General features: G+C 52.4%; 52 protein-coding genes, 4 tRNA genes and 2 pseudogenes (1 of these 58 running past the window's edge). 30 read left to right on the top strand and 28 right to left on the bottom strand.

All coding sequences use genetic code 11. The annotated features are described in order from the left end of the window. The first annotated feature begins 193 nt into the window (after nucleotides 1–193). From ET418_RS17395 to ET418_RS17350, 10 genes are all read left to right on the top strand, one after another. Nucleotides 194–550 (top strand): translation initiation factor Sui1, encoded by a 357-nt coding sequence (locus tag ET418_RS17395; protein WP_149309807.1) that lies wholly within the window; start codon nucleotides 194–196, stop codon nucleotides 548–550. Between the two features lie 96 nt (nucleotides 551–646). Continuing rightward, a tRNA-Leu gene (locus tag ET418_RS17390) sits at nucleotides 647–731 on the top strand. Nucleotides 732–795: 64 nt separating this feature from the next. Then, nucleotides 796–2112 carry a trigger factor gene (gene tig, locus ET418_RS17385; protein WP_149309805.1) on the top strand — a complete coding sequence of 439 codons (1317 nt, stop codon included), beginning with the start codon at nucleotides 796–798 and terminating at the stop codon, nucleotides 2110–2112. Between the two features lie 9 nt (nucleotides 2113–2121). After that, nucleotides 2122–2721, top strand: a complete 600-nt coding sequence (gene clpP / locus ET418_RS17380; RefSeq protein WP_149309803.1) for an ATP-dependent Clp endopeptidase proteolytic subunit ClpP — start codon at nucleotides 2122–2124, stop codon at nucleotides 2719–2721. Further along, the gene (clpX, locus tag ET418_RS17375; protein ID WP_149309801.1) at nucleotides 2718–3974 is read left to right on the top strand and encodes an ATP-dependent Clp protease ATP-binding subunit ClpX; all 1257 of its coding nucleotides are present in this window, start codon (nucleotides 2718–2720) and stop codon (nucleotides 3972–3974) included. The genes clpP and clpX overlap by 4 nt, the downstream gene beginning before the upstream one ends. A 185-nt stretch (nucleotides 3975–4159) precedes the next feature. Then, nucleotides 4160–4468, top strand: coding sequence for an HU family DNA-binding protein (locus tag ET418_RS17370; protein WP_188055682.1), 309 nt, complete (start codon nucleotides 4160–4162; stop codon nucleotides 4466–4468). A 30-nt stretch (nucleotides 4469–4498) separates the two neighbouring features. Then, nucleotides 4499–4575 (top strand) — tRNA-Asp (locus ET418_RS17365). Between the two features lie 9 nt (nucleotides 4576–4584). After that, a tRNA-Val gene (locus ET418_RS17360) sits at nucleotides 4585–4660 on the top strand. Between the two features lie 1084 nt (nucleotides 4661–5744). After that, entirely contained in the window at nucleotides 5745–5948 is a 204-nt protein-coding gene (locus ET418_RS17355; RefSeq protein WP_218043414.1) for an SHOCT domain-containing protein, read from the top strand. A 19-nt stretch (nucleotides 5949–5967) separates the two neighbouring features. Beyond that, a complete protein-coding gene (locus ET418_RS17350; protein WP_149309797.1) occupies nucleotides 5968–6639 on the top strand; it encodes a class I SAM-dependent methyltransferase in 672 nt (223 codons plus the stop codon). A 423-nt stretch (nucleotides 6640–7062) separates the two neighbouring features. On the opposite strand, the gene ET418_RS17345 is transcribed toward ET418_RS17350, so the two are convergent. After that, nucleotides 7063–7461 (bottom strand): DUF2703 domain-containing protein, encoded by a 399-nt coding sequence (locus ET418_RS17345; protein WP_149309795.1) that lies wholly within the window; start codon nucleotides 7459–7461, stop codon nucleotides 7063–7065. A 94-nt stretch (nucleotides 7462–7555) separates the two neighbouring features. Then, nucleotides 7556–7651, bottom strand: a pseudogene (locus ET418_RS18695) (AAA family ATPase); the annotation flags it as partial. Nucleotides 7652–8043: 392 nt separating this feature from the next. Here ET418_RS18695 and ET418_RS17335 point away from each other — a divergent pair. The 3 genes from ET418_RS17335 to ET418_RS17325 all read left to right on the top strand — a co-directional run bounded on the left by ET418_RS17335 (nucleotide 8044) and on the right by ET418_RS17325 (nucleotide 9766). Continuing rightward, a complete protein-coding gene (locus ET418_RS17335) occupies nucleotides 8044–8976 on the top strand; it encodes a YeiH family protein (RefSeq protein ID WP_149309793.1) in 933 nt (310 codons plus the stop codon). 184 nt (nucleotides 8977–9160) lie between these two features. After that, nucleotides 9161–9237: transfer RNA gene (locus ET418_RS17330), tRNA-Asp, on the top strand. 58 nt (nucleotides 9238–9295) lie between these two features. Then, entirely contained in the window at nucleotides 9296–9766 is a 471-nt protein-coding gene (locus ET418_RS17325) for a PaaI family thioesterase (RefSeq protein ID WP_149309791.1), read from the top strand. 362 nt (nucleotides 9767–10128) lie between these two features. On the opposite strand, the gene ET418_RS17320 is transcribed toward ET418_RS17325, so the two are convergent. Continuing rightward, the gene (locus ET418_RS17320; RefSeq protein WP_188055678.1) at nucleotides 10129–11100 is read right to left on the bottom strand and encodes an AMIN domain-containing protein; all 972 of its coding nucleotides are present in this window, start codon (nucleotides 11098–11100) and stop codon (nucleotides 10129–10131) included. A 108-nt stretch (nucleotides 11101–11208) separates the two neighbouring features. Here ET418_RS17320 and ET418_RS17315 point away from each other — a divergent pair, with 108 nt between their 5' ends. Beyond that, a complete protein-coding gene (locus ET418_RS17315; protein ID WP_149309787.1) occupies nucleotides 11209–11943 on the top strand; it encodes a TonB C-terminal domain-containing protein in 735 nt (244 codons plus the stop codon). A gap of 10 nt (nucleotides 11944–11953) precedes the next feature. Here the strand turns inward: ET418_RS17315 and ET418_RS17310 are convergent, their stop codons facing one another. Further along, on the bottom strand, nucleotides 11954–13765 hold the full coding sequence (locus ET418_RS17310; protein ID WP_149309785.1) for a tetratricopeptide repeat protein: 1812 nt from the start codon (nucleotides 13763–13765) through the stop codon (nucleotides 11954–11956). Nucleotides 13766–14027: 262 nt separating this feature from the next. Here ET418_RS17310 and ET418_RS17305 point away from each other — a divergent pair, with 262 nt between their 5' ends. From ET418_RS17305 to ET418_RS17280, 6 genes are all read left to right on the top strand, one after another. Beyond that, complete coding sequence (locus tag ET418_RS17305) at nucleotides 14028–14987, top strand: GTPase-activating protein (RefSeq protein ID WP_149309783.1); 960 nt, start codon at nucleotides 14028–14030, stop codon at nucleotides 14985–14987. A 28-nt stretch (nucleotides 14988–15015) separates the two neighbouring features. Further along, the gene (locus ET418_RS17300; protein WP_149309781.1) at nucleotides 15016–15654 is read left to right on the top strand and encodes a DedA family protein; all 639 of its coding nucleotides are present in this window, start codon (nucleotides 15016–15018) and stop codon (nucleotides 15652–15654) included. Beyond that, a complete protein-coding gene (locus ET418_RS17295; RefSeq protein ID WP_149309780.1) occupies nucleotides 15651–16394 on the top strand; it encodes an RNA methyltransferase in 744 nt (247 codons plus the stop codon). Before ET418_RS17300 ends, ET418_RS17295 begins: the two co-directional genes overlap by 4 nt. Beyond that, a complete protein-coding gene (locus ET418_RS17290; RefSeq protein ID WP_338045095.1) occupies nucleotides 16391–16660 on the top strand; it encodes a SemiSWEET family sugar transporter in 270 nt (89 codons plus the stop codon). Before ET418_RS17295 ends, ET418_RS17290 begins: the two co-directional genes overlap by 4 nt. Nucleotides 16661–16702: 42 nt before the next feature. After that, complete coding sequence (locus tag ET418_RS17285; protein ID WP_149309778.1) at nucleotides 16703–17287, top strand: LemA family protein; 585 nt, start codon at nucleotides 16703–16705, stop codon at nucleotides 17285–17287. A gap of 78 nt (nucleotides 17288–17365) precedes the next feature. Beyond that, nucleotides 17366–18253 carry a TPM domain-containing protein gene (locus ET418_RS17280; protein ID WP_149309776.1) on the top strand — a complete coding sequence of 296 codons (888 nt, stop codon included), beginning with the start codon at nucleotides 17366–17368 and terminating at the stop codon, nucleotides 18251–18253. Between the two features lie 182 nt (nucleotides 18254–18435). Here ET418_RS17280 and ruvA read toward each other — a convergent pair whose 3' ends face one another. The 5 genes from ruvA to ET418_RS17255 form a co-directional block, all read right to left on the bottom strand. Next, on the bottom strand, nucleotides 18436–19035 hold the full coding sequence (gene ruvA, locus ET418_RS17275; protein ID WP_149309774.1) for a Holliday junction branch migration protein RuvA: 600 nt from the start codon (nucleotides 19033–19035) through the stop codon (nucleotides 18436–18438). Further along, the gene (gene ruvC / locus ET418_RS17270) at nucleotides 19032–19568 is read right to left on the bottom strand and encodes a crossover junction endodeoxyribonuclease RuvC (RefSeq protein WP_149309773.1); all 537 of its coding nucleotides are present in this window, start codon (nucleotides 19566–19568) and stop codon (nucleotides 19032–19034) included. Before ruvC ends, ruvA begins: the two co-directional genes overlap by 4 nt. Nucleotides 19569–19610: 42 nt before the next feature. Further along, on the bottom strand, nucleotides 19611–19793 hold the full coding sequence (locus ET418_RS17265; protein WP_149309771.1) for a hypothetical protein: 183 nt from the start codon (nucleotides 19791–19793) through the stop codon (nucleotides 19611–19613). Nucleotides 19794–19800: 7 nt separating this feature from the next. Next, nucleotides 19801–20526, bottom strand: a complete 726-nt coding sequence (locus tag ET418_RS17260) for a polyprenol monophosphomannose synthase (protein WP_149309769.1) — start codon at nucleotides 20524–20526, stop codon at nucleotides 19801–19803. A 416-nt stretch (nucleotides 20527–20942) separates the two neighbouring features. After that, on the bottom strand, nucleotides 20943–22190 hold the full coding sequence (locus tag ET418_RS17255) for an NAD(P)/FAD-dependent oxidoreductase (RefSeq protein ID WP_149309767.1): 1248 nt from the start codon (nucleotides 22188–22190) through the stop codon (nucleotides 20943–20945). A 176-nt stretch (nucleotides 22191–22366) separates the two neighbouring features. On the opposite strand from ET418_RS17255, the gene ET418_RS17250 reads away from it, so the two are divergent. The 6 genes from ET418_RS17250 (at nucleotide 22367) to ET418_RS17230 (ending at nucleotide 30460) form a co-directional block, all read left to right on the top strand. Then, entirely contained in the window at nucleotides 22367–22687 is a 321-nt protein-coding gene (locus tag ET418_RS17250; RefSeq protein ID WP_149309765.1) for an Hpt domain-containing protein, read from the top strand. A 115-nt stretch (nucleotides 22688–22802) separates the two neighbouring features. Beyond that, entirely contained in the window at nucleotides 22803–22940 is a 138-nt protein-coding gene (locus tag ET418_RS18275; protein ID WP_188055676.1) for a hypothetical protein, read from the top strand. Nucleotides 22941–23054: 114 nt separating this feature from the next. Further along, on the top strand, nucleotides 23055–25301 hold the full coding sequence (locus ET418_RS17245) for a hypothetical protein (RefSeq protein ID WP_149309763.1): 2247 nt from the start codon (nucleotides 23055–23057) through the stop codon (nucleotides 25299–25301). Continuing rightward, nucleotides 25301–27499, top strand: a complete 2199-nt coding sequence (locus ET418_RS17240; protein ID WP_149309761.1) for a site-specific integrase — start codon at nucleotides 25301–25303, stop codon at nucleotides 27497–27499. Before ET418_RS17245 ends, ET418_RS17240 begins: the two co-directional genes overlap by 1 nt. Continuing rightward, a complete protein-coding gene (locus ET418_RS17235; protein ID WP_149309759.1) occupies nucleotides 27496–28602 on the top strand; it encodes a hypothetical protein in 1107 nt (368 codons plus the stop codon). The genes ET418_RS17240 and ET418_RS17235 overlap by 4 nt, the downstream gene beginning before the upstream one ends. Nucleotides 28603–29179: 577 nt before the next feature. Beyond that, nucleotides 29180–30460 (top strand): site-specific integrase, encoded by a 1281-nt coding sequence (locus tag ET418_RS17230; protein ID WP_149309757.1) that lies wholly within the window; start codon nucleotides 29180–29182, stop codon nucleotides 30458–30460. A 295-nt stretch (nucleotides 30461–30755) separates the two neighbouring features. On the opposite strand, the gene ET418_RS17225 is transcribed toward ET418_RS17230, so the two are convergent. The 8 genes from ET418_RS17225 to ET418_RS17195 all read right to left on the bottom strand — a co-directional run bounded on the left by ET418_RS17225 (nucleotide 30756) and on the right by ET418_RS17195 (nucleotide 45693). Next, nucleotides 30756–33191, bottom strand: a complete 2436-nt coding sequence (locus ET418_RS17225) for an AAA family ATPase (RefSeq protein ID WP_149309755.1) — start codon at nucleotides 33189–33191, stop codon at nucleotides 30756–30758. 2 nt (nucleotides 33192–33193) lie between these two features. Next, a complete protein-coding gene (locus ET418_RS17220; RefSeq protein WP_149309753.1) occupies nucleotides 33194–34438 on the bottom strand; it encodes a metallophosphoesterase family protein in 1245 nt (414 codons plus the stop codon). Continuing rightward, nucleotides 34439–36850, bottom strand: coding sequence for an AAA family ATPase (locus ET418_RS17215; protein WP_149309751.1), 2412 nt, complete (start codon nucleotides 36848–36850; stop codon nucleotides 34439–34441). A 218-nt stretch (nucleotides 36851–37068) separates the two neighbouring features. Next, the gene (locus tag ET418_RS17210; protein ID WP_149309750.1) at nucleotides 37069–42999 is read right to left on the bottom strand and encodes a DUF3320 domain-containing protein; all 5931 of its coding nucleotides are present in this window, start codon (nucleotides 42997–42999) and stop codon (nucleotides 37069–37071) included. 649 nt (nucleotides 43000–43648) lie between these two features. Continuing rightward, nucleotides 43649–43804, bottom strand: coding sequence for a UTRA domain-containing protein (locus ET418_RS18690; protein ID WP_149309748.1), 156 nt, complete (start codon nucleotides 43802–43804; stop codon nucleotides 43649–43651). A gap of 197 nt (nucleotides 43805–44001) precedes the next feature. Continuing rightward, complete coding sequence (locus tag ET418_RS18270) at nucleotides 44002–44163, bottom strand: hypothetical protein (protein WP_188055672.1); 162 nt, start codon at nucleotides 44161–44163, stop codon at nucleotides 44002–44004. Nucleotides 44164–44165: 2 nt separating this feature from the next. After that, complete coding sequence (locus ET418_RS17200) at nucleotides 44166–44696, bottom strand: phospholipase D family nuclease (protein WP_246153144.1); 531 nt, start codon at nucleotides 44694–44696, stop codon at nucleotides 44166–44168. A gap of 358 nt (nucleotides 44697–45054) precedes the next feature. Beyond that, nucleotides 45055–45693, bottom strand: coding sequence for a DUF4136 domain-containing protein (locus tag ET418_RS17195; RefSeq protein WP_149309746.1), 639 nt, complete (start codon nucleotides 45691–45693; stop codon nucleotides 45055–45057). 203 nt (nucleotides 45694–45896) lie between these two features. Here ET418_RS17195 and ET418_RS17190 point away from each other — a divergent pair, with 203 nt between their 5' ends. From ET418_RS17190 to ET418_RS17180, 3 genes are all read left to right on the top strand, one after another. After that, the gene (locus ET418_RS17190) at nucleotides 45897–47444 is read left to right on the top strand and encodes a recombinase family protein (protein ID WP_149309744.1); all 1548 of its coding nucleotides are present in this window, start codon (nucleotides 45897–45899) and stop codon (nucleotides 47442–47444) included. A gap of 234 nt (nucleotides 47445–47678) precedes the next feature. Further along, on the top strand, nucleotides 47679–47969 hold the full coding sequence (locus tag ET418_RS17185) for an integration host factor subunit alpha (RefSeq protein WP_149309743.1): 291 nt from the start codon (nucleotides 47679–47681) through the stop codon (nucleotides 47967–47969). Next, nucleotides 47969–48505, top strand: coding sequence for a Ros/MucR family transcriptional regulator (locus ET418_RS17180; protein ID WP_149309741.1), 537 nt, complete (start codon nucleotides 47969–47971; stop codon nucleotides 48503–48505). The genes ET418_RS17185 and ET418_RS17180 overlap by 1 nt, the downstream gene beginning before the upstream one ends. A 51-nt stretch (nucleotides 48506–48556) precedes the next feature. On the opposite strand, the gene ET418_RS17175 is transcribed toward ET418_RS17180, so the two are convergent. The 5 genes from ET418_RS17175 to ET418_RS17155 all read right to left on the bottom strand — a co-directional run bounded on the left by ET418_RS17175 (nucleotide 48557) and on the right by ET418_RS17155 (nucleotide 51306). Then, complete coding sequence (locus ET418_RS17175; protein WP_149309739.1) at nucleotides 48557–49120, bottom strand: 5' nucleotidase, NT5C type; 564 nt, start codon at nucleotides 49118–49120, stop codon at nucleotides 48557–48559. Continuing rightward, nucleotides 49117–49902, bottom strand: coding sequence for a metallophosphoesterase family protein (locus tag ET418_RS17170; RefSeq protein ID WP_149309737.1), 786 nt, complete (start codon nucleotides 49900–49902; stop codon nucleotides 49117–49119). The genes ET418_RS17175 and ET418_RS17170 overlap by 4 nt, the downstream gene beginning before the upstream one ends. Next, nucleotides 49899–50132 (bottom strand): hypothetical protein, encoded by a 234-nt coding sequence (locus ET418_RS17165; protein WP_149309735.1) that lies wholly within the window; start codon nucleotides 50130–50132, stop codon nucleotides 49899–49901. Before ET418_RS17165 ends, ET418_RS17170 begins: the two co-directional genes overlap by 4 nt. Nucleotides 50133–50423: 291 nt before the next feature. Next, nucleotides 50424–50873, bottom strand: coding sequence for a hypothetical protein (locus ET418_RS17160; protein ID WP_149309733.1), 450 nt, complete (start codon nucleotides 50871–50873; stop codon nucleotides 50424–50426). A 52-nt stretch (nucleotides 50874–50925) separates the two neighbouring features. Further along, nucleotides 50926–51306 carry a hypothetical protein gene (locus ET418_RS17155; RefSeq protein WP_149309731.1) on the bottom strand — a complete coding sequence of 127 codons (381 nt, stop codon included), beginning with the start codon at nucleotides 51304–51306 and terminating at the stop codon, nucleotides 50926–50928. Between the two features lie 132 nt (nucleotides 51307–51438). Between ET418_RS17155 and ET418_RS18495 the strand changes: the two genes are divergently transcribed. Further along, complete coding sequence (locus ET418_RS18495; protein WP_149309729.1) at nucleotides 51439–51783, top strand: helix-turn-helix domain-containing protein; 345 nt, start codon at nucleotides 51439–51441, stop codon at nucleotides 51781–51783. 38 nt (nucleotides 51784–51821) lie between these two features. Here ET418_RS18495 and ET418_RS18490 read toward each other — a convergent pair. The 6 genes and pseudogenes from ET418_RS18490 to ET418_RS17120 all read right to left on the bottom strand — a co-directional run. Then, a pseudogene (locus ET418_RS18490) lies at nucleotides 51822–52042 on the bottom strand (IS3 family transposase); the annotation flags it as partial. Nucleotides 52043–52360: 318 nt separating this feature from the next. Then, nucleotides 52361–52993, bottom strand: coding sequence for an NAD(P)H-dependent oxidoreductase (locus ET418_RS17140; RefSeq protein ID WP_149309725.1), 633 nt, complete (start codon nucleotides 52991–52993; stop codon nucleotides 52361–52363). Nucleotides 52994–53026: 33 nt separating this feature from the next. Next, nucleotides 53027–54013 (bottom strand): SphA family protein, encoded by a 987-nt coding sequence (locus ET418_RS17135; RefSeq protein ID WP_149309723.1) that lies wholly within the window; start codon nucleotides 54011–54013, stop codon nucleotides 53027–53029. A gap of 399 nt (nucleotides 54014–54412) precedes the next feature. Next, nucleotides 54413–54970: a TetR/AcrR family transcriptional regulator gene (locus tag ET418_RS17130; protein WP_188055670.1), complete on the bottom strand. Its 558-nt coding sequence runs from the start codon at nucleotides 54968–54970 to the stop codon at nucleotides 54413–54415. Nucleotides 54971–55286: 316 nt separating this feature from the next. After that, nucleotides 55287–56954, bottom strand: a complete 1668-nt coding sequence (locus ET418_RS17125) for a glycosyltransferase family 39 protein (RefSeq protein WP_246153143.1) — start codon at nucleotides 56952–56954, stop codon at nucleotides 55287–55289. Between the two features lie 340 nt (nucleotides 56955–57294). After that, nucleotides 57295–57671, bottom strand: partial view of an HlyD family secretion protein gene (locus ET418_RS17120; RefSeq protein ID WP_149309717.1) — the 3' portion only. The gene runs 712 nt beyond the window's last position; the window shows 377 of its 1089 coding nt (coding positions 713–1089); its start codon lies beyond the right edge, outside the window; its stop codon occupies nucleotides 57295–57297.

Here is a 57671-nt window from a genome sequence, read left to right as displayed (position 1 = left end):
GTGGGAATGGTGTTGGCGATTTATCGGCGACTTCTGATACAATGGGGGTAACGGGAGGTGTCGTTGTGATAATCATAACCTATCGTTACGCCGCCCATGAGGATATTGAGAACGGTCTCACGTGGATGCAGAGCTTCAGGACCGAGGTGCGGGCACGATGATGGCCATTTCCGGGAAGGACAGGGAAACACGAATGAAGCGAGGTGAGGAAACAACACTTGTCTACTCCAGCGAAACTGGTCGTGTAAGCCCCGGCGCCTCCAAGCCGCAGAGGGTGCAGCCGTCGAAGCAGGTACCGGCGCAGCCGGCCGACGGGACGGTCCGCCTACGCCGCGAGGTCAAGGGGCGCGGCGGGGGAACCGTTATCGTCATCACCGGCGTACCGCTCAAGGGAGAGGCGTTGAAGGAATTGGCCGGGGTGCTGAAAAAACGCTGCGGCTGCGGAGGCACGGTCAAGGATGGGGTCATCGAGATTCAGGGGGACCATCGCGACACTCTGCTCAAGGAATTGGAGTCGCGCGGATACCGGGTCAAACAGGCGGGAGGATGAGAATGCAATTAATTCCTTGACCGTAATGATTTTTTCAAATATTTTTTTATATTCGATTTATTTTGTCGAGCTTGAAAACGCAGGCGAGGCGCTCGTGCGAGAGTGGCGGAATTGGCAGACGCACCAGACTTAGGATCTGGCACCGAAAGGTATAGGAGTTCAAGTCTCCTCTCTCGCACCATGTAATAACCGCGCACGGCGTGGGCGGGCACGAAACAAATTTCAACCAGGAGAGGTTATCCGAAATGCAGGTTCACGTAGAAGAAATAAGCCCGGTCAAGAAGAGAGTCAATATCGAGGTTCCGGCCGAGCAGGTCGATGCCGAGATCGAGAAGGTCTATGCGGGCATCCAGAAAAAGGCCAAGCTCCAGGGTTTCCGTCCCGGCAAGGCCCCCATGCAACTCATCAAACGCACCTACAGCGATACCATGCGCGACGAGGTCATGCGCCGTATCTACGAGCAGACCCTCTTCAAGGCCTTGGGTGAGCACAAGATCGAGCCGGTTGATTCCCCGACCGTTGAAAGCGACATCCTCCAGCAGGGTGCACCGTTCAAGTTCAGCGCCTTGGTAGAGGTCCTGCCGGAAATACTCCTCACGGGGTATACGGGGCTGGCGGTCAAAAAGGAAACCTACGTCCCCAACCAGGACAGCATTGAAGCCGAACTCAAGCGGATGCAGGAGAATATGGCCCAGCTTGTGCCCATGAGCGACGATGCCGTCGTTGAAAACGGCGATGTCGTTACCGCCGACTACACCTTTTCAGTGGAAGGGTTTCCCAATGAAACCAGCACTGCCGAGGATGCCCAGATCGAGGTAGGCGCAAACCAGCTCATCCCCGGCTTCGAGGAAGGCTTGGTCGGCATGAAAAACGGCGAGACGAAGGAGATTCACGTCACCCTGCCCGAAGGCTACCGCCTTCCCGAGGCTGTCGGCAAAGAGGGTGTCTTCACGGTCACCCTGAAGGAAGGCAAGCACAAGGAGTTGCCCGAGCTTGACGACGAATTTGCCCGGCAGTTCGGGGAGTACGAAACCATAGAACAGCTGCGGGCCAAGATGGTCGAGTTCCGTGAAAAGCACGAGACCGATCGTATTCAGGGCGAGTTGAAGGATCGCATCGTCCAGGCATTGATTGACAAGAACCCGCTTGAGGTTCCCGATTCCCTGATCAAACGTCAACTCGACGCCATGCTGGAAAACCTCAAAAACCGCTTGCAGAGCCAGCACATGTCCATCGAGATGATGGGCCTGGACGACAACGGATTTCGCGAGCGTTTCCGCGATGCCGCGGCCGACAAGGTCCGGGGCGGGATGCTCCTCATGGCCCTGGTGACGAAGGAGAATATCGCGGTTGCCGATGAGGACCTGGCAAAGCGCTACGAACTGATCGCCGCCGGCAATCCGGATATGCTCGACCGCGTCAAGGAATATTACGAATCGAACCATAATGCCAAAAACTCCCTCTTCGCCGAGATCAAGGAAGACAAGGCCATCGATTTTCTGCTGAGCAGTGCTGTCATTACCGAAGTTGACGCCTCCGAGTTGAAGCAAGCCGAGGCGTAAGGAGAACCAATGTACATCCCGATAGTGGTTGAACAAAGCGGCCGTGGCGAGCGCTCGTACGATATCTATTCACGCCTCCTCAAGGAGAGGATCATCTTCCTGGGAGGAAGCATCGACGACCAGGTGGCCAACCTGGTAATCGCCCAGTTGCTTTTTCTGGAGGCCGAAGATCCGGACAAGGACATCCACCTCTATATCAACTCTCCCGGCGGCGTGGTAACGGCCGGCATGGCGATCTTCGACACCATGCGCTACATCAAGGCCCCGGTCTCCACCATCTGCGTCGGTCAGGCCGCGTCCATGGGCGCAGTCCTCCTGGCTGCAGGGGAAAAAGGAAAGCGTTACAGCCTGGTCCACTCACGGATCATGATCCATCAGCCGTTGGGAGGATTTCAGGGACAGGCCACCGACATCAACATCCACGCCAAAGAAATCCTGCGTATGAAGGACGAGTTGAACGGCCTCCTCGCGGAAATGACCGGGCAACCGCTTGAAAAATTGGAAGCCGATACCGAGCGTGATTTTTTCATGTCCGCCGAAGAAGCCAGGGAGTACGGCCTGATTGATTCGACGTTCATTAGGAAGCCTGATACGGGAGGTGCAGCATGAGCCGACGCGACACCAATCAGGAAAATCTTACCTGCTCTTTCTGCGGCAAAAGCCAGGAAGAGGTGAAAAAGCTGATTGCAGGACCAGCGGTGTATATCTGCGACGAATGCATCGAACTCTGCAACGACATCATTGCCGAAGAGATGAAGATGGAAGAGACCTTGGGGCCGGATATGAAAAAGCTCCCCAAGCCTCGAGAAATCAAGGAAATTCTCGACGAGTACGTCATCGGCCAGGACAAGGCCAAGAAAGTGCTCTCGGTCGCGGTGTACAACCACTACAAGCGCATCGAGTCGGGAAGCAAGCCGGGCGATGTGGAAATGCAGAAGAGCAACATACTCCTCCTGGGGCCCACCGGCTCGGGCAAGACGCTTTTGGCTCAAACCCTGGCCCGTATCCTGAAAGTGCCCTTTGCCATGGCCGATGCCACCAACCTGACCGAGGCCGGTTATGTCGGCGAGGACGTAGAGAACATCATCCTGAGCCTGCTCCAGGCAGCCGATTACGACGTGGAACGCGCCCAGAAGGGGATCGTCTATATCGATGAAATCGACAAGATCGCCCGCAAGACCGATTCCCCCTCCATCACCCGCGACGTGTCGGGCGAAGGGGTTCAGCAGGCCCTGCTCAAGATCATCGAGGGAACGGTCGCCAGTATCCCCCCCAAGGGAGGCCGTAAGCATCCCCAGCAGGAATTCATGAAGGTCGATACCACCAATATCCTCTTCATCTGCGGCGGCGCCTTTGCCGGCCTGGAGAGCGTCATCCAGCAGCGCATCGGCATGAAGAGCCTCGGGTTCGGTGCCGATGTCAAAAAGCGCGAAGAGAAGAAACTCGGGGAATTGCTCAACAACGTGACCCCCGAGGATCTGCTCAAATTCGGCTACATTCCCGAATTCATCGGCAGACTGCCCGTCCTGGCGCCGCTCACCGAACTGGATGAGGATGCCATGGTACAGATTCTGAAGGAACCCAAAAACGCCCTGGTAAAACAATACCAGAAGCTCTTCGACCTGGAGAGCGTCCGCCTGCGTTTCACTGACGGTTCTCTGGTTGCCATCGCCAAAGAGGCGCTCAAGAGAAACACCGGCGCCCGGGGTTTGCGTTCCATTCTTGAAAACTCCATGCTGGAGATCATGTATGAGATCCCCTCGCAGCAGAACGTCAAAGAGGTGGTTATCAGCGAGGATGTCATCTATCGCAAGGAAAAACCGATCGTCGTTTATGAGCAGCAGGTCAATGACGCTGCCTAGCCCCTCGGCCCCTGCTAATTATTTTTAGTAATTACGACATGTTGCATATGGCTCGACAGGTGAAAGCGTTATTTTATCGTGCTTTACGGCATAAAAGATGCCCCAAGAGCCCTTAAAATGGAGCTTTGCGCGAAAATTTCCTTGACAGTCTTCGCGGGAATCTGATAAACACTGACTCGCTTTGTATTCCCACAACAAACAGGAGGTGTAACGTGACAAAATCTGAATTGATTAGCGCAGTAGCTGAGAAGGCTGGGCTTAAAAAGGTTGAAGCTGAAAAAGCCGTTGCTGCTTTCATCACCACCGTAACTGGCGCCCTCAAAAAAGGCGACAAGTTGAGCTTGGTGGGTTTTGGCACATTCTCCACCGCAAAAAGGGCTGCCCGCAAAGGTCAGAATCCCCAGACCGGCAAGAAGATCAATATTCCGGCCGCCGTCGTACCCAAGTTCAAACCGGGTAAGACCCTCAAGGAAGCCGTTAACAGCAAGAAGTAATTTCGTACTGCAGAGTACGTCGAAGTTTGCGGGGTTGTAGCTCAGCTGGTTAGAGTGCCAGCCTGTCACGCTGGAAGTCGCGGGTTCGAGCCCCGTCAACCCCGCCATAAAAATTAGGGCGAATAGCTCAGCTGGGAGAGCGCCAGCCTTACAAGCTGGATGTCGCAGGTTCGATCCCTGCTTCGCCCACCATTAATATCAAGGACTTAGGCACCATTGCTTAAGTCCTTTTTCTATGCTTGCATCCTTTTTTGCATCCTTTTGAAAAACAGCAATCCGAGTCTTACAAGCTGGATGTCGCAGGTTCGATCCCTGCTTCGCCCACCAATAAAATAAAGGACTTAGCCGATTAGGCGTAAGTCCTTTTTTTGTTATGCAACCTCTTGTGCAACCTCAAGGGCTCTTGCAGCCAAACAGAGAGTGTATGGAATATGCCAAATATTTTTTGTTGGAGGTAAAGAACAATAACCGATAAGCTGTTAACTTTCAACTCTTTGCCTGGGGCAGACATTCTAACTATTCCTGATGGCTCATGTCCTCGGGAGCATCTATAACTTTGGGGCTGTCCTAGATAAGTAAATTTGTCTAGGATAGCCCCTTAACTTTTGTCGAACGCTCCCACACCTGCCGGCCGGGACTTGGTTATCGCCTCAAGGGCAAAAGCTGCGCCTTCATCGATTGGAATGAAATTCTGGATAACCCACTGGAAGCGCTCCTTGAAAATTCATTATTGAAACACAACCCTTGACTCAGGGTAATTCGGCGATATGGTTAAAAAAATACTTGTTTTATGCGATAGCAATTGCAAGTGCAATGTTGCCAAGCCGGTGTAAAATCGGAATGTGACAGGGAATCATTCAGACGTACGGAAGGTTAAGGCATGTCAGAAAATCCTATGGATAAGTATGATGAGTTCTTCTCTTTGGCCTATCAGCCAGGTGCGATGGACGCAAAGACCAAAAATCTTGTCGCCCTTGCAGCGTCGTTGGGAGCAGGGTGCCAGCCCTGAACTGAATTCAGCCTTGCGGTCGCAAGGAAACTGGGGGCAACGCGAGAGGAAATTGAAGAGGTAATCAATATCGCCATGACGGTCGGTGCACATAAGATTAGACTCATGGCCGAAAAGGGGGTTGATGGCCTTGCTGAAGAATTCCGGGAGCAAGAGAAAGAACGCAAGCCGTTTACCTGAAAGCCTTAGAACTGTCCAGTTAGGACATCTCAATTACGAAGGCGGGGCAAGCATATGATGCCATACGACTATTTTTGGAGAGGCTGTATGTGGATATTCCCGCTGCTGGGTCTTTTCATATTCCTGGTGGTCATGATTGCCGTATTCTGCAGAGGATGTTTTAGACCGCTGTGGCACTCGTCAGGCGTGCACTCTCATGAGGAGTCGGCACTGGAAATCCTGAAGAAAAGGTATGCGAAGGGAGAACTTTCCAAGGAACAGTTCGAGCAGATGAAAATGGATATCCTGTAAGCACAGAAGGGGCAGGTCGATGGGAAAAGAGCAAACTCATGAGGTTCTGGACGCACAAAATCACCATTGGGAAAAGGCCTATACCACCAATCCTGAGATGTTCGGGGATGAGCCAAGCGAACCTGCCCGGAAAGCCGTGGAAGCTTTCACGGAGGCAGGCGTAAAGAACCTCCTGGAACTTGGCGGCGGACAGGGGCGGGACACAATTTATTTTGCCCAAAATGGCTTCACGGTCACGACGCTGGATTACGCAGACGAAGGCGTTAAGGCTATCGCGGAAAAGGCAGATAAAGCCGGTTTGTCCAAGCGATTAAGGATATTACGCCATGATGTTCGTAATCCTTTGCCGTTTCCTGATGCTTCCTTCGATGCTTGCTATTCCCACATGCTTTTCTGCATGGCTCTTACCACTGTGGAACTGGAATTCTTGTCATCGGAAATCAGACGAGTGTTGAAATCTGGCGGTCTCAATATCTACACCGTCAGGCATACCGGCGACCCTCATTACGGAACCAGAATCAATCGGGGCGAGGATATGTACGAGGTTAACGGATTCATTGTCCATTTTTTCAGCCGGGAAAAGGTGGAACACTTGGCAAGAGGTTACGAAATTGTCAGCATCGATGAGTTTGAAGAAGGGCCATTACCGAGAAGACTGTTTCGTGTAACTCTTAAACGAATTGAAGTGTGATTATACATAACAAGGTGTCGCCGAAACGAAAGACGTCACCCGTCTGTGACCGGTATTCAAATCGGTCGTTCAGCTTTATAACCATACCTCGTGACTACATCACTTGGTCGCCTTCGCCGGAACGCTGGTCGGTTTCTCAGCGGAACGTCGGTCGTCATCACGTCAGTTCCTTTGGTCGATTTCACCGGAACAGCCAATCTGGGCTTCTAAGCACGAAAACCCAAAAAACTTAGGTATTTTTAGGCCTAATGTGCCCGGTTTCTATGCTCGAATTTCAGGTTTTTCAGGGATCAATGGGGGTTTGTTACCAAGTGGTTATTCCGGTGAAACCGTCCATTGTCCCGGCGCAAGCGGGACAACCGTTTCTTGCAGTCGCAAGGTATATCGTCTCATGAAGGATATAACTGACTGGTTAAGCCAGAATCACTGAGTATGAACAACCAATTCTGCTGCGGCTAACAGACCTGCTTTCAATACCAGTTCCTTTGGTATAACCTCAAACTTCTGTTTGCCGATGGTGATAGTCCTGCACTCATTATCGCCACATGGACCGCAACATTGGCTTTGCCCTGTTTCCGCTTTCAACCAATCCTCAAGTGGTTTCTGTGCAATCCACACCCGATTTGATTCAAGTGGATATTTTAGAAATTCAGCTGTACTCAATTCACGCATTTCAGCGATAACCGAAATACCAAGAGGAGCAAGAACCTGACGCAGCATCTCGACGGCGGTTTGGATTTCATCGCCAGTACCGGCGCAGCGATTACATGTCTGCTCTGAGTCATCCACAAGCCGTTGCCATTTTATTTTGAGTTCAGCCATATTGAGTCTTCTCCTTAAAGCAAAATCCAGAGTCATCATAATCAACGAGGTAAGTTGAAATGTTTTATTAATAATGATTCAAGTATACTTGTAGTCAAGTATTTGTCCTTCTTTTTCTCATGGGTTCTCCCCTCAGCTCAACTTTGTAGGCATTATGTACCAACCTATCCAAAATAGCGCCAACTGTCGGGAATGGATTGTCTGGTCTGTTTGCAAGACCAGGCAAGGCGGAGTATCTCTCGGATTTTACGCATAGTAACTCGATTCTGCGGCATTGTGGCCCTCCTAAAATAAATGATGGGCACAATACGCTGTTGAGTTACCTTGCGACTACAACCAGTTGGTCGGTTTCAAATCGGAATTGTGGTCGCTTTCACGCCGGAACTGTGGTCGGATTCATCCGGAATATGCAGCAACGGCTTCTCTCGCCATGCCTGTTTCAATAATCCTTTCGAAGGCCCCCATTTTTCGATGCGCTACACAGTTCATTTTTTTTGATGCATTTTATAAATATTATTCATTTTTTATTATATTCTGATTTAGCTATAGTAGCGGCAATCAAACAGATACAAGGAGTTTGCCGTGAAAAGCAATAATGGCTTAAAAGCAGGGTTCTGGATACTGTTGCTGGGTTGCTGCTGGCCTGGGATCGGCGCCCCCATGGCGCTGGTGGCCGGGATCGCGTTTGGCATCCTGGTCGGAAATCCTTGGGGAGCAGCCACATCCACCTGGAGCAGACGACTCCTTCAAGCCTCGGTGGTTGGCTTGGGATTCGGCATAAACCTGCCTGAGCTGCTTAAAACCGGTAAGGACGCCTTTTTCTACACTGCCATCAGCATCAGTTTTACCATGGCAGCCGGGTATCTGTTGGGCAAGTTTTTCAGGACGCCTCAACGCACATCAACCCTGATCTCTTTTGGAACCGCCATCTGCGGGGGGAGCGCCATAGCCACCATGGCGCCGGTAATCAAGGCAGAGGCCGAAGAGACCGGTGTCGCCCTGGCCACGGTATTTACTCTCAACTCCATCGCCCTGATTCTCTTTCCTCCAGTGGGGCACCTTTTGGGGATGGAGCAGCGACAATTCGGGCTTTGGTCTGCCTTGGCCATCCACGACACGAGCAGCGTGGTGGGAGCGGCGGCAGCTTATGGCGGGCTGGCCTTGGCCATCGGCACGACGGTGAAGCTGACCAGGGCATTATGGATCATGCCTTCCGCCCTGCTTGCCGCCTGGTTCACCAAGTCGGGAGGAAAGGTAACATTTCCTTTTTTCATCATCGGCTTTATTGCTGCAGCAACCATCAAAACAGTGCTGCCGCAACTTGACCACGTTTGGCACCCGCTGAACGACATCGCAAAGCAGAGCCTTGTAGTGACCCTGTTCCTGATCGGCAGTGGCCTGACAAGAGAAGTGCTGGGGAGGGCCGGCATCAGACCGCTGGCCCAGGGGGTAGTGCTCTGGATACTTGTTTCGGTGACAAGTGGTACCGCCATAATGTGCGGTTGGATTGACTGAAAGCAACCTGGAAAGGTTTAGCCAGATACTTCAAGAGCATTGCCGTCCCGGCTCGAACCACCAGTAAAACGGGTCACAACAAAATTCGGGGCGAACTCTATTTTTATTGACAACGAAAAGGCAATTTGCTAAAAATAGCGTTCTTGATTTGACCCACCGCCCACATCCATAGGCTATTCATATTGGGGTTGTAGCTCAGCTGGTTAGAGTGCCAGCCTGTCACGCTGGAAGTCGCGGGTTCGAGCCCCGTCAACCCCGCCATTCAGAAAAGAGTACCCGCATCCGGGTACTCTTTTCTCCATAAAGAGCCCCGTATCCCATGCACGAAGAGCCCTCCTATTCGTTGCCCGTTGTCAAAAACGCTCCCCTCACCTTTCACATGCCGGACTGGATTGCCTTGGCCCCATTTGAAACGCACCTCGGAATGAACATCGATGAAGCCGACAACGGCAGAGCGGTGCTTTCCATGCCGTTCCGCGTGGCCCATTGCCAAGGTGCGGGGCTCATGCACGGCGGAGCAATAACCTCACTGGCCGATACAGCCCTCGCCATTGCCATCAAGACCCTCCTTCCCGAGGGGACCATCTTTGCAACCATTGACATGTCCATGACCTTCAAACATCCGATCCGCTGGGGCACGATACGGGGGATTGCCGAGGTGATCGACAGGAGCGAACGGGACATTACCGGCGCGGTGGCCATCGTGGACGAGGAGGGGGTTACAGCCGCCACCTGTAGAGCCCATTTCCGCGTCAAACGGCATCAGACCACCTCTGTTTCCCAAGGCTAACACGCAGCATCATCCCGTCTAGAACCAAAAACAACTTTGAGTTCCGAACACCAACGCTACCACGCTCCATGCTTGCTGTTGGTGTGGATTTCCCTGGATGGTCGACTGGGGCACGGGGCATAGCAGGACGCTGTCGTGTATGTACGACGGAAGGGCAGGATTGCATGGGTGACTGATCCGCTCTTTTGACAAGGTGAACTGTGCAGGTTTGACACCCATGCATTTTGGGGAGTACGGCGGACAAAACAGCAACGAATTCTGATGCTGGTTTTCGCCGATGATGCTGTGTTTTTCTCTGGGTATCTCCGCATCTTGTGCCTTGGGGCACATGCTTTTTCTCAGGTTCTTTTCATCTCGCGTCGTTACTTGAAGCTGACCCTGAGCCCCTTTCCCGTGGGCTTGACCTCATACTTCGGAAACGGCGAACTGCCGGCGTCGAGGACAATACGCACATGGTTGGGATAACGTCCAACCCTGATCTGGTCGAGGCCGAATCGGCGGACCGGAATACTCTTTACGCTCAATGAGGCGGTCGCTCCGGGCACATCGATGGCCAGGCGATTCGGCTGGGCCAGCTTTATCTGTTCAAAAGACTCCAGGCTACTGTTGGCTTCAACGTCAATAGAGGTCGTTCCCACCTTTATTGCCGTAATCACCATCTGCTTGCGGGGCGACGCAAAGGCAGGCACCACCGGTTCGAGCTTAGCGGAAGCGCTAGGGGCGGTGACGGGTACGACGGCAAGGGGGGTGGGCTTGTCCGGCTCTTTGACCGCTGGCTGGTCCTTCACGGGGGCCGCAGGAGGTTCATCGAGCCCAAGCGGGTCCGCTTCCTTCTCCAACGCCGCCGGGGCCGCAGAAGCAGCCCCGACAGACGGCGATGGCGCAGCAGGAGCGGATTCGACGGCAAGGTTGGCCGGATTTACGGTACTCTTGTCAGCCGGCTTGCCGCTGCTGAAAACTACACTCAATTTTTTTCGATCTGCCGTAGCCGTGACTGAAATGTCGGCCTCGGCTACGAGGTTGAAAATCAGCCGGCTGACCACCATCCCGGCAATCTGAGCTTTATCAACGCTGATACTGGAAACGGCCCCCTTGTTGACGACGATCAGCGGCTCCACCTTTTCCGGGTCGGCATCGGCGATGTCCACCACCGCCCGCGCCTGTCCCGGTATCTTGTAATAGGTGTAGGTCAGAGGGATGTCGGCCAGGATCTCCACGATCAGATCACTTCCCGTAACCACCGGTTTGACGTCCAGAAGTTCCGCCGCAAAAGCAGAAACCGCAGACAAGGCGATGACCAACATGGACAGAACAATGACAACCCGACGTTTCATGCTACCCCTCCTCCAAAAGTAGTAGTAACACCTTCCCACTGCGCCACAGATATGATAATGTGATTGTATATCACACTTTTCCGGAACTTTCCCAGACCTTATCACTCTATGACACATTCATACATACCCGACACCCCTGAGCCGGAAACGGCTTTCGCCCCCCACAAGCCCTGGATGGGGTACGCATTGGCAACTTCGCTCATGCTGCACCTGCTGGCTGTTGTCTTTATATTTGCCGCCGGGGATGCAGTCCGAAGCATTCCAGCCGTAAGCGGCATACTGATCGAAAACGTCACGTTTGCACCGACCATCAGTCCGTCCAAACCGCCAGAGTCCTTGCCAGCCCCTGCGCCACCCGAGTCCCCCCGGCAACCGGAGGCCTCACAAGACGCCCCCCCCCTTCAGGCCTCCTCTGTTGCGCAGACAGCGGCCCCGGAAAAGGCTTCCGAAGGAATGAAGGAGTTGATGGCCACCCCTCTTGGGCTTGGTATGACCTACGGGTATATCAGCAGTTTGGCGGAAGGCCGCTCGCTTCGCGAGGATATCCGCGGATACTATTTCGAAGTGGTGGAGAAGATTAATCGCGAGTGGTGGAAACGGGCCGATGGCCTGAAAGAGCCGATCCGCCAGGATGGGATCATCGAACTGTACTTACAGCCCGACGGCTCCATCATCTCCCAAAGGATCTATCAGGGGACCGGATCGCGGGAGGCCGATCAGGTACTCCAGGATGTCATCAAGGCGGTGGCTCCCCTACCGCCCCTGCCGGCCAGCTTTGATCAGAAGGTGTTCCTGGCGCCCCTTAAAATAAAGGCGCCCTCCACTCTTTTCCGCATTAAATAAGTAAGCGCGGTCATTTCAGCTCAAAGTCCTGCAACTCCTCATCGGAAAACTCAAGAGAACCGCCGGCATTCTTGAGACGGGCATGGACGTCCCGAAAATCGGCATTCACCGAGTCAATTTCCGCCATCAGCCCGGCGGCTCCCTCATTGTCCCCCTGCGCTTCCAAAACCAATGCCAGTTCGTACTTCACGGCGCAGACATCCTCAAGGTTCAACTCAGGCTTCATCAGGGCATTCAGAATCCCTTGGGCAGCAGCCAACTCCCCCCGTTCGCGCAGACAGGCGGCTTGCAGCAGGTTGCATGCAATCTTGCGAGCGGGGTCACCGGCAGCTTGACGAAACTCGTTGATAGCCTCGTCATACAGTCCCATTTCTTTAAAGGCAACCCCCAGATCATAATGGGACTGGGCATCGGAACCGTCCAGACTGCTGCCGAACCTGACGCTGCGCGGCGTGGGGGAGGCCATTGCCCCATCGTCGAATGGCTCGGCCCACCCATCGGGGGCACCGGTTTCCTCCTTTTCGGTTGCGGTGTCCTCAAACGGGAAATCGTCGATGTCCACCTCTATTTCTATTTCGCTATCGTCGGGCAGCGTTTCATCACCACAGGCAACGCTCGAATCGTCGGCGATAGATTCAGCAACGAGTTCGTTCTCATCCGGCATGTAGACGCCGGCATCCGCCCCCTCAATGCCGCTTTCCCAGTCCCCCCCAGTGGGCACATCAACCGGCGCCGGCGGAACAACGGCGTTTGACGAGAGCTTTTGCAGCGTCTCGATCTTGGACGCCAGGTGGGCCGCTTCGTCAAGCATGCCGACGGCCTTGCAGGCCCTCTGGAGCCCTTCAAGGATGCGGGGGTTTATGGGATCGAGTTCGGCAAGCTTCCGATAAATAGCCACCAGTTCGTCAAATGCACCGGACGAGGCGACCTCCTGCTCATACCGGTCAAGCAGGCCAAGGGCTCCCTTGATGTCCTTCTGATCGGTATGACACGTTATCAAGCCGGTTTTGGCCGAAACCTCGTCGGGGAAATAGTGCAGAAAATGCTGATAAACCAGCATGAGCCTTTGGGGCTGGTCAAGACGACGGTACGCCCGGACGATCAATTCCCATATTTTCTTATCCCTGGGATTGCTTTTCAACAGTGTTTGAAGCCCGCCAAGCGCTTTTGCGGCATTCCCCTCTTCCAGTTGGTTGGCCAGCACCTCGACGATGAATTCCGTCTTCCCGGGAAAAAGTTGCTGAATACGAGTATTCAGATTGGCAAAAGGCCCGCTATCGCCCCGTTCGTGCAGGAGCAGGGCAAGCTGCTTGAAGAGGGCATAGGATTCCTCCGTTTTACCGGCACGGAAATATGCCTCGGCCAGCTTGAGCTTGATGTTGGCATTCTGCGGATCGACATTCTGCATCTTTTCGAGAACCTTGAGCGACTCTGCCGAGTTGGATTCCCGTTCATAATAATCGTACGCCAGTTTGTATTCGGCCAGGGCATTGCCGACCAAGCCGTGTTTTTCGTTCAGGCCGGCCAGGGTCAATGTCGTGGTGATGTCGCTGGGGAAAAGTTTCTGCACCTGCTTATGGACAGCGATCGCTTTCAGGTAAAAACCGTTCGAGGCGTAATGCTTGCCGATGGTCTCATATTCGGTACGCGCGGCATCGGGCTGGCCGACCTTGACCAAGAGTTCTGCCAGTTTCTGACGCAGATTGATGGCGGAAGGTTCAAGGGACAATACCTGCACATAGGCCTTGACGGCTTTATCCAACTGGCCGCGCTGGGTGTATTTTTGAGCATCTTCTATCAGTTTATCCTTTGGTGAGCTCACCGCTGAGAATTCCTTTCGGCCCCTGCTACCGGCAGGGGGCGGAAATCTTTCGTAAACATACGCAAATAGTTAATCAAACGCCCACGACATGTCAAGCATATTAAAGCCATGGCGCCCGGCGTTTTGCCGCATCATTCCGCTCAATTACATTTTGACATGACCAGAGAAATACAGTAGGCTAAAACGCTTTAATTGAGTGGACGTTAGGGACGGTCAGCCGTCGTATTCATCTGCATATTCAGGAATATTCCGGAGACAAACAATGCGTTTATTGCCCAAAGCGAACCCACTGTATGAAAAGATACCCGCCCGTAAGGTAGTACCTTCCGATGTGTTGAACAAGCTGGCCAAGGGCGGCTTTTCCGGTTATCTCAGGTATACCGATACGGATTTCGAGGCGGATTGCATCTTTATCAAGGGGGTACTGATCTGCGTCAGCGCCAGTGATGGGGAGAAGGAACGAACCGGCTTCGAAGCCTTTACGCTATTGTTTGACAAAATCCTCTCTTCCGACGGCGAGATCAACATCTATCGTATGACGGCCGATTTGGCCGTATGCGCCCACGCGCTGCTTCTGGGCAGTAAGCTGTTGAACGGCAGTGAGGTGCGCCAAATAGACATGAAAGAAACGCTGGCCCAGCTCAGGAACCAGGGGCTCAACGGCGTAGTCCGTTTCTACACGGCAGAACGCTCCGCCATGATCTTTTACAAGGACGGCCAGCCGATCGGTTATTACCACGACGAGGCAAAAACCGTCGAGGCGTCTCCCGAAGAATCGCGCACTGTTGCAGCGCTTCCCGGGGCGCTGGTGGATGTCTGCTCCACCAAACCGATGGAGGAGTTGCTGCGGTACAATCTGTTGAAGATGGTCAACCTCGATAAACTGTGGGAAGCAGCCAAGGCCCGCCAGACGATTTCCCCCAAAGAGGCGCACCTTGAGCAGAGGTCGGGCGCGAAGGCCGGGCTGGATGACGAGCGGCTCCAGGCGCTGGTGGAGGATCTCAAGGAAATCGCCGCGGCGTACCTTTCCAAGGAGGGGCGCATTGCCGTCGAAAAGGGCCTGCAAAAGGCCGGTGGCAGCCGGATACTCTCCGACGACGAAAAAGCCGAGGCATTCATCAACCTGTTTGAAAGCGAGGCCAGGCGTATTGACAGCAACACCCGCATTGACGAGATGATCGATCTGATGAAATCGGAAATAGCAGGGCGTCTGGCAGTATAACCGGTGGACCGCGTGCTGACGGGAGCAGATGGTGCACTTCCAGCAACTACTCAAAGAATATCTCCAGCTCCACGGTTATTGGGTCCTGTTCGTCGGCACCTTTCTTGAGGGGGAGGCGATCCTGATCATGGCCGGATTTTTGGCGTTTCAGGGGTACCTGAATGTGGCCGGCGTCATTCTCACCTCATGGGCCGGTTCCTTCTTCGGTGATCAGTGTTACTTCTACCTCGGCCGGTTCAGAGGCAAGAGTCTGCTGCGACGGTTTCACCCGGTTGCCCGTAAATTTCGCGAAGCGCTCCGCCTGATCGAAAAGTACGGATCGTTCGTGGCCTTCATCTCACGCTACACCTACGGATTTCGCATCGTGCTCCCCATAATCCTCGGCATCACGAGCCTGACGCCCCGGACATTCCTCTGGATCAACCTGTTGAGCGCCCTCTCCTGGGCGGTCGTCTTCTCGCTGGCCGGCTACCTGTTCGGCAAAAGCGCCGCGCTTGTGCTGGACGATGTGGGCAAATACGAGCAGTACCTGATGCTGGCGCTGGTAGGATTCATCATTATGACTTGGTGCTTTCACGCCTACCATGCCTTCAAACTGAAAGGGCCGGTCCGGCGACGACTTGCCAGAATGCGCGCCCTGCAGAAAACAAGGAAAACGACCTTATGAAATCCATTTTGGACACTATCTCCATCGTACTGGTGGAACCGCAGTCACCTGGCAACATCGGCATGGCCTGCCGCGCCATGAAAAACATGGGGCTTTCCCGGCTGCGGCTGGTCAAGGGATGCGACCGGTTCCATCCCGAATCTCTCAAATTCGCCGTTGCGGCCAAAGACCTGCTGGAACAGGCGGTGGTATTCCCCGATCTTGCCTCCGCTCTGGCCGACTGCACCCTGACCGTCGGCACCACCCGCCGTCACGGCAAGTATCGCCAGGAGATCCTCTCGCCGACGGAGGTCGCCGCCAACCTCAAGGAGCAGGCCGGCCCGGAATGCCGGGCAGCAATCGTCTTTGGCCGGGAAGACAGCGGGCTGACCACCGAAGAGTTGTCGCTCTGCCGTTGGCATGCCACCATCCCTTCAGCCGATGATTACGGTTCCCTCAACCTGGCCCAGGCGGTCCTGGTGTTCTGTTACGAACTGGGCAAGGCCGGCTCGCCTCCCGGCGGGGGCCGCACCACGCCGCTGGCGACGTCGGAGGAGATAGAATCTTTTTTTGGCCAACTGAGTTCCTGCCTGCTGAAGATCGGCTTTCTCAACGAGCAAAACCCGGAGCATATCATGCGCTCCATGCGGCGGATATTTTTCCGGGCCGAACTCGACAACCGGGAGGTTTCCATTCTGCGGGGCGCCATTTCCCAGATCGACTGGGCCAGCAGTGATTTCGACGGCAGGAAACGGCCGTGAATCTGGACCCGACGATCCTCGGACTGGTTGCCGGCACCATGACCAGTATAGCGGCCGTCCCCCAGGTTATAAAAACCCTGCGCACCCGTCATGCCCGGGATATCTCCGTCTGGCAGCCGCTCTTGCTCTCCATCGGCGTTGCCCTCTGGATCGTTTACGGTATGCTTATCCATAATCTGCCGCTGATCGTTGCCAATATCGTTCCGCTGGCGTGCAACGCCCTGCTCATCGGCCTGAAGCTCCACTATGGCAACGACGCCGCTTGACGGGGCTCACATTTCATCACCAAGCATAAATGGAGGAACACCATGAAGAGAATCGTCGCGAAGCTACCCATCCTGCTGCTGTTGACACTTTTGTCCGGCTGCGGCTACAACACCATGCAGGCCAACGAGGAAGCGGTCGTGGCCGCCTGGGGCAACGTGGAATCATCCTATCAACGCCGGGCCGACCTGATCCCTAACCTGGTGGAGGTGGTCAAGGGATACGCCAAACATGAAGCCGATACGCTCAAGGCGGTCACCGAGGCCCGTGCCAAGGTCGGTTCCATGCAGGTCAGCAAGGATGTCCTTAACAATCCCGAGAGCCTGAACAAGTTTCAAAAAGCCCAGGGAGAACTCTCCGGCGCCCTCTCCCGCCTGATGGTCGTGGTGGAGAAATACCCGGACCTGAAGGCAAACCAGAACTTCATGGACCTGCAGAAACAGCTCGAAGGGACCGAGAATCGCATCAACGTGGCCCGCGAGCGCTACAATACGAGTGTGCAGGTCTTCAACACCAGCATCCGCACCTTTCCCAATTCGCTCACCAACTCGCTGATGCTGCATCTGAACCGCAAAGAGGCGTTCAAGGCGGAAGAAGGAGCAAAAACGGCGCCAAAGATCAAGTTTTAGTCCAAACCGTGTCCCGTGCGGCCAGTTCGCCGGAATAAGCGCACCGCACGGGACACGAGCGGCAATGGGGGCATTACCATGAGGTTACGCAACATCTTCATACTGGCGCTTCTGGTTCTTCTGCCGCTCCCGTTGCCGGCCCTCGATGTCCCGCAGCTCAACGGGCGGGTTAACGATTATGCCCGGATGCTGTCGCCCGAAACCGTGCGGCAACTGGACCAAAAACTGGCCAGCTTCGAGCGTGACTCATCCACCCAGATAGCCGTGCTGACCGTCCCCACGCTCCAGGGGGACGACCTGGAACAATTTTCCATCCACGTGGCCGAACAGTGGAAGCTCGGGCAGAAGGGCAAGGACAACGGCGTGCTGCTGATCCTGGCCCAGGCCGAGCGCAAGGTGCGCATCGAGGTCGGCATGGGGCTCCAGGGGGTGCTGCCGGACATAACCGCCAGCCATATCATCCGTGACGTCATGCGCCCCTATCTCAAATCCGACAACTTCGACCAGGGCGTCACCGCCGGAATCGACGCCATCATCTCCGCGACCAAGGGGGAGTTCAAGGCCGCTCCCCAGGATGCGGGCAAACGTGCCCATAAGAAGAGTTCTGCCTCGTTCCCCGTACTACTGCTGCTGATCGTTGTCGTGGCCGTCCTGCTCGGCGCGTTTTCCCGCTACCTGAGCGGTCTGGCCGGGGCGGTCGGCCTGCCGTTGGCTGCCTTCCTGGCCTTTCCCGGCTTGGGCTTGGTGATGCTGTTGATCCTGGCCGGCGTCGGCCTCGTGGTGGGATTTCTGCTCAGCCTGCTGTTCTCCGGCATGTTCGGTGGAGGCGGGGGAGGCGGCTTCTACGGAGGTGGTTGGGGAGGCGGCGGTTTCTATGGTGGAGGGGGCGGCTCATCCGGCGGCGACGATGGTTTTTCCGGCGGGGGCGGCGGCTTCGATGGCGGTGGGTCGTCGGATGACTACTGATTCATCCTCGAAAAGGAGTTCACCACAAAGACACAAAGGACACAAAGGGTGATTTCATTGAGTCATATGACAATTTCATAATTGGCTGGACTCACGTAGTGGGCGAACGGTTTTTCGCCACTAGCCCTGTGAATCCTTTGTGCTCTTTGTGCCTTTGTGGTGAATAACTGCCGTCTTTTGGTTCATTTCATCAGTATCTTCAAAGCCTGCTTGAGCAACTCTTCCACCGTGCCCCCACCTGTGGCGTCAAGTCCCCCCAGGGCCCTGCGCACCTGCGGCTCCTTATACCCCAGATTAAGCAGCGCCGAGACGACATCATCCATGACATCCTCCGCCGGTATCTCCCGTGCCTCGAAGGCCGGGGCTGAAGCGAGATCCAGCTTGCCGGCTTTGTCCTTCAACTCCAGGGCCAGGCGCTCAGCGGTCTTCTTGCCGATGCCCGGAATTGCGGAGAGTTTGTGAACATCCCCCTGGACGAGGGCCTGGGCAAGCGGGCCGGGCTGGATATTGGAGAGGATGTCGCGGGCCATCTTGGGGCCGACGCCCGAGACCGAGATCAGCAGTTGGAAAAAGGATTTTTCCAGGCGGGTGCGAAAGCCGTAGAGTTGAATGGCGTCCTCACGCACACTGGTATGGATGTGGAGCGAGGCGGTCCCCCCCTCCTCGGGCAGTTCGTAGTAGGTGGAAAAGGGGATCAACACCCGATAGCCGACGCCGTGTACGTCAAGGATGATGTGGTCTGGCGATTTATAGGCGATAACCCCGGTCAGCAGTGCGATCATAGCTTCATGTCCCTCCAGGAGGTGGGTTTCCGTGACGCCGGCTTGGCACTCCCGGTCATCTGTTTCAAGGCAAAGGAGTTGATATGGCAGACCGCCACCGCCAAGGCATCGGAGGCGTCGGCTTGGGCGATCTCGGGCAACCCCAGGAGCGCTTTGAGCATCTTCTGCACCTGGCTTTTTTCTGCCCTGCCCTGCCCCACTACCGCCTGTTTGACCTGAAGCGCCGTATATTCGGCCACCGGCAGGCCGGCATGGACCGCCGCCACGATGGCCGCGCCCCGCGCCTGGCCCAACTTGAGGGCGCTCTGCGCGTTGGTCGAAAAGAAGATATTTTCCACCGCCACCTCATCGGGCCGGTACTGGGCGATGACGGAGCAAAGGCCGTCGAAGATCCGTTTCAGGCGGCCGGGAAAATCAGCGGCGCTGTCGGTGAAGATAGCGCCGTTGTCAACGTGAACGAGACGATTTCCCTGTTGTTCCACGATACCGTAACCGGTGATGCGCGAACCGGGATCGATGCCCAATACCCTCATGCCTGCACCGCCTGATACCGATACCGATTCCAAATCTTGGTATCAGGCATTCAGCAGTCCGGCGATCCACACTGCGTAGAAGACGGCCAGGACGCCCCCCCACACCATGGCGGGCCGTTTTTCGAAGCGTCCACGCTCGGGAAACGATCTAAAAAGAAAGGTCAGAGCCGCCGCCAGCCAGCCGGCAAACCCGACTATGGTAACAATACCCCACGCTTCACCCATTATGTCACTATCCTTTCCCGACCAGACGTCGGAGGAGCGTCCCCAAACGAAGCTTCCAGACCATGGTGACCGCCTCCCGGACGATCTTGCCGGACATCTTCGAGGTGCCGGCATGCCGGTCAATGAAGATGATCGGCACTTCGACGATCTTGAAGCCTTTTTCCATGCAGCGGTAGTTCATTTCTATCTGAAACGAGTAGCCGTCCGATTTGACGCTGTCCAGATCAAATGCCTCGATCACGGAGCGGCGAAAACATTTGAACCCGCTCGTGCAGTCCTTGACCCGAAGGCCGGTCACAAAACGGGTATAGACACTGGCGAAGAAACTGAGCATCAGACGGCGAATGGGCCAGTTGACGACGCTGACGCCGTTGAGATAGCGTGACCCGACGACCAGATCGGCGTTCTGGATGGCTTCGAGGAAGAGCGGAAGCACCGTCGGGGAATGGGAAAAATCGGCATCCATCTCAATCAGGTAATCTGCCCCCATGGCAAGGGCCGCCTTGAAGCCGGCCCGATAGGCAGACCCCAGGCCAAGTTTGCCGGAACGGTGGATAACGCTGATCCGCTCGTTCCCGGCGGCCAACTCGTCGGCAAGCTTTCCGGTGCCGTCGGGCGAGTTGTCATCCACAAACAATATCTGCAGATCGGGGTGCTGGGCGAGGACCTCTCCGGAAAGCCGGACGATATTGTCCCGCTCGTTGTAGGTGGGAATGACGACGATAGCTTTCAAGTTCCGAATTCTCCAAGGCGCGTGGAATGGGTATCGCCAGCATCTTTCGTAGCTGACGAATGTACGGCATGACCTGCGTAAAAGTCAAGGCGGATAACCCCGGCCATCTGCCCCAAAGCTCCGGGCGCGGGGGGATGATCAGAGAGGCAACCAAGCAATGACAAAATGGACCCTCCGCTTACCTGCCTTTCTTTGGGTTTTCACGGTATAAACAGGTCACACGAATATTCCAGCAAGTTCCGTACCGCACAGGGGGCAAGCGTCCCCTGCGAGCCTGTTATCGAGTACTTGGACCCCTTAGCGCCTGACGACCGAGGTCTTGCATGCCGGGCAGTCCGTGTTTTCGCGGCCTCCGGCCAGATTTCCCACAGAGAGAAATCGCAGGCCGGCCCGGCGGCCGACAGTGCCCGAACCGTTCAGGGAGAGCGGCGGGCGGAAGCGGTAATCAGCCGGACCTGGCGTTCATGGAACCAATAGTAGTAGGCCCAGTTCATCAGCACCAGCAAACGATTGCGGAATCCGATCAGGTAGTAGAGATGCAGCAACAGCCAGACCAGCCAGGCCGGATAGCCCGAAAAACTCACGCCGTGGGTCGTGGCCACCGCGGCGCTTCTGCCGATGGTGGCCATAGTCCCCTTGTCCCGATACCGGAATGGGGGCAATTCCGCTCCCTGTTCACGGGCAAGGATGGCGCGGGCGACGTACTGCCCCTGCTGGCTGGCCACCGGCGCCAACATGGGAAGAGGGGCGCCGTCCTGTTCCCGGCAGGCCATGTCGCCGATGGTAAAAACCTCCGGGTACCCTTCAATGCTCAGGTCGGGAGCCACGACGATCCTACCCGCCCCAGCCTGGGCCAGACCGAGTTTTCCCGCCAGTTCGACGGCCGCCACGCCTGCCGACCAGAACAGGGTATGGGTCGGGATGACCTCTCCACCGTTGAGATGGACATGCTCCCCATCCGCACCGCTCACCCGGGTCTCCAGCATGACCTCGACCCCCATGGAGCGCAACCTGTCCAGCGCATATCCCTGCAATCGCGGCGGCATGACAGACAAGAGGGACGAGGACGCTTCCATAAGGATAATGCGGGTTTCATCCGGCCGCACCTCGGGATAGTCGCGGGAGAGCACATGGACGACCAGTTCGCGCAGGGCGCCGGCGAATTCAACGCCGGTCGGCCCGCCCCCAACGATGACAAAGGTCAAGAGCGCCCTCCGCCGCTTCTGATCGGGCTCACGGGAGGCATGTTCAAAGGCCAGCAGCACATGGTTGCGCAGGTCCTCGGCCTGATCGAGGCGCTTGAGATCGAAGGCGTGCCGCTCGATATCGGCCTGGCCGAAAAAGTTGGTACGGCTGCCGGCCGCCAGGATAAGGTAGTCGTAGGGGATTTCCCCGTCTTCGAGCATGAGCCTTTTGTCGTTGAAATCGACACCGGTGACTTCCCCGAGCCTAAACTGTGCGCCCCGCCAGCGCCGGGCCAAAGCCCGAATCGGGTAGGCAATCGACTCCTGTTCCAACCCGGCCGTGGCCACCTGGTACAACAATGGCTGGAAAAGATGGTAGTTGTGGCGATCAACCATCACAACCTCCAGCCCCCTCCCCGCTAGGCTTTTGGCCGCACTCAAACCGCCGAACCCCATTCCTGCTATCACGACTCGCTTCATCATAGTGCTCCCGACCCCGCTTAAGTAACTATGTATCGGGCTCTTTCCAAAGAGCGGCCATAGTTTTATTGCAGACATATCCAAAATTTGTCATCATTATGTATATACTCTATGATCTTAAAAACTTATAAGGCAAAGAATTCAGGTCGCAGTTCGGTGCCGTCGGGGGACTACAAATGACAGTTGACAAACTCGCGGTGCTTGAGCGGCTAGATAACGATCAGGAACTGTTTGTCGAAATCTGCACCATCTTCAAGCAAGATGGGCCGAAACTCGTACGCAAGCTGCGGGATGCCGTTGATGCCGGCCAGATAATTGTGGCAATCCGTCACGCCCACTCCCTCAAATCCTCATCGGCCACTATCGGGGCATATGAGCTCAGCGAACTCGCCCGCCAGGCGGAACTGGCGGGAAACCAAGGCGACGTCAGTATTATCAGCGCTCTTCTCCCCGTGATCGATGTCAAGCTGCATGAGGTGATTGCCGAGCTGTCCTGACCTGCCGCCGAAGCCCCCCCAACTCCACCCCTTACTATTTTTGTAACACGTGCTGTTTTTTTTGCAAAGAGTTGGTATGCTGTGCTTCATCTCTCTATGATCATGGAGTGCCCCCATGGGCCGTACCTATATCATCCCGCCTATTTTGGCACCGTCGCCTGCCCGGGACCGGGCGGTCTACGCCGTCAGTCTTATTATGCTGCTGTTCATAGGTTGGCTTGACTATGTCACCGGCTATTTTCTCGATTTTTGACACTCCTGTAAACTCTTTTCATTTTCGCTTTGTCAACTAAATGTAAACTTTATTCTTTCTCCATTATTATCTCTATGAAATAATAAGACCATTCTTGTTAATGGAGGAGTTTTCATGCAAGTGGAGGGGCAGAGGATTTCGTTGCCAGTCTCTGTTGTGTCCGGTAATTCAGGGAATGCCAAGAAAAACAACAAAGTTGTGACCGAGAGTTTTTCTACCGAATACAGCGGGTTACTACCAAATCATGTGTTGCTTGAACTTGGCAAATTATTTAGAAACGTTGACGGGAAAAGTACCAGTAGTATCAATCTGTTAATTAATGCGATTAACTTATTATGCAAATTCATGGTGTTGAACAATATTGGGACACTGCAAGAGCTGGATTTTGGAGATCTCAGCAGACTTAGAGATCTAATTCAAGTAGAAACAACATATCGAACAGAATGGCGGTCAGTATACAATTCTCTGAGTGTTAATAGTCATGGCACTGCCTTGGCAAACAGAATCTGGCCAAAAGCGACACTTGGTCTTCGCAAAGAAACCACTACACCGGCTCATTCAATCTATGCGTATGACGCCATGGGTGTGGCACTCCGTAAAGAAATAGACCGAATCAGAGGGAAAATGGGGTGCCTCGCAGAGGCTATAATAACTGGCAAACTTATAAATCGAGTGGACCTAGAGTTGACCAGGAAAGGGATAATCAGAGGGACGCTTTCGCCAGAGTTTCACGTCAGTAAGGCCGATATAATTCGCACTATTACGCATTATCTGCCGGGATGGCCGGTTGTCAACAGAATTGGTTACACGCAAGGGAAATTTGGTGTTTACGAAGAGTACCGTGGAGTCCGGTTAGGATGCTTTGAAACCAGAGAAGAAGCTGCTAAATTTGTTGAAAAACAAGGCATTACAGCACATGCGGCAAAGATTCTCCCAATAGTTTTAAGCCAAAAATCAATGAATCCGGGCGAATTACTGCTGAGCAGATTTAGTAAAAGATACCGTTTCAGGGCCTTTGACGAATTCTTTTGTCCACATTTTCAAAATTTCGAAGACTTAATCGAACCTTATTATCCAACAGTATACGATTGGCAATGTATATATCTCTATTGGGTGTGGCTCACTGGGTGGAACAACGAAACCATCGTTTCTGTTGTCGCCAGCGACCTCAAGCTGGGCATTGACATCGGAAAGCACAACATGATTGAGGTCATTGCTCCAAACCATGTGAAACTAAATGGCAAACTTCCAACCCACTGGAAGCGGCGTGAATTGAATAATAATACTGAACCACGCTATAAAGGTGAGATCATCACAGGACACAAATTACGTTCACAACCTGAAGATACTCCGAAGGCTTACTGCTATATCAGCGACAAGAACAACCCCTATGACCTTTTCCAAGTTCTTGCAGACTTTTTCGAGCTAACTAAACCACTCAGACGCTTCCTAAACCCACATGAGAGGGAATGTATCCTTATGGGGGTGTCGATCTCTACCAACAACGCATCTGGCCAGCAAATATCAATTTTGGGAGGCACTGACCACTGTATTCCCGATTACAAAACTGGCCTTAACAGATTTTTTGAACGAAACCCTATCTATGACGACACGCTAGAGTTACTGAATGGCCCATTCGTCAAAATAGAAACTGCTACAGACAATCCTGCCGCTTCGCCGGAAAGATTCACTCGTTTGTGGGAAACTACTGCAACGATGATGCGAACCACATATGAAGCTTGGTTGGAGCATAAAAACGTCCCGCTTTGGATGAGACGGTCGCTAATGGGGCATGAGTCTGAAAATACAACTATCACTAGTTACGGCTCAGAGAGAGTCTCGATTGGGATTCGCCATCGGCGGCTGAATGGTCTTTTGAATGAAGTTGAGCAAAAAATTTTTAGAGGACAACTGTCAAGTTGGGAAGATTCTGCCGGTGTGTCACAAAAGGCAACGAGCGACAATGTTATCCAAATATTCTCGCATCTCAAGAGTGATATTTTCTATTGTGAGCACCCAACGAAGCCAACGTGGCCGGGACATGAGGAATACGTTAATGGGCACTGTACTGAATTCGACGAATGTCTGTTTTGCGAACAGTGCACGATAACTAAGGACTCTTTGCCAGTGTTAATCCGGTGGCTCTACGATATCAGGGAAATGCCAATAATTGTAGGTCCAGCAGGAATCAGCGACAAGGTTTACCTCAGGAAGCAGGCTATTGAAGAGGTACTATCTCTGTGCCACAATGAAGGGCAAGAGTGGCGAGAGGCACTTGAAAGAGCATACGATATTGAGATGGATCCTACTTTCACAGCACCTGATTTCATGTACAGGCAAGTAATGCCGAGGGAGGGCTAATGGTCACTGAAAAGTGCCAAGAGCAGCATGAGTGTATAAGGAAGATGATTGCTGAGGCAATTAAGGAAGACCACAAGGCTATCGAAAGAGAAGAGCTTAAAGATTTAGAAGAGGAAGCAGAGATCGAGATTTTCAAAACCGTCATGTCGAAAGCAAAACCTAATATAAGGAGTGGAATCAGATTGCCGACTGATGACACCATTGCCACCTGGAATCCAGACGGGTCACCACTTTCCTATTTCGGCGATCCCGAATGGTCGTTTTGGCTTGGCTATTCCTTAAACACCATTCGGTTCGGGCATGTCCACAAAGATCTGGGGCTTGATTTGTCTAGCGAGCTGTGCAAACCGTTGGTCAGTTTCCATAAAATTATCTGTTTCTTCCAATTGCCCGGCAACAATCCATCAACATTCATCAGTAGTTATGCATCTGTAATGATAGCAAATAATTCCTTTCTTCATCTGAGTTTATTTTTAAAGGGAAAAGGCTATCTTTATGGCGTGGGCAGCGAGTATCTGGGATTGGCTACGCTTAGCATTGATACACTTAGGAAAGAGTTATCTCGCTGCATTGCGGGAAACGAAACTCAGCGAGTTAAAGCATTATCTAAGGCAATCAGCTTGTGGATCAACGTAAGCACATTAGTGAACCTTCCGCCGGAGTTTGCTGCGCCATTTTCTGCGACACAATTTTGGGGTAGCGGCTTCAAAGAAAATGTTTACAAATACATCGCTAGTCAAAATAACCCTTGGGATACCATTGTCTTTGATGACTTGGTAAAAATGTTCGAGACAACCAAAAATTATATAGACAACTATACAGACGACATACTTTTTATTGGAAATATATACGATGATCTGATCTCGGATGAAACGCTACGCGATAAAAGGGGGGACATATTGCAATTGAATAACTCCGGTGCAACCAAACATCTAAAAGATAGAGTTATGGAGCGCAAATATGCCATTAATTTGAAAACCGGAGAGGCTTGGCTTAAACCGTCTTTAGTTAAAGGAAGGGTACCAAGGCTGCCATTTAGAGCTGCAATTGAAAACATGCGAGATGTTTGCATCTTCCTGCTATTCATCTGGACGGGGATGCGCCTGAAGGAATTAACGACATTGAAAACCACCGCACTCACGGTTAACGGAAAGCCTCTCGATCAGAATCAAGGCGCCCTTGAACAGGTCAGACGGGGCAACCATTTTACCCTGACGAGGATGGTGACAAAAACCACCAAGAACCGCAAGGGGGAGAAAAAGCCTGTACCTCTTCCGAGAAGTGCTGCTGAAGCTTTTGCAATCCTTGTTGACTTGTGCCGCAAGGGTCGCCAGCAAACAGGCAACACTTTTCTCCTACCACATGGTGACTTCGGCTATGCGAGAGGGGTAAGATTCGAAGAAAAAAGAGCAACCTTCCCAGTAAGCACTTTAACTATTTACACCTACTTCCGTAACTTTTGTGATTTGGCCGGCGTAACGCGTTACCATCCCCACCGTTGCCGTAAAACAATTGCGACCATATTAATTAATCATGACCCGAAGTGCATTGAACTTGTCAGGGACCTCCTCTGTCATAATGATATCCAGATGACCAGAAAGTACCTAATGTCCTTGCCTGGTATCGCCAAAGAAACTCGCAAACTCTACGTGGTGTCTCAATTTGAGTCTCTCACTGAGATACTCACAAGCGCTATCGAGGGGAAGTTAGCCGGGGCCGCCGGCGATCGTGCCAGCATGGCAATTGCGGACAATATTGAGGCATTCAAGGGGAAGAGGTTAGCCAAAACCATAGCCGCGCTTGAAGAGACCCTGATAGAGTCAAACTTCATGGTGGTTCGCACGCCGGTAAGCTGGTGTCTGCGATTTGAATCTCGGATTCCGTGGGATGCCCCATGCCTTCCTCCGCCGGAGAAGAGACGCACCGGAGAAATTGCCGTCCCCAACTTCGATAAGTGCGACGATTGGCAGTGTAAGTATTCCGGATATACGTCATCAGATCTCAGGAGACTAAAGCAACGTAGGAGCTGGGCACAAAAAATGACCTCCAAGGCAGTTCCTGACGTTTCTAGGGCTTATTACGAAAGCATAGTCGCACATTGGGACCGGATTATCGACCACTTGGAGAACGGGAGGTTGGAGATTGTTGGTCTGCATCTACCTGAGGCATTCCTGGCTCAAGCAGGAGCACATTCATGAGTGGTTCGGAAATGCGCTTCTCGGACAAGATGGACATCGTCATGGAGACGATCTGGTACCTGCGCTCTTCGACGCAGAAGAAGAAACTTCGCCACACAGAGGTCCAAAGCAGTTCCGCGCTCTTTGCTGCTGAGAGAGCAAAAGAAAAAGGCGTGACCCGTCAAAGCTGGCTCAAACCCGATGCCAACGACGAGTGGCGAGCCATTCGCCGCGCGATCGACGGCGAACTGTCGCCAAGTCATCCTGTGGAGCGCCGCATCGCCGAATTCTCAGGAAAAGATAAGGCTGGGCGCTTCGCAGCAAAAATCGCAGAGCTGGACGCGAAATGCGATAGCTTGCGGCAAAAGCTGAAGGAGGCGGGAGACCGATATGCAGACTTTGAGCAGTTAGTCCTGGAAGAACAGTATCTCAATAACCATGGGCAAATACATCTCAAAAAACTCCGTCATGACCTCGAAAACAAGACACAAGAGGTCAACGCTAAGGACAAGATCCTCAATGCAGCTCAGGCAGAGGCTGACACCCTGCGCAGCGAGAACAAGAAATTCCGAAAGCATGCCGGGGCAACGGAGGTGATCGAAAATGCTAAATATCGCCTCATTGAGCCGCAAGTTTCGGCGTTGGTTGACGTCCCTGATCACAAACTGCTAACGGCATATAAAATGTTGGTGAAGGAGTCCAGCTACACTTTACTTTCCCTATTCGACAAATCGCCGCAGCCCAAGGATGTGGTTCTAGTGTTTCATGCCTTCAACACCGACGTGCCGACGTTTGTCCGTGTCTCTGTACCATTTCGGCACTCTGATGGAAACGTAGTCTTCGCGTGTTGCCTACAGAATCCCGAAAGCCGCAGATTGCTATTTGAAGATATTGCGGCCTATATGGCCCCCCTAAAGCCTCGCGTGGTCATTATTGCCAGCGGAATGTTCCCCCAGACTGACGTGGATAGAGCTACCAAGATCATCAACATCGGCCAGAAGTCAGGTGATATCGCCATAAATCAGCGGCTAAGGCAAGCTCTAGGGAATCGCTACCGCCCGGAATACGACGTCGTCGCCGAGGGATATGACTTCGTCAAAATCGTGAGGGAGGCAAGCGACTGAAGCTATCAACACCCAAACGGAGAAGGTTTTGCGGGAAGGGACTCGATTTCTTGAGCAGATCAGGTACGATAAGACTCTGCGGCAGTGGCCCAATACCCCTGATGAGCTGTACATCGCCATTGTGCGTAGACATATGGGGGCGGCCAAGAGGAACGGCAACCCTGGTGCTTCCCTGGGGCCAATTGGGTAGTGCAGCACAAGGATGCCTTCAACAGATGTGTGAAGAGCCAATTGGCTGAGGACTTCGCTACGCACGACACCAACCTCTCTGGGAACGCATTACAAAACAGTATCAAACTGCCGCTAGGTCAGTGTTTTGATCGGCTGCCAGGAGAGTCCGCTAGCGTTGCCGTAGCTTGCTCTTTTCGGAGGTTTAATTAAAGTGGTTAAATTTTCGCTCAAGATCATAGATGTTATGATTGAGAGAACTCGACGCCAGCATCCGATTGTTGTCTACATGCCTCGCATGAGATCCCTATCGTACGTAAATGAGTGGTTGGGCAAAACAACGTCTTTTGGAACATCCCTACAGTATGCAAAAATTTTGCAACGTTTTTGTAATTACCTGGCTGAGTGTGTGTATAACGACGAAGATCAGGTGAGCCGACTCCTTGAGTTCTGGCTTTATGTTGATTCCCGAACTATGACTGACTGGAAAACCCATCGTCTGATGACCAGAAATAGATCTCACAAGCCCGATGGTTCCAGAACCAGTAGTCCTTCCTACGGGACAGTCAATCATGAGGCCGATGTGGTGTGCCTTTTTCTCGACTGGGTAAAGCACGACATGCACGTCAGCACCCTGTGGAATGGGAACAGAAAGACGATCAAGTCTGCCAAGTCAATACAGCAGCAATGGTTGGCAGGGATTGTCAGTCCAGGGACTAAAGAGGTGGTTGACGTCAACACTAACTTTTTCTTCGGTGCCTATGACGTCAACGCTGATCCATTGCCGGTCGCAGCTCACGCAAAACACAGTCAACGCGATACCTACCAGTACTTGTACGACGATCAAATGGCACAACTGGTCGCGGCCTTTCCCGATCCGGTTTACGCGCACATTGCCCTTACGGGCTATCTGACGGGAGTACGTCCGCACGAGGCACTGGCCATTCCATGGTACGCTATCGATGAGAAGACCTGCACCGTTTTCTCGGGTGACCCTGGATACCTTGAAGACTGTATCCGCCAATGCCCGCCAGACAAGCGGGATAGTCTCCAGATATCTCTCAAAGTTCTCGGTAAAGGTAAAAAAATACGCACAGTGAAGTTCCCTGCAAGGGGTTGGCTGGCACTCATGAAGAAGTGGGAACCTTTACGCCAAGTGAGGAAAAAGCTCTACAAGGAGCGAGAAGGGAAAGAGTGCCCTGACTGGATATTGTGGTTGGACAAAAAAGGTGAGCCACTGTATTGCCCACCCGGCAACGACGTAGTGCACCTGAAGCCGCTGAGTAAGCTACGGGAGGCCTTTTACCATATCTCCACAAGAAAAAAAACGCCCCTGAAAAAAATATTTAACCAAGCCGTCAGCTATTACACTATGAGGCACACGTTCGCCACGAACTTCATGATCAAGACCATGATAGATCGCAACAACTACAACGAAGGCGACTACCTTAATGATTTGAGGCTACAACAAGAGCTTGCCGACCAATTGGGGCACGAAGCATTTGATACGACTTTCAAGTACTATATCATCCACTCCATCGCCATCACACAGGGCAGCATCAAAGGCGAAAGGCCTCGTGAGGCCTTCACTGTCGAGAACTTGTTCAAGTATCTAGGCAAGCGAATATCGCTGAGGAAGAGGCATCTGGACGAAAAAATGCATGATGGGGAATTGACAGACCCTGCTTAGCAGCAGTCTAGTCTGTGCATTTCTTATCGGAAATGCATGCTGTTAAGAAGCATCAGGGAAAGAAAGGACCTAGATTACAGGGAATTGCTGCTACATTATCAAGCCCCCACAAAGAGGCAATAGAATGTTTTTCTATTTAAGGTTTTCGTAGATTCCAGACCCGAACACAAAATCACCATCTATGAAATTTATGCCAGTAAGTTTTGGACCTCTGATATGAACTGGCTTGATTACACTGCCAACTGGCCTTCCCCCTGAAGACAGGGCCAGTTTATGGGGGGAGAATGTCAACATGTTACAACTCAATAATCTTATCCGTAATTTCCGTAAAGGTCACGTCGTGACTTACCAGGAAGAGTTGATCGTACCAGTGTTCCGCCACCTCCTCGCGCCCAACGTCGATGGCACGGAAGGCATGGGCTAAGTTTTCACGACGGGCGGCATCCAGGTTGGAGGTCGGCTCGTCGAAAAAGGCAATACGAGCGCCGATTGTCTGGAGCAGGGCCAAGCGCAGCGCCACCACTGCGCTCATTATCTGGCCTCCTGATAGCTGATCGTCACTCCGTTCCCGAATAACGCCGTCCTGTAGGTCTCGCAAGGTGACTTGGTAGTTGTCGCCCCAGTATAATTCCTCATCAGAATCGGCGATTGTCCGGTAGATGCGGTCGGCATGGAGGCTGATTTCTTCCCGGAAACGTTCGGAGAGTTGGGTTGAGACATTTTTGAAGACCTGATTGCGCAGGAACTTGACCAGCCTTTCCTTCTCCTCATACCCTTTGATCGCGGCCTGTTTTTCCGCCATGTCCGCTTTCAGCTTGGTAAGATGGGCAATCTCCGCCTCCAGGCGCGTGCAGTTCTTTCCTATGTCGATAATCTGCTGGCGCAGGGTTGTTGTCTCAATGACAAGCTGTTCCTTCTCCTGGCGAACCTCTTGGTGCTTCTCAGGTTGATAGGATTCCCACTGCATAGCGAGGTCGCTCTGCTTTGCTTTGAGCTGAATTCTGAGGTCTTCCAATAGCCTCAGCATGTTATTCAGCTTCTGAGTACGGTCGGCAAAATCAAGGGCATCCTTTTGGTTGGCATTGAAGGCATCCCTGGCTGCCTGGTGCTGTGAACGTTCCTTTTCGGCACGCTCGATCTCCTGGTCAAGGCTTACGAAGGCTTGCAGGGCAGCCTTACGGGTATCTGCCAGCTTTCCAGCCTCGGCCTGCCTGGCTATCAGGCTTGCCATTCCAGCCACCCGCTCCTGGTTCTTTTTACGACGTTCATCAAGGGAATGTATCTGTTTGTCGAGCTCTTGGAGGCGTACCTCGCGGGCGTTCATATCCTTTTCAGCCGTCTCAGCCACCTTGACTTGGCGGGACAGTTCCTCTATCAGGACATCAAGCTCCTTCATCTGGCGGGAGAGGTCATCGATGCGGTTGGTGAAAACATCGCGGGGCACGGTGCCGGCAATGTTGCTGCACTTTTCTTGGAAAAAGGGGCAGATTCCTTCGGCCAGCTTATCCTTGCCTTCCAGCAGGCTTTCACTCCTGCCGTCCAGAAGGGAACGTTGCGCCCTTTGCTGCTCTGCCTTTTGTCGCAGTTCAGGAAGTTTGGCGGCCACCTCCGCAATTTGGTCATCGGCCAGCACTTCCTGGCGGGCCTGGTCGAGCCTGTTCTGATCTTCGGCCAACTGTGTGCCGGTATTCTCGATCTCGGAACGTTCATGCACAAGCGCTTGATTCAGGCGGAGGGCCTCTTTTTCCAGGCTGGCGATCTCCTTCTCGATGCCCCTGCGCTCCTGATCTTTCCGGCGCAGTTCCATCAGGAGAACCTCGGCCTTCTCGAAGGCGTCCTTACCAGCCTTGGATTCATTCAGGGCCTTTTGAGCCTTGTCCGCTTCATCCACCCGGAGCCTTTGTTCGGCAATTTTCCCTTCGCCGTCCTTGATGCGGGTTTCAAGGATTTGTATCTCATTGACGAGAGCAGCGATACACTTCTCCCGGCTATCCAAGTCGATGAGTCTTTGTTCTGACTCTTGGAGGGCAATACTCTTGTCTTTCAGGCTTTGTTCCTTGCCAGCCATATCATGTGCAGCCGTATTGAAATCGGCCTCTTTCTCGGGCAGCACCGCAAGCTGTTCCTGTTTCCCCGTCACCTCGACCGTGAGGATCTTAATTCGTTCCTGCACGGCGGAGAGCAGGCCGCTGGTCCCCTTGTACGTCTTGCGCCAAGCATCAATGCCAAGAATCTCGTCAAAGGCCTCTTGGCGCTTGGCAGGCTGTTTGATGACAAAGGGGCCAAGAAAATCGTTTTGGAATGGACCTATCACCAGTTTGAATTGATCCGCTAGCGCGCGGCCATTGGCCAGCCCAAGGATTTCCGCTATGCGCGTCTCGGTTTCCTCAATGCGGGCATGGTCCTCCACCTCGAAGCCACCGCCGATTTCCTTGGCCAGCAGCCATTTTACACCGGCCCCGACGGTGCGGCTCACCCGATAAGTTTCGCCATCGTCCGCCTGGAAAACGACGCTGATCTCGCCCTTCTTGGCGCCTATGGACAGAAAACGGTCCACATTGGAGACGAAGTCCTTGGCGTCCACACCAAACAGGGCATAGCCGATAGCCTCGAAGATGGTGCTCTTGCCGGCGCCGTTGGGGCCGGACAGTACGTTGATCCCCGCGGAGAAGGAGAGTTCCTTATCACAGTGGGACTTGATGTTCTTGAGATGGATGGAAAGTATCTGCATGGCTACGGCTCACGGGAAAGAAGGCCCAAGAGCTCTTCCCCCTCTATGTCTCCCTTTAACACTTGGTCGCGGATTGCCAGAGCCAGACTGACCAGCTCATCCTTGCGTTCCTTGTAGCCGCTGTTGGCGGAGATCAATTCGCCCAGCACGTCCCGTTCGATCTCTGCCAGGCTGCGTTTGATATCTTCACCTGTGCCGCTACGGGTCACCAGCGAAAGGTGGTTTTTGATCTCCAGGTGCAGTGGGCTACAGATCTCGTCCAGGGCTAGGCGCAGTCGTTCGCGCCCCAGTTCGAAGGGATGGAAGGCCACCCGGCCGGTGAGCCTGACTTCCAGCAGCGGACGGCGTTCGTCACTCAGGTGGCAGACTTGCTCCGTTATCTGGTTACGAAAGGTATCCAGCGCCTGCTCTGCGTTCTCGCTCCCGTCCAGGTTGGCGGTCACCACCAGCATGGGACGCGGTGTGGTGGGGCGAAACTCGTGATGATACGTGCCATCAGTAACGCTGACCAGGAAATAACCTTTGTCGTACTTCTCCTCGCCGAAGTTGACCCGTTCCGGCGCACCGGGATTGAGGGCATAGGGGCGGCCTTCGGGGGTTGTGATGACGTAGGGTTTGTGGCCGTGACCGAGTGCCACGTAGCTGAAGCGTTCGGCCAGCGGCAGGGCTTCATCCGGCTGCATGTTGCCGATTTCCACCGGCGAGTAGGTCCAGACCCCCACATGGAACAACAGCAGGTTATTATCGGTGGTCACCGCCTCGCAGATGCGTGCCACATGGTTTCCCGCCTGGGTGCCGATATAGCCTAAGCCATAGATGTTGATCCCCTTGATCTCAATGTGCCCGCCCGAACCGGTTTCGGGATCGAACGGATCGAAGCGGTAGCCGCCGTCCTCCGTACGCGCCGGGCGCAGCAGGTTGATGTAGCCCATCTGCGAGAGCGCCTCCATCCACGAGATGCTGTCGCGGCGATGAATCCAGTCGTGGTTTCCCTCCACTGCGATGCAGGGGATACCGGCGTCCTTCAACGGTTGCAGGGTTTCGATAGTTCGGGCAAAGGTACGGGGGAGGATTTGCCCGGTGTGGAACAGGTCACCGGCAATCAGGACAAAATCCACCTGTTCGGCGATGGCATCAGTAACAATTCTGCCGAGCACGCGAAAGAAGTCTTCGTAACGCTCGAATTCATTAGTGGAAGTGCGGTATGTCTTGCCGAGGTGTATGTCGGCTGTGTGAAGAAAATGCATTTAGATTTCAACCTTGTCTTCTTCAGCTATGCCAATGCTTTTGAGCAATGCCGAAAACTGATCTTTATCTTCTTTCAGCCTTTCAATGATTTGCCGCGCTGCGGTCTGCATCTCAGGCACTTCCACAGGTGTAGCTCCTCGCTCAAACACACCGCACAAATGTGAATATTCGTTATTAATTCTGTCCGTTAAAACGGTAGGAATCTTTTCCTCACCGAAAAAATGGCGTAGAGTCTCCTCTGTCATGCCTTGATCTGGATATTTGTAATAGAGGTAGACTTCAAAGAACTTTCTAGCGTTGTTTCCGAAGTTGTAAAAGGTGGTGTAGTTTGTGTCATCAATGGAGTTAATCGCTGCACACTTATGTATTTCATGGAACAGATAATTGAATTCGGTCACATATTCTTTTAAATACTTTGGCATCACTCTGATAATGGACGTATTATGTTGCCTAACAACAACAAAATAACCTTTTTGATAGTCCTTCTGCTTCCCATCTGTATCGAGAAACTTTCCATTCAATCGCTTTAAATATTTAAGAAAATCAAGATTGTGAGTTGATACAAATAACTGCTCAAATCTTCCATTCGAAACGATCTCTGCGTTTAGCAAGCTAAAAACAAAGAAGATATGGTTCCCATCTAGTGAAGATATCGGATCATCAATCCAGATAATCGGTTTTGAATCCTTGGTATCAATATCGCTAAGTTTTGCCAGAAAGTAGCAAAATGCCAGTAGGCTGCATTCGCCTTCACTCAGGTGATAGGCCTTCTTGCCGTCCCGGATGACTTCAAACCGGATTCGCTTGGGATCCTCCCCGGCAACTTCATTTTTACTTGCCTCCAGCGAAAGAAACTGATGCCCAAAGAAGTTATTTAGATATTCATTAACCTTCTTTGCGCCCTTCTCTTCGTCATTGAGTTCACGCTTCTTGGACGAGATCGACTCTATTTTCTGGCGGATATCACCATCAAGGCAACTTTTTTCTCGTTCAGAATCGTCCCATTTGTTCTTGAGTATCTTAATAGAAGAGAACTGCTCTTGGAATCGAATCGTGATGAGGAAGTCAGAAACCTCCTGCAATCGTAAAGCATTTTTGGCTTTTGTTTGCTCCGAACTTAACGTATTTGAAAAGCTGTCAGACTCACCACAAAGCATTTCATATGAGCTCCAAACAGCTTCCAAGTCGGCTGAAGTATCACCCGGATGCCGAAACTTCTTCTGGTTGAGGATATCATCCTTTCTGTCTCTTAGCTGAGTGTTTAACATGTCCAGATATTCACCATATTTTTTGACAGTATCTTTAAGTTGTTCAGTTAACTCATCGAGCTTTTCATGAAAATTAGAGTAAAAAAGTGCTTTGTTGATCGATAATACGGAGTTTACCATGTTTTTCTCAGTGTCAATTTTTGAAATCAGTGAACAAATGTCCTTTTCAAGTTTTTCAGACTCTTCATCAAAATGCTTCTCCAACTTTGCCCAACGATCTTCGGAGATTGGGTTACCACAAAAGGCACAGTTGGCGCGTTTTCCCTTGTGATGAGCACGACCATCGTTAACCCAGCGATTCACGACAGCATCTTTAATAAGTTCCTCTATTTTGTCTGATTCGCTGATTTTCTTGGTTACAAGAGCTTCGGTATTATCTGCCAGGCTCTTAATATTAAGGCTTGGTCTACGGAATGGAGGTATAGGCAAGAGCGTTTTTTCGGTTATCAACTTTTCGAATTGGGCCAGTTGCATTTCATTTGGTGGTCTATAGCTTGCATTCAGTACTTTCTCAATATCTGTTCTTAGCTTCTGGATGTTGTAATTTTGATCTCCAAAACGCTCAGGTTTGTATTTTATACCGATACTTCTATCAGTGGCCTTATCACCAAGCTGCTTCTCAAGTGCGTCATTGGCCTTTTTGTACTCATGGCTTGCGTTTTTGAATTCCGTATTCGCAGCAACTTGTTGAGCGTACAAGCCGGTTTCTTTTCCTCCTTCATTTGAACCTAGTTCACTTTCAAGCGCTTCGATTTCTTTCTCAATTTTATTATTGTCGTCACCGAGGATAGCAAAAGGCTCAATACTGTCATCTGGGTTTGTGATGAAACGCAGATTATCCCGAACAAAATCTTCGTTGAACACCCTGATTTTTCTTCCGTGTGATATAAGGCTGTTGTGATTTGACTTACTTCCATCAGCAAATTTTACTAAAAATGATGGATTTTGATACTTATCAGAGAGTTCTCCTGTTTCCATTGCCCTTAATATTCGGGAAAGACTTGTTTTGCCGGAGTAGTTTCTACCGTAAATGACGTTTATGGACTTAAATGTGCAAATATGTCCCAGCGCATCCACAACTTCTTTATCCCAGTCAAATTCTTTAAAAACAGCTAGGTTATTGATAGATATTTTTGTTATCATTCGAAAACCTCAAGGTTTAAAGTATGATTGTAACTATTTCGACGAATCGTTAGCACTCCGCCATTACATCATCAATATTCCGTGCATTGATATACTTCGCTGGATTCCAAAATTGCTGAGGGGCCGCGTTTCCATTTTTTCATTTTTATGAAGAATAGAGACGCAGCCCGATCTGATTCTCCTATATCTAAATGTTTAATTAATCACAAAATAGTAATTTATTTGTTATTTGGTTGGTGAATTATGACCCCATCCTCTTCCTTCGCTCGCCCACTAATCACCAACCATTTGATACCGCCCCTGATTGCCTTATCCACATTTTGCCCAATCCTCTGATACCCAAATAGCCGTGCAGTTTCTCGCACAAGATCCGCTACAGGCAGACTCACATGCTGTTCCAACAAATACTGCGCTGCGTTGGCAACTTCGGCTTGCGGCAGGTCTTCGGCAGCCCGTTTAGCATCTTCGTCGGCCCCCGGAATACGGAACCCTGTGAAGGACTTCGGATCAAGAAACGTCTGCCAGAGGAAAACCTTGTCTTCTTCTGTAATCATTCTCACGTTTGCCTTCTTTGCCAGCCCCGCGACCCGCGTCAGCGCCCGTGATGTTACTCTGGAAATCCCCCAATGCTCGGCAACCCTCCTGGCGACCAGTCCGAGACTTACCGGTCCTTCCTTGCTTACAACGGCTTCAATAAGCGCGCAGATAGTGCTATCCCCTGTCTGTAAGTGGAAGTCTTCCGGAGTTCCGTTTATGCCCTTGAATGTGAACGTTTCATAAACCGGAAACGTAGGCTCTTGTGACAAAGGCGCTTGAGATTTCAACGGCTCAGTCATCGGCAATACAGGCGCGACCGCGATCCATTGAGGCTGACTTTCCGCAACGACATCTGGCTGTTGCGAAGTTTGCTTAGCTGTTTCGATGGCCTCCTCTATCCGAACGAGTTCTTCCGCCGGTTTTTCCCACCAGTCGGTGGACCAGATCCGGTGCAGGTTCCAGCCAAGCCCGCGCAGGATGCTTTCCCGGAGTTTGTCCCGGTCACGGGCGGTCTTTGACCTATGGTAATTGGCACCGTCACATTCGATACCGAGAAGATAACGCCCCGGCTTGTCTGGATCGACAATTGCCAGATCGATACGGTAGCCGGAACAGCCAACCTGGGGATGTACGATGTACCCTTTGTCCCGCAAGGCATCGCAAACCTGTTCCTCGAAGGGTGATTCACATTCCCCTGCCGGATCGCTGGCCTGCCGTTCGGCAATTGCCACGGTGCCCCGTTCGGCGTAATCGAGGAAGCATTTCAGATCGGCAACGCCTTGGGCACGACTGCGGGAAAGGTCGATTTGCTCGGCACGCAGGGTGGAGAAGACGATCACCTCCTGTCGTGCCCTGGTTACGGCCACGTTGAGGCGCCGTTCGCCGCCATCTCGATTGATAGGGCCGAAATTCATGGAGACTCGCCCCACTGCATCCGGGCCGTAGCAGATAGAGAAGAGAATGACGTCCCGTTCGTCCCCCTGCACATTCTCCAGGTTCTTTATGAACACTGGTTCAGCTGAACCATCGGAGAAGTGCGGCTCTATTTCTGGGTGCTGCCGTCGTGCTTCCTCCAGGAGGTCGTCCACCAGCAGTTGTTGGGCAAGGCTGAAGGTGACAATGCCAATGCTGAACCGGCACAATTCTGGATCGCACAACCGCCGGAGGACTTCATCCACCACGGCCTTGGCCTCGGTCTTATTGGTTCTGCTCTTCCCCTTGTCGTACTCGCCCGTCACTGGACGGAATGACACGCCGAGTTCCTGATGCGGCGATGGGAAGGTCAAGAGGCGATTTCCGTAATAATGGTAGTTGCTAAAGGCGATGAGGCTTTCGTGGCGGCTGCGGTAATGCCAGTTCAGGTGCCGTTCCGGCAGCTGAGCGGCGATGCAGTCGTCGAGGATACTTTCCAGGTCCTCCACGAGGCTGTCGTCGGCATCCGCCCCATCTCCGGTATCTGCACGCGAGAAGAAATTGGTCGGCGGCAGTTGTTTCGGGTCACCGACGATGATGACCTCCTTGCCACGCGCCATGGCCCCCACAGCATCCCAGACAGGTATCTGCGAGGCTTCGTCAAATACGACCAAGTCAAACGGTGGGTGCGCCGGGTCCAGATACTGGGCGACGGAGATGGGACTCATCAGGAGGCACGGCTTCAAACGTGGGAGGAGATTTGGCAGTTTCTGCAACAAGGCACGTAACGGCAGATGGCCCCGTTGTCGCTGGATCTGCCGGCGGAGCAGGCCCATCTCTGAGTTGGGATTGTCCACCTGTCCTCTCGGCAATCTGGCGGACACACGCGCTTGGATCTCTTGGCGAGTCAGGCGGGTGTATCGATCATCGGTCAGACGGAACTGCTGGATCTTGTCTTCAAAGTCGCTGCTGAAAAAACCTGACAGGATGGGTGCACCACTGATGATTGTGTCGCACCACCACTGATAATAGCCACGTTCGAACGCATCTTGCAGTTTTTCCGTTGCCAGCCCTTGCGACTCGTAGGCGTCAATAATCGGCTCAAGATTGAGCGCCTTGCCCTCACTCCGCACCGACCGCCAATGACACCAAGGCTTGAGGCCATTAAGGTTTTCCAGCCAGAGTTCGCTTCGTTCGACAAGGGTTGCCAGAAAGCCCTGCGGCGCCGCATCCGTCCTCGTCGTGATAGCTCCGAGGTTCAGAAGGGTTGTGAGTGCGCTTAAGATTGACGTGAAACGCGAATATGCCTCCTGATATGCCTGAAGGTGCTGGCCGATAGGGGCAGTACCGGCTAGTTGATCTCGTCCCTCGGCAACCAGCTTCGCCCAGCGGTGGCGCAAGTGCAGAGCAAGATCAATGTCTATGCCTGCAACGTTGAGGGCAACCTTGCGCAAGGCATCGGCGCGAGAAACATCCTCTTCAATATCACACCACTTAGCTTCGCCATTGCGCCAGAGCCCACCGAGCAGTTCAATCACTGCGCTTTGCGCTTTAAGATATTGCTCTTCCTGCTGTACAGCCTGGGCCAACTGCAGGTCGTGCACAACATCCGGATTTTGAGGAAGGTACCCGGTGCAGGCAACTGATGTAAGTGCTTGGCGGATCTTTCTGCAACCGAGCCAGCGAGGCAAGAACCATGACTGCTCCGCAGCGGACCACTGCTGGCACAGGGCACCCGTATCCATGGTCAAAACGCCCTGGGTATATCTACTGAATAGCTTCTCTCGTAATTCGTCGCGTTGCCGCCCGTGGGCAACTGTTTCGGCAATAGCCGCTTTGCTCTCTTCCCACTCGTTTGTTACGAGTAACCCCTGCGGTAGCGAGGGACAATCTAGGAGAGCATCTGCAATTTCCGCCAGATGCTGCAGGTCCTGGCTGCTCCAGTCATTCGCTGGCATGCCAACAATGGCCGCAATCTCCTTGGTAGTGCCCGTCAGAGATTCTATCGCTCCCTTCATTTCGTTTAGGACGCGTTCCACGCTGTTGCGAAGTTCGGGGGTCCATATCTCGCACTGGGCCGCTTCCCAACAATTGGCTATCGGATGACCGATCTGCCCAGCGGCCAACTGCAGCCGTCGCGCAGTATCGCGCAAGGCATCCAGCTTTTGGCGGTCGATTTGCTCTACCGAAGGCCAAGACAGACTCACCAATGGTATGTTGCGGTTCTTGATGAGCTGTGAGAGTCCGACAAAGAGAGATTCCCCGGATGGCCTGATAGTGTGAAGAGCCGTCACAAAGCCATTCAACTCCTTTCGGGTATTCGCGAGTTTTTGCGCCTCGTTGAGCCACTCCTCGGAGGAATGAACGGGCGGAACTCCGAGCGTCTGCTCCAACTGGCTCAGTACTGCTTTCTTATGACTCTTGTTGGAATGCAACTCCAGGCAGAATGGCCCCAGTCCCGACTCCGTCAGACGCCGCTGTACAACCTCCAGGGCGGCTCGTTTTTCGGAAACAAATAGCACCGTTTTCCCCAAAGCAAGGTTGTGCGCGATGATATTGGTAATAGTCTGCGATTTGCCGGTGCCGGGTGGCCCATGCAGCACAAAACTTTTGCCATCTGCCGCCGCATGGACGGCTGCCAGTTGTGATGAATCGGCGCTGAGCGGGCAGAAAGTTGCTTCGGGGCTGTGGGTTTCGTCAAGCCGGTCTGGATCGGGAAAGGTACCGCTATCAGGATAGACATCCGACGGGGTATGGATGAGATGGCGGACAACGGAGTTACGTTGCAGGTCTTCCGAACGGACTTCCAGATCGCGCCACATGAGGAACTTGGCAAAAGAAAAGTGTCCGATGTAAGCCTGTTCCAGCACTTCCCACTGGTCAATATCGATGATCGCCTCTCGAAATTTTCTCAGAATCAAGGACACGTCTATGCCGTGTTCATCCATGGGAATCGGGTCAAGCCCACGTATATTGAGTTCAAATTCAGCCGCAAGATTGGCAAGCAAGGTCACGTTGACCATCGGCTCGTCATCCCCTTGCCGGATACTGAATCCTTCCTGCAACGAGCGGCGTTCGATTTCTAGAGGGATGAGAATAATGGGGGCAATCCGGCGTTGTGGAGAAGTGGGGGTCTCGTACCAAGCCAAAAAACCGAGTGCTAGGTAGAGCGTATTGGCGCCGTTCTCCTCGATGCTCAGCTTTGCTTCCCGGTATATTTCCAGCAATCTCCGGCTGACATCCATATCAGTGGAATCAGCATGCAGCCGATGCGAATGGAAGGCCTCCTTAAGCATCTCATCCAAAGAGTTAGCACCGGTTCGTTGTCGGTGGACTTCAGCATTACGAGCATTATTTTCGCCGAGGTCGTTCAAGCGTGGATACACTTTAAACGAAACCCCATCAGCCAGCGCATCCTCCAACGACCCCAGATCGGGGCAGAGAATTGGCAGGTTTTTCTTGGACTCCTTGAAGTTCAGCAAACGGTTGTGCATGGTGAGATCAAGCAGTTTCCGTTTCCAGCGATCCAGACGTGTGGCTGGTGTTTCTGGCGCTGTTTCTGTCTGCTCGTCTTGTGTGCTGGGGAAGGCGGGAATATCCAGCAAAGGCAGAGCCGGCTCAGTTGCTTCAGTATTAACCGTGGTTGCCGACTGCATCGCAAGTCGCTCTACGCGAAGCGGCAGTGGCCGAATGCGGCACTTCCTGGCCCGCCGAATATCGATTGCGCAGAGGAATGGCGCGGCGTCTTCAAGATGTTGACGGCCTGCCTTTATCGCTTGGTCGAAGGTTACGGGCTGCTCGGAAGTGAGAAGAGTAGTCTCAAAGACGGCAATTTGGCCGAGTTCCACCCTTTTGCGCAAGCGTAAGAGATCGTCGGTCGCCACATCTGCAAAGGTCTCGTCTCCCAGCCAGACTCCAACAAAGGCGTGCCCGGTGGTAATGATTACCAGCGGATTTAGGCCTGTCTGTTCCAGGCAGGCTGCGACAAGCATACTTAAGTCAAGGCAGGTAGCGAGACGGCTTTCCAGAATTCTGTCTGGTAGTCGAATCTTTTGGCCGACTGCCTCAAAACTGGCGGGCGGATTTATGTAGCGAATTGTTCTTTGTTGTAATGCCGTGAAAATTGCGGCCGCGATGAGGGCAACACGTTCTGGATCACGCGATTGATAGCCGGACAGGGATGTGTTGCCGGTCCACTTGCCGATAACGTCTGCGGCATCCGAGAGTACCGATTCAATCGACGGATGGTTGGGGGTTGTAAAGGCCGCTAAAATTTCTGGTAACGACTGCAGTCCGTTCCACTCATCAAAGGCAAGAATGTCAATGCGTCGACTGATATGGGCTAATTGGGTATCTTGTTGGAAAACTTTGACATGCAACGCACCAGATACGCGCTCGGTGAGGCTTGCCAGATAATCGTGGGAAAGGGTTAGGTCGACCGGTCCGAGATTGTATGTCTCACCTACCTTGACAGTACCAATCCGTGATTCCCATGTATGCGCAAACTCCGGCTCGGTTGTTATCGACACCCTTACATCTTGTAACGGGCTTTCGTTTTCAGTGGTGAGGCGCAGGGATTTTATGATCGGCACGTCATTTTGCTGCATTGCATAATTGACAGTCCAATCATGGTCCACCTCAATGGAAATTGTTGTTAACTGCTCACTTGCACTGGTTGTCCCTGGAATATTGTCACTCAACTCGATTCCCTCCAAGCCTGGATCAAATTGCAACAAATAGGTTGTCAGCTTTACGTTTCCGCGATCTCTGCCTTTTTGCCTCTCTCCCTCTTGGAATTTTTATCATTCTGGCACCATGCTAAGGCATCAAATATCATATCCGGCAGCCTCATAATGCTCTCATGTCTGTCCAGAATAACGCTGCTGCTCCCGTCCCCAGCTCAAACCCTCTCTTTGTGATTCCTGTCTTATATCCGAGCTCATTTACAAAATGAAAACAAGATAACCAAATATTGGTGTTCCCTTTATACAACCGTGAAAAGTAAAATCAATTAAAAAATCAGCAACTTGCGGCACTCAAAAAATGTATCATTTTGTCCGTTTGGCAAAAATAGGTATTAATTCCAGGGCGATAGACTCGTAGAAAAAATGTTATTTTTTTTAACATGTTATAAATCCAAATTAAAATCGGCTAGTTGGGGTCAAGAGTAGGTTCTACTGGAGAAATGTTTTTTGAAATTGTTAATCTGAGTCCAAAGTTTACCCAAGGGATAACTATATCTTACTGATATTCCAGCAGTGGTGGGGCAACATAGGCGCCGATTGCGGGTCAAAGTCATAAGTCGATTCACATTTTGAGACTTTCGATGTCTGCTCCCATGGTCTCGTCTTACTTCTTCTCTTTGGTCAGGCGTGTGGAAAAGGTAAACCTGTCGGCGGGGTGAATAGTAATGGATATCTGGAAAACACTGCCGCCGTGGTCTCGGTAGTTGCGTGTGATTTTGAGAACTGGAGAGCCTACTGTGGTCTGTAGTTCTTCCGTCAATTAAGAACTCCCTCGATGTCCTGCCGGATTTCCGCGATACGCCGGCCATAATGGGACTCGATAAGTGTGCTAATCAACGCTTCGGGCGTAGCACAAAGTTTTTTTCTCCCGGCCGTTTCAGGGACCGGCGTGCAGAATAGCTCCCGGATCGCAGTGAGCTGTTCCGGTGAAAGCGACGGGTGAACCTGCCGCACATGTCAGTGTTTCACCTTTAGACGTTTTAGCTCTTCCAGAAACTCTCCCCTGGTGATCAGCCCTTTCCGTTCCATGATGTTGAACATGGCCGTGATCTCGAAGCTGTTGGAAATTACCACCTCTTCTAGGGACACGGTTTCCTGTTGATCTAGTTTTTCTGCCATGGTTACCTCGTGTAAGGGGTGGCGTGGGTTTTGTGGGTCTCGTAGTTGTACAGGTATTTCTCCACCAGTGGTTTGTTACCCTTGATGATCAGGAGGTTTTCGGCGTTCTTCTCTTCTGCCGCCTTGGTGAAGTTGAAGCTGCCGGTAATCAGGGTGGCACGGTCGATGATCATGATCTTGTTATGGGCAATAGCGTGTTCGGCGTCGATCAGCACCGGGATGCCCACATTGACGAGAAAGGTGGCGGCGGTGTATCTGGCGGTAGCGTTGCTCTTGTCCAAAATGGCCTCGATCCTGACGCCCCGCTTCCGGGCGTCAACGATGGCCTTGGCAATGGGTTTGGAGGTGAAGCTGTAGGCCTGCACCAGGATCTCCGTCCTGGCCTTGCCGATCTCATTGACCACGGCCTCGGTGACGCCGCCTTGTGGTGAGAAGAAGGCCTCCACCGTACCGGTGGCTGGCAGAGGTGCGGCTGAGGCGGATACGGCTATGAACATGATGACAAGCACGAAAGCAATGATTGGGTTCTTCACCTGTTCCTCCTGGTGGATGATGCGGAAAATGTACAACAACTCTGATCGGCATGAAAGCCAGCAAAAACCACACTAGAACAGCCTTTGTCGTCTGTCACCCGTTATCTCTCTCAGGTTTTATAGCAATTTATAGGTGTTTATAGGCGAATCCAGCTATAAATGAGCGGCGACGCCTTTTTCGTGACTGCGAGCACATTCTATTTCATCCCAACGTTCCTGATACCGCTCGGCCGCCAGGCTGGGGAGATGACGAAGGAACCTCTTGTCCTTGCCGGGCAAGAGGCAACTAAGGGGGCAATCGGAGAGCTGCTTCGGTCCTGGTGCCAATGAATGTGGGAGCCTGTCGAGAAAAACATTCCTAGCAGTTCCCTTTCGATTGCACCGTGATGGTACGTACCTTGCCATTCTCGCCAGGGAATTCGGTGAAAAGCGCTTCCAGTATCTCTTCAAAGACACCCGCCATAACACTACATGTGCCGCTGCTCTTTGCCCGGGCCTCGTAGACTTTTACGGCGTGGCCTGCCTTCAGGCTGGCAGCATCCACAATATCCAATGCGATAGCCCTGGTATATATAGCTACTGAACTGTTTATCGAGCCCACAACGCCGTAGGTTGGCATCGAATAGGAAGTACCGCTAAAGGATGTCCCTCCCACTGATCCGTACGAATAGCTGGTGCCACCACCGGTCTGGCCAAAGATCGGTGTCGAAACGTTGGCGTTTTTGCCGGTGTCGATCCCGTATGACACGAATGCGATGAACTGGGCTTCTGACGGATTACTCGCTATACTGTAGCCTTTGTCCGCGAGCTTTTCCTCAAACTTCGTCTTGTAGCGCGCAAATTCTAGTGAACTGTTGACCGCCGCTTCAGCCGCAACTACGGATATGGACCCTCTAATTTTGTAATCTGGTGTGTAAAAGGCTGTTGTCTTGGTGACCACTTCTACACAGCCGAAGAGGAGTAGAGCTACCAGTAGTAAGCCAAGAAGTTTTTTCATGGAATCTCCTTATTGCAGATGTAGCATCATACGTTCCTAATACCACACACCTGCGGGCATTTGAATTATTACTTTATGCAAGAAACAACCACATGCTTGGGTAGGTGGTGACACAGAAGACCGGCGCAACTTCAGACAAACGGAGCGCCTTGCCTCCCTGATGGTATAGTCAGTGTGTAACTATCCCATCAAGAGAGGTGATTATGAAGCAAAGGGCATATTCATACGTACGATTTTCTCGTGCCAGACAAGCCGATGGCGACTCATTACGGCGTCAAATGCGCCTTGCAGTGGAGTATGCAGAGCGGCATGGGCTGGAACTTGATAACAGCCTGACATTCCAAGACCTGGGACTGTCAGCATATCACGGTGCCAATGTAACTGATGGCCGATTAGGTGACTTCCGAAAGGCTGTTGAAAACGGCATGGTCCCGGCCGGCAGTTTCCTCCTTGTTGAAAACTTGGACCGTGTATCTAGGCAATCAGCGAGGCGGGCAGTGCGAACGTTGGAAGATATATGCGAGCTGGGCGTTACCGTAGTAACCCTATTGGACGGCAAGGTGTACACTGCCGAATCATTGGATGGATTTGACTTTATTTTTTCGGTGTTGCTATTCATGCGTGCACATGATGAGAGTGAACTCAAATCAATACGTTCAAAATGCGCTTGGCAAGGCAAACGTGAGCGAATCAGAGACAAACCATTAACAGCCAAATGTCCGTCATGGTTACGCCTAATAGACGGCAAGTTTGAGGTAATACCGGAACGTGCTGCAATTGTACGGCGAATCTTTGACGAGTTTTTGAGTGGACATGGGAAAACAGCTATTTTACAACGGTTAAACCGAGAAGGTGTGCCGGTTATCAGTCGTGCATCTCTATGGAACATGTCGTACATTGCAAGTATTCTATCGAATGGCACGGCTGCCGGGATAATGACACCACATATCTATGAACAGGTAGGGACTAAAATATATCGGGTCCCTCTTGCCCCAATCAAAGGGTATTACCCCGCAGTTATCCCTCAAAAACGCTATGACCGGGTTCAACAAATTTTATCGGTAACAAAACAAGGCCGAAGGCCATACACAAAATGCCAAAACATACTGGCACGCACTGCTAAGTGTTCAATCTGCGGCGCAACAATGGCACGTATAAAGTCGAGACCGCCCAAGCTGCCCTATCTTATATGTCTCAATGCTACAAACGGTATGGACTGCAAGGGCACCAAAATATCTTCCCAAAGACTTGCAAGTGTCTTCTTGAACGTACTACACGAATCCCTGTTCAATTTTCCAGACAAAAATGAACTGGCGACAAGCGTGGCCCAGCGGTTGTTGGATGAGCGGCGGAAGCTAAAAAAACTGAAGGCCGAGCAAGCCTCCATACTTAGGGAGATTGAAGCCGTCGCCAACAGTGATGACACACTTTCCGGTATTCTGACCCGACGATTGCTGAAACGAGGACAGGAGATTAAAACGATAGAGCAGGAAATCTATCGACTAGTAATAGAGCATAAAGAAACTTCACCGAATATGGTCGATGTGATTCGCAAAGAATTTATTGCAGAGATGAATGGCGAATTGCCAAGACCTGAACAGCTGAATTTGTTAATCCGTGCCTTGTTCAGCAGAGTGGAATTGCACATTGAGGCCACGCAAAACGTGCGTTTCGTCGCCAGGTACAAAGCGGGGCCGGTGTTGGAATGTCATTATGATGATTCCTCCTACCAATGGAGGTATTTGGAATGAGCCTTCATAAGGCGTCTTACCGGGTGCTGCTTCGCATCCAACATAATCAAGCCACCGCAAAGAGGGAATAGAGTGCTTTATAATTATGGTTTTCGTAATTGCTTGCAAAATCCTGCCTGTAAAGGTAATCTGACACTACAGTCCCCGGTAAAATCCTCTCCCGACCTCTGAGCCGGTGATGATCCCGGGGTTTTTTTGTATCGAGTTCCCCCGCACTCCAACCAAAGGCACCTTATGTCACTCACCAAAGCAGAACTCGCCCAGACCCTCCACGCACATCTCGGCCTCCACAAAAGCCAGGCGACTGAGCTGCTCGAGGAAACCATGGCCATCATCAAAGCCTCCCTGGAGTCCGGCGAGGACGTGAAGATAGCCGGGTTCGGCAAATTCGAGGTAAAGCAGAAAAATGCGCGCAAGGGTCGGAACCCCCAGACCGGGGAGAGTCTGACCATCGACGGTCGCCGGATCGTGACATTCAAACCCAGCGCTATCCTGCGGGATAAAATCAACGGAGGAAGACAATAATGGCATCACTTGTGGAATTGACCGCCCAGATCGTGGCGGCGCACGCGGGCAGCGCGCAGCTGACCAGTGACGAGCTCATGGCGACGATCGAGAAGGTGCATGCTTCCCTGAAAGTGATCGACAGCGGAGTCGTTGCACCGGAAACGGGCGACGTTCAGTTGAAGCTGTCCCTGAAGCAGGCCTTCAAGAAGGACGAGGTGGTCTGCATGGTCTGCGGCAGAGGGATGAAGACCCTGAAGCGGCACCTGGCAAACGCCCACGGGCTCAAACCGGGCGAGTACCGCAAGCAGTTCGACATACCTTCTTCCCAGCCGCTGGTGGCGAAGGGCTACTCCGAGACCCGGAAGCAGGATGCGTTGGCCAGGGGCTTGGGTGACAACCTAGCAAAGGCCAGGGCGGTGAGAGCTGCGAAGAAGGCGGGCAAGGCCGCTCCAGTACCCGCAGTGAAGGAGAAGGCGGCCGTGCCGACCCAAAAGGCCAAGGCTCCGGTGCCGGCGGTCAGGAAGAAAGCACAAGTACCGGCCAAAACGAAATAGTCACCTCTCACGGCCGTCCGGCAACGGGTGGCTGTTTCATTTTGTACCGGGTCAGGCGGCGTTGAACCGCTCCTGCATTCTCCGTCTCACCTCGTCCTGGTTGGTGCCGTCATACCGGACGACGCTCGGGTGACTGAAGTCGGCGTTGTGGGCGTTGGCTGGCATGATCACCAGGCCGCGGGGGCGATGCTTCAACCAGCTCTCCACGTACTCGGGCCAGTCGTCCACCAGGAGGGCGCCGTACACCATACCCTTGTCGTGGGCTATGGTGACGCCGTCGATATAGTCATCCAAGTGGGTGGCGCACCATTCGACCTTCTCGGACCAGGCGGCGTGTTTCCGCGAGGGGGCCTTGGTGAGAACGGAGATGGAGTAGCCGATCTCCCTGGCGACCTCCAGGACGTCCCAGCCGAGCTTGAATTTGGGGAGGTTGCGGAACCAGCCGCACTGGGAGGTGATGACGTGGCGCCGGGCCTCGAGGTAGGGGATGTCTTGGTAGAGGACCGGTTCCGGTTCATGGGGGGAGGCGATTCGCCGCAGATCCTGCAAAAGCTGGCCGTCATAGTCGGCCAGGGTGCCGTCCAGGTCGAAGAGGGCGATCTTGGGGCGCTTCATGGGGTACCTCGTATGTCGGGGATGAGTGGTCTTACCCTGTCATAATGGCAGACGAATTGCCACTCTTTCCTTTCGACATGGAAGTGGCCGAAGTGCCATTCCCGGAACTCGAGGCCCCGATCAAGAAGTCCCTGCAGCATGGTTTCCGTGGAGTCGGGCGGGCGGTTCCGTCCGCCAAAGGTTGCTCGTTGGCTCTCCGGGCAGGTGTGGCTGATCACGTAGTCTACCTTCCACTCGACTTTGTCCAGGTTCCGGCAGGCGTTCTCGAAGTCCTCCTGGCTGGGAATCTCTTCCGGCCACCAGTCTATGCCCTCGGTCCGGCCCGGGTTCCATTCTTTGCCGCTACCCCAGGCGCCCATCGAGTTTGGTGGATGGATCCACCCGGGCTCTTTGTCGTGGCTCATGGCCCCGCCCATGGCGAGGAAGGTATGGCCTTCGATCTCAAAGATCTCACCACGCTTCAGGTAATAGACGTGGTCCCTGATCTGGTAGGCCTTGCCGCCGTATAAGTCCACTAGGGGAAATTCGCCGCCGAAGAGGCGGGCAAAGTTCTCGTGGTTGCCGTCCACGGCCAGCCAGAGGTAACGCCTGCGCAGTTGGGACTCCAGGAAGAAGTCCTCCCGGCGATGATGCTTCTCGTTGGCGTGGTAGTCGTGGTACCAGAAGCCGCCCAGGTCGCCCAGGCAGATGACGATGTCGCCCCGGTTCCCCTCCTTGAAGCGGGTGGACGAGACGTGCCAGGCGCTGTCGCCGCCGTGGAGATCGCCGGTGAGCCAGATCATTTCTCCGCCACCAGCTCCGCGAGCTTTCGCCTCAACTCTTGCCGGTCAGGCCGACCGTCGGTGCTAGGCCGTTTCTGGTACTCCCGGACAGCCAGCTTGAGTTCTTCCAGTTCTTCTTTCACCTTCTCCAGTTCGCTCATACCAGTTCCTTTGGGTTGCCCGAAACCGGCCACGCAAGTGCAGCCCCGTGCCGAATTCAGGTCGCCATACATATCGCCGATGATAGCCATTCCTGTGTTCAGGAGTAGACTCCCCATCCGCTCTGCCGAGCAGGTCCCATATCGCGGCGCAGCCTTCCGGCGATGCCAGCAGGTCCATGGGGCGTGTGCCGGCGAGGGTGATGCAGGGGGAGCGCAGCTATTCCTTCGCCTTTGCACGGTCACCGAAGAGAGCTTCAGCCCGCTCGAGCACCTGGTCACGGGTAGGTTGTTCGTTTTGTTGTCCGCTCATGTGCCACCCGGTTTTTCAGACGGTGCCACCATCGTGAGGACGGCACCGAATCACTTTCCGCTTGGAACGGCTTACACAAACCATTTCAGAAGGACATCCTTGGTCTTTTCCAATTGTTCCGCTTCCTCTTCAGTCATTTCCCGTGAGGTTGGGTGTTCATCGTCCATGGCCTCGTAAGCCTCGGCGACATAGTTTAAAAGCTGCCTGGAATCTACGATACGGCTGTCCGTGATTTCATTCCGTAGACACCAGAGGCTCCATACATGCAAGCCGTCCGGGCTACCAGTGCCCTGAGGGCCGTGCAGTTGGTAAATGCGACCGCTTCTGGTTTGCCCACGCATCTTGTCGTTGTCGAACCGCACGATTGCCGAAGACACCCTGCCTTCCCGGCCCGCTTGGTTGTAGCCGACGAGGTGGCGGGTCTTTTCGGGCCAGAGTTTCGATGTCACTTCGAAGATCGTCCAGTCGGTCAGGGTTATTTCAGGATTATCATCAATAGATTTTACTTGCCAGACTGGCATCACTAGACTCCTTCCCGTTTTTACGGCTCCCGTCTGCCTCCCATTGAGTTGCCTATGATTCTTTCCAGCACTCAACGATTCTATTTGTGAAGAGACTAGAAAGCGTAGCAGGATTATAATGTATTCCAGCCCGGCGACTGACAATCTCAAGGCCAATTTCGACTCGATACTCAGCTAGGATAAAATACAGGTCATCGAATTTCAGCGACAGGCTTTCCTGACCATGCTTCTCAAATAAAATTTTTAGAACTGCTGCGAGAGAGCATGTGGGTGGGTGTTTTGCACTCTCTTCACCGTGTGCACAATCAAGCGAACTCAGCTCTTCATCAAGGTAATCAATCCAACTATCGGAAAGATTAACTGGAAGACACGCCTCGGCGCCGTGAGCCAATACCTCTTTTTTGAAGGCTTTGAGAACGAAATTTCTATCCACAATCATCTCTCTCTGATTAGCTGATCGGCTAAATATCCTCATACAGATTTATCCAATGAGATGGTGTTAGTCAACAAAATTTAGCCTATCGACTATGTTGGAATGTAGGCATTTTGCTTATGTTGCAACATTATGGATCAACGTGATTTTCAGATGATGGTAGGTCGCCAAGTCAGGATGCATAGGAAATCGCAAGGACTCTCACAAGAGGGACTTGCAGAGCTTGCCGACTTGCATCCGACATACATAAGCAATATCGAACGAGGGAAGGTTGCAGCATCCGCCTATAGCTTCTACAAAATCGCACAAGCGTTGGACATCAAGGTTATTGATTTATTTTGCCTGCTTGACAATGGAAAAACATCGGATACTGAAGACAGCTTAGTGGAAATTGTGAGCAGAATAAAGCAGATGGACAATGTTCAGCGAGGTCTTTATCTTTCTGCAATAAAGGGTATGCTCCCGAAGTATAATTGAATCCCATCAACATCATGAAAACTGACAGATTTTGACAAATAGCGTTTTTCAAACACAATATATGACAGGTCGCCATCATACCCGCGACGCTTGATCTGATTGTAAAATATTCGATGTAATCGAATATATCCCACCTAACCTTTTCCCAGTTATTGTAGGTCTTGCGTTTGGTCCGTTCGCGTTTGAGCAGTTGAAAGAAACTTTCGGCAACAGCATTGCCGTAGCAATTGATACGACGGTTCATGCTACAGACCAGGTTACAAGGGGTTCATAGCCACAGATTTAAAATATGACTGCACCAAATGTTGGCTGCTCAATCAAATAAATAAATTCGAGTTTGGTCAAAGGAGATAATCTATAAGGTGAGCAGAGAGGTCTAGGGGGATTAAAGACATCATTCAGCCCGAACCAATGCGCGGCGGAGGTATCACCCCGCTGCAAGCAGCGGGGGTATCTACAACCTCATTTGGTTTTTCAATCCAAGGAATTGGGAATCGTAACACACAGAGATTCAAAAATAATATCAGGGCCATCATGGATTCAGCAGATCTGAATCTCGGATACTATCTCCAGTTTTTTAAAATGTAGCTGCGGCAAGCCGACAAGCATCACAACCTTTTTTCATTATATCTTCGGCCATATGGGGAAAAGCATCTGCACCTTCAACGACTATTGACTGAAAGTGCTCAATACCCATGAAGGCCATCAACGATTTCAAATAGGGAACCGAATGGTCCTCTTCCTTGCCAAAATGGAAACCGCCACTTGAATGGATATGCAGACATTTTTTACCCATCCCATTCAACAGCCCAACTGGTCCTTTTTCCGTATAGACAAAGCTTTTGCCAACAACACAAACGGAATCGAGGTACATCTTCATTTCCGCAGGGAAACTGAGATTCCACATGGGAGTTACGAAAACGTATTTGTCAGCGGCAATAAACTGGTCGGCCGTGCTGTTAATACGCAAAATCTTTCTCTGTTCGTCCTCGGTAAGAGCGGCGAAACTGCTTCCATCGCGCAGCTTCCCCCACCCGATCAGCACATCCGAGTCGATCCGCTGAATCGGATCGCGATAGAGGTCAAGAAAATACACTTCGTCATCAGGGTGATGTCTGAGGTATTCGTCCAGAAATTCCTTGCCGACTGATAGGCTGCGCGAGATTTCTGTGTTCTTGAGGTTGCAGGTAACGTAGAGTAGTCTAGCCATGGTATTCTCCTTTTTTTGTCTAGTGGCTCCCGCCTAAAACGTCTTGGTGAGGCGGAAAACGACCTTGGTTCCTTCCGGGCGGTTTTCCGCTCCGGTTTCGAAATAACTGTTGAGATAGAGGGAGACCCCGCCGCTTCGATTGTCCAACTTGATTCCCGGCCCAATGCCAAAAACGCGTTCTTCCGAATCGGCCTGGCTGCGACCATCGATCTTGTCCTTGGTGAACTGCTGCAGGACGTACCCGTTAACCCCCAATCGCACCCCCTTGAGGAGCTCGTAAGAGGCGGAATAGTTGGCGTGGAATGCCTGGCCTGGCTGGACGGTCCCTGCCTCCATCCCGACAAACGGCTTGTCATTCTCCGAGTTCCAGAGGTAGTGGATTCGGGCGCTCAGTTCAAGCTTGTCAGTCGGCAGGACTGTGAACGCATAATAAGGGTTGATGATGACCATATTGTTCCCGGTGTTTGCCAACCGGTTGCGGTCGTATTCTCCTGTCGGAACCGTAACGTCAAATCCGAAACGGTGGAATAGCGGCATGCCGAAGAGCTTGTGATCGGTCCACTGGAGAACAAGGGGGCCGACAATCAGGTCTCCAACTCCCCGTTCACGGTCTCGGGGGCCAAAGCTTGCGTCTAGATCCACATCCGCAACGGGCAGAAGGATTTCAACTCCATAATATCCGCCGAGCAGCCGAAATTTCGAGAGGTAGGCAATATGTGTGGTAGCATTGACCGTGGTGACCTTGTTTGAGCCGGGAATCTTACTCCCCTCGTGATCGTTGAACTGTCCTGCATGGTAATAGCCGATAGTTTCTTCCACCAGCCACCCAGGGAAGGCAATACCGTCCTCAAAGCTTGTGAAACCAAGGTTTACAGGCGGCAGGGGAATGTCGGCCGCCATTACACCTCCGGCGCAAATGAGCAGCCCTACTACGACAATAACGGCAAGAATCTTCTTGGCCGCCGCATTGTGACTTGCTTTCCAGGAAGACGTTTCCCCTGTCATTCTAATTTCTTCCATATGTTCCCCTTTTTTGCGACAACAAGCATATGTTGCTGAAAGCGGAAGCGGCCTCTTGGACACCTACCGACAATTCCAAAACAGTCTTTAGCGATATTTATGCCAAAAAATATAGTTTATAAAATCAATATGATACAATTTTAAGTCCCCCCAAAAACCAAATACCGTAAGATTCCAGTTTAGATATTTGTGCAATATGACAAATCACCAAATATCGCAATACCGAGTGTTTACCGTTAGGAGTCACATTCGGGGGAGCACCAAAAGTGGTGCAGAATCGTAGTTACTAGGAGACTGGAAGGGGCGAAGATTCCTTCTGGACAAGCTTCGAAATAGATGTTGAGAAGAGCAACGGCCTGCCGCAGATCAACTTGCCTCACTCCAATATTGAGTTTGCCATTATCGCCGGACGGCATCCCAACAGCCTTCAATCGTCCGCGTGATGATGGCGGTATCCAACACAATGTCACACATAATGTGGTTGCGACAGATGGTTGTCAGTGGCCCCATGGTCAGGGCAATGATGACCTGCCGAGGTAGTTCCTTGAATACCTGTTCTCGCCGGCCCTCATCAATAAGTTCCAAAAGAATATTTTTGATTTCCTTGTCAAAAGCCTTGTCGTTGTGGGAAGCAGCTCCATAAGGGGAGCAGTGAAACTGCTCCATAAAGCGGAATTCCATTGGTTTGGCAATGAAATAGTCGACCAGTTTCAGACCGACATGCAGGAAACGTTCGCGAATTGGTCGCCCTTCGGGATAGCCTGCCATGACTGACGCTAAAATCTGTCCATTAAGGAAGGCATAGGTCTTGAGAATCAAGTCGTCCTTGCTTTCGAAATGGCGGTAAATTGAGCCGACAGAAATGCAGGCCTTATGGACGATCATTGCAGTAGTCGCACCTTGAAAGCCGCCATCTGATGTTAATTCGACTACTGCATGAATGATCGTTTCTTTCATGTCCCGCCGTATCATTGTGTGTTCTCCCAAAGCAAAAATTGCCAAGCCCCAGATGTACTTTGTTAGAGTGTCCCATTTCTTTCATGTTCAAGAATGCTGCAAAGAGTCGTTCTTACTTGCTCAGCAGTCGCGGTCCTGCTAATTGTTCGATTGTTTATTGATAAAGCAGCGGCACATCACAAAAATCCCTGTAAACCCAACCAGAAAAGTTAAATTGCAAAAGCGATCCATACCGTATTCATTGGTCTTTCTCCCTTCTATTAGCTGAGCCTGGGGCCTTCCCATATTTGTGATATCTGCCATTTTAATTTTTGATCTATTGCTGAATTTGCTCTTTTAAACCTTCCACTACACTCCCGTTGTAGATCAGCATTTTTTTACCTTTCGAGCCCAGGACTGAAGCCGGAGGGGAAAGCCGGGGCGAAATCCGTTCGTAGTCCGCTCGCTTAAGCAGCGCCACGACCGGTCGCCCCCCCTGCCACAGCCTCTCGAAACCGGCTTCGTCGATAAACCAGGCCGTCTGGTAACCCTGCCTGCTCCCGAAATCCAGTTCGCCCCTGTCACCCACGACCATCACCCGTTTGCCGGTATAAAATGGCAGCGATTGCTCGTAGCCGAACGAGACGAGACATCCGCCGCTAGATAGGGCTTGCCGGCCAAGCACTGAGAGTTCCTTAGAGGATTTTTTGTATTCGATCCCTCCCATGAAGGCCTGGACTCCCAGAGTTTCCAGAAAATAGGAACCGAGACAGAGGCCGGCGAACAGAAGCAACAGCTTCATTTTTCGGCCGGTCAGCCAGACCGTCGCTCCCATAGCCAGCGATAGGCATGCGACGACAATACCCCATGTCGGCGCGAGGATCGGCTGCTTCGTTACTAGCGAGCTACCAGGCCGCGCCAGTCCAGATCCCGTAAGAAACGGAGCAAGTTCCCGCGCATGGGGATAGAGGATCGCCAGGACGGCCGACACGACCAGAAGCACGGACAACAAGGCGTTTTCCGGTCCAAACTTCTCCTGCTGGTCGCTGTCCAGTAGATCGGAGAACATCTTTCCCATCAAAAGGGCTAAGGGCGGGAATATAGGGAGAATGTACGGAACCAGCTTTGAGTGCGAAGCCGAGAAAAATAAAAAGATGAATCCTGCCCAAATCAACAGGAAAACATGGCGTTCTCCATTCTTATGCCGCCGCTCGCGCCAAGCCCGCGTGATAGCTCGTATGGCGTAAACGGACCAGGGAAACATGGTGGCCAATAACACCGGAAGAAAAAACCAAGGTGGTTGATATCGGCCGTGCACCTTAGTGAAGTAACGCTCAAAATGCTCATGGATAAAGAAAAAGCGGGCAAAATCAGGGTTGCGCAGCGATACCAACACAAACCATGGGACCGTGACAGCCAAAAAAAGTGCAATACCGCCGACCAAACGCATTTCTCTCAACAGATACCAGCGTCGGGTCATTGCCATGTAGACAACAATGATGCCAGCAGGGAAGACGAGCCCGATCAGCCCCTTGGTAAGCACGGCCAGAGCAGAGAACAGGTAGAATAGATAGTAGTAACGCCCTTTGCGCTCCTCATTACCAACGGTTGCGATAATAAAACTGCAAAGAGCAGTAGTCAGCCAGAAGGCCAATGTCATGTCAGTCAGGTTTATGCGGGACTGGGCGAGGAATCCAGTTGATGTGCCGAGGATCAACGCAGAAAATAGTCCTTCTCGTCTGCCGAACAGTTTACGCCCCACCTGATATACCAGCAGTACAGCCAATAATCCCGCCAGTGCACCAGCAAAGCGGGCAGCAAACTCGTTTAGTCCGAAGAGCTTGAAGGAAAAGGCGGTCAGCCAATAATGCAGAGGTGGCTTCTCGAAGTAGGCGACATAGTTTAGCGTCGGGGTGATAAAATCGCCTTTTTCCAGCATTTCACGCGGAATCTCAGCGTATCGGCCCTCATCCGGTTCAATGAGGCCGTAACGTCCTAGGAACATGAAAAACGCACTTCCAAAGAATACGGTCAATACGCAAAGGTCCCGTAGAATGGGATACTCTCGTTTGAATAAATAGGATTGTATAGTTTTCATAATGTTAACTATTGTCTGTGGTTAAATTGGACATATGACTTCCAATGCGACGACAAGTCCCCTCCCCTTCACGTAGCGAAGCAACGTCGGCTGCAAGCATTTGACAGGCTTGTCACGGCTTTCTACAATCACGAACCGGCCCTTGTGCTGCGTACAGTTCATAGTTCCGTCGCGACGCTGACGAGTTAATTGTCGTAATTGTTCGTGGTGGCGGATTCGAGCATTACCCATCCGTGCGGCATATCATTCAATGCGATGACAAGTACCCCTTAACATTCTCGGCTTTTGTCGTTCGACCAGGTTCGCTTTTTGTGCTGATTGTGGGCTGCGCTGACATACCAACACGTAACTTGTTGCTATAGGGCTGGGCCGGGTCGATACTGATGCGAACCGGAATGCGCTGAACAATTTTGGTGAAGTTTCCTGTCGCGTTTTGCGGTGCTACGGGGGCAAAAGCTGCTCCACTGGCTGGCGATACGCTCTCAACGTGCCCTTTGACAATCACTCCAGGTAACGAATCAACCTTGATCTGCGCTGCTTGTCCCGGATGAATATTAGCAAGTTGTGTTTCGCGAAAGTTAGCTTCCACATACACCTTTTCAAGCGGCACCACGGCGAGCAACG

The sequence above is a fragment of the Oryzomonas rubra genome (genome assembly GCF_008369015.1).
GTDB classification, from domain to species: domain Bacteria; phylum Desulfobacterota; class Desulfuromonadia; order Geobacterales; family Pseudopelobacteraceae; genus Oryzomonas; species Oryzomonas japonica.
Note: the sequence above shows the minus strand (reverse complement) of the source record. Positions and strands in the feature narration are given on the sequence as shown.

Excerpts from the sequence above, each read along its gene's own strand:
- ET418_RS17395 (WP_149309807.1), top strand. The coding sequence starts at position 194 with ATGAAGCGAGGTGAGGAAACAACACTTGTCTACTCCAGCGAAACTGGT.
- tig (WP_149309805.1), top strand. The coding sequence starts at position 796 with ATGCAGGTTCACGTAGAAGAAATAAGCCCGGTCAAGAAGAGAGTCAAT.
- clpP (WP_149309803.1), top strand. The coding sequence starts at position 2,122 with ATGTACATCCCGATAGTGGTTGAACAAAGCGGCCGTGGCGAGCGCTCG.
- clpX (WP_149309801.1), top strand. The coding sequence starts at position 2,718 with ATGAGCCGACGCGACACCAATCAGGAAAATCTTACCTGCTCTTTCTGC.
- ET418_RS17355 (WP_218043414.1), top strand. The coding sequence starts at position 5,745 with ATGTGGATATTCCCGCTGCTGGGTCTTTTCATATTCCTGGTGGTCATG.
- ET418_RS17350 (WP_149309797.1), top strand. The coding sequence starts at position 5,968 with ATGGGAAAAGAGCAAACTCATGAGGTTCTGGACGCACAAAATCACCAT.
- ET418_RS17345 (WP_149309795.1), bottom strand. The coding sequence starts at position 7,461 with ATGGCTGAACTCAAAATAAAATGGCAACGGCTTGTGGATGACTCAGAG.
- ET418_RS17325 (WP_149309791.1), top strand. The coding sequence starts at position 9,296 with ATGCACGAAGAGCCCTCCTATTCGTTGCCCGTTGTCAAAAACGCTCCC.
- ET418_RS17320 (WP_188055678.1), bottom strand. The coding sequence starts at position 11,100 with ATGAAACGTCGGGTTGTCATTGTTCTGTCCATGTTGGTCATCGCCTTG.
- ET418_RS17315 (WP_149309787.1), top strand. The coding sequence starts at position 11,209 with ATGACACATTCATACATACCCGACACCCCTGAGCCGGAAACGGCTTTC.
- ET418_RS17305 (WP_149309783.1), top strand. The coding sequence starts at position 14,028 with ATGCGTTTATTGCCCAAAGCGAACCCACTGTATGAAAAGATACCCGCC.
- ET418_RS17300 (WP_149309781.1), top strand. The coding sequence starts at position 15,016 with ATGGTGCACTTCCAGCAACTACTCAAAGAATATCTCCAGCTCCACGGT.
- ET418_RS17295 (WP_149309780.1), top strand. The coding sequence starts at position 15,651 with ATGAAATCCATTTTGGACACTATCTCCATCGTACTGGTGGAACCGCAG.
- ET418_RS17285 (WP_149309778.1), top strand. The coding sequence starts at position 16,703 with ATGAAGAGAATCGTCGCGAAGCTACCCATCCTGCTGCTGTTGACACTT.
- ET418_RS17280 (WP_149309776.1), top strand. The coding sequence starts at position 17,366 with ATGAGGTTACGCAACATCTTCATACTGGCGCTTCTGGTTCTTCTGCCG.
- ruvA (WP_149309774.1), bottom strand. The coding sequence starts at position 19,035 with ATGATCGCACTGCTGACCGGGGTTATCGCCTATAAATCGCCAGACCAC.
- ruvC (WP_149309773.1), bottom strand. The coding sequence starts at position 19,568 with ATGAGGGTATTGGGCATCGATCCCGGTTCGCGCATCACCGGTTACGGT.
- ET418_RS17265 (WP_149309771.1), bottom strand. The coding sequence starts at position 19,793 with ATGGGTGAAGCGTGGGGTATTGTTACCATAGTCGGGTTTGCCGGCTGG.
- ET418_RS17255 (WP_149309767.1), bottom strand. The coding sequence starts at position 22,190 with ATGAAGCGAGTCGTGATAGCAGGAATGGGGTTCGGCGGTTTGAGTGCG.
- ET418_RS17250 (WP_149309765.1), top strand. The coding sequence starts at position 22,367 with ATGACAGTTGACAAACTCGCGGTGCTTGAGCGGCTAGATAACGATCAG.
- ET418_RS18275 (WP_188055676.1), top strand. The coding sequence starts at position 22,803 with ATGGGCCGTACCTATATCATCCCGCCTATTTTGGCACCGTCGCCTGCC.
- ET418_RS17245 (WP_149309763.1), top strand. The coding sequence starts at position 23,055 with ATGCAAGTGGAGGGGCAGAGGATTTCGTTGCCAGTCTCTGTTGTGTCC.
- ET418_RS17240 (WP_149309761.1), top strand. The coding sequence starts at position 25,301 with ATGGTCACTGAAAAGTGCCAAGAGCAGCATGAGTGTATAAGGAAGATG.
- ET418_RS17235 (WP_149309759.1), top strand. The coding sequence starts at position 27,496 with ATGAGTGGTTCGGAAATGCGCTTCTCGGACAAGATGGACATCGTCATG.
- ET418_RS17225 (WP_149309755.1), bottom strand. The coding sequence starts at position 33,191 with ATGCAGATACTTTCCATCCATCTCAAGAACATCAAGTCCCACTGTGAT.
- ET418_RS17220 (WP_149309753.1), bottom strand. The coding sequence starts at position 34,438 with ATGCATTTTCTTCACACAGCCGACATACACCTCGGCAAGACATACCGC.
- ET418_RS17215 (WP_149309751.1), bottom strand. The coding sequence starts at position 36,850 with ATGATAACAAAAATATCTATCAATAACCTAGCTGTTTTTAAAGAATTT.
- ET418_RS18270 (WP_188055672.1), bottom strand. The coding sequence starts at position 44,163 with ATGGCAGAAAAACTAGATCAACAGGAAACCGTGTCCCTAGAAGAGGTG.
- ET418_RS17195 (WP_149309746.1), bottom strand. The coding sequence starts at position 45,693 with ATGAAAAAACTTCTTGGCTTACTACTGGTAGCTCTACTCCTCTTCGGC.
- ET418_RS17190 (WP_149309744.1), top strand. The coding sequence starts at position 45,897 with ATGAAGCAAAGGGCATATTCATACGTACGATTTTCTCGTGCCAGACAA.
- ET418_RS17185 (WP_149309743.1), top strand. The coding sequence starts at position 47,679 with ATGTCACTCACCAAAGCAGAACTCGCCCAGACCCTCCACGCACATCTC.
- ET418_RS17180 (WP_149309741.1), top strand. The coding sequence starts at position 47,969 with ATGGCATCACTTGTGGAATTGACCGCCCAGATCGTGGCGGCGCACGCG.
- ET418_RS17175 (WP_149309739.1), bottom strand. The coding sequence starts at position 49,120 with ATGAAGCGCCCCAAGATCGCCCTCTTCGACCTGGACGGCACCCTGGCC.
- ET418_RS17170 (WP_149309737.1), bottom strand. The coding sequence starts at position 49,902 with ATGATCTGGCTCACCGGCGATCTCCACGGCGGCGACAGCGCCTGGCAC.
- ET418_RS17165 (WP_149309735.1), bottom strand. The coding sequence starts at position 50,132 with ATGGCTATCATCGGCGATATGTATGGCGACCTGAATTCGGCACGGGGC.
- ET418_RS17160 (WP_149309733.1), bottom strand. The coding sequence starts at position 50,873 with ATGCCAGTCTGGCAAGTAAAATCTATTGATGATAATCCTGAAATAACC.
- ET418_RS18495 (WP_149309729.1), top strand. The coding sequence starts at position 51,439 with ATGGATCAACGTGATTTTCAGATGATGGTAGGTCGCCAAGTCAGGATG.
- ET418_RS17140 (WP_149309725.1), bottom strand. The coding sequence starts at position 52,993 with ATGGCTAGACTACTCTACGTTACCTGCAACCTCAAGAACACAGAAATC.
- ET418_RS17135 (WP_149309723.1), bottom strand. The coding sequence starts at position 54,013 with ATGGAAGAAATTAGAATGACAGGGGAAACGTCTTCCTGGAAAGCAAGT.
- ET418_RS17130 (WP_188055670.1), bottom strand. The coding sequence starts at position 54,970 with ATGAAAGAAACGATCATTCATGCAGTAGTCGAATTAACATCAGATGGC.
- ET418_RS17125 (WP_246153143.1), bottom strand. The coding sequence starts at position 56,954 with ATGTTCCTAGGACGTTACGGCCTCATTGAACCGGATGAGGGCCGATAC.